The sequence below is a fragment of the Streptomyces sp. NPDC093018 genome (assembly GCF_040684035.1).
Classification (GTDB): Bacteria; Actinomycetota; Actinomycetes; order Streptomycetales; family Streptomycetaceae; genus Streptomyces; species Streptomyces murinus.
This window is the reverse complement of the sequence record NZ_JBFBFF010000001.1, coordinates 1-56453: the sequence shown is the minus strand read 5'-3', so window position 1 is coordinate 56453 and position 56453 is coordinate 1. Positions and strand designations below refer to the sequence as shown.

Sequence of the window (56453 nt, the reverse complement as noted above, 5' to 3'; positions counted from 1 at the left end):
CCGGGACGCGGACCAGGTCGGTGCCGTCTTCGCCCGGATCACCGGTGAACTCATGCCGGAGCGTGAGGCGTTCGCACCGCGCGAGGTCCTCGCGCCCGGGGTGTACTCCGCCACTCCCTGGCCCGCCAATCAGCCGATGTGCATGCACCATGAGCTGAGTTACACGCTGGACGTGCCGTCCCTGATGCTGTTCGCGTGCCTGACCGCGGCGACCGAGGGCGGGGCGACGGCGGTGGCCGACGCCGAGGAGGTGCTCGACGCGCTGCCCGCCTCGCTGACCGAGCGGTTCGAGCGCGAGGGCTGGCTGCTGACCCGCAGCTACAACGACGAGATCGGGGCCTCGCTCGCCGAGTCGTTCGGCACCGAGGACCGCGAGGAGATCGAGCGCTACTGCCGGGCGCACGCCATCGAGTTCACCTGGCGGCCGGACGGCTCGCTCTACACGGAGCAGCGGCGCAGCGCGGTCGTCCGGCATCCGGTCACCGGCCGGCGCTGCTGGTTCAACCAGATCGCGTTCCTCAACGAGTGGACGCTGTCCGCGGAGGTGCGCGAGTACCTGGTGGACATGTACGGCGAGGACGGACTGCCGTTCAACACCCGTTACGGGGACGGCACTCCGATCGGCGAGGAGGTGGTCGAACTGCTCAACTCCACCTATGAGGCACACACCCGGCGCGAGCCCTGGCAGGCCGGGGATCTGCTGCTCGTGGACAACATCTCCACCGCGCACAGCCGGGAGCCGTTCAGCGGCGAGCGGCAGGTGCTGGTGGGCATGGCGGAGCCGCACCGGCTCGCCGACGGCCGCCCGACCCCGGAGGCGAGCGAGCGATGACCGATCTGCTGACGACAGCCGCCGAGCGGGCGGCGGGCGGGCCCTCGGTCCCGACGTTCTCGGTGCTCTCCGGGCACCAGGTGCAGCAAGCGCTGACCGGGCGCGAGCGGGAACTGGTGGCGCTGGTGGAGGCCACCTACCGGCTGCACGGCGCCGGGGACTCGGTGAACCCGCCGTCGTACTTCCTGCGCTTCCCGGACCGTCCGAACTCGCGGATCATCGCGCTGCCGGCCTCGATCGGCGGTTCGGTGCACGTGGACGGCCTGAAGTGGATCTCCAGCTTCCCGGACAATGTGCGCTCCGGGCTGCCGCGGGCCTCCGCGGTGCTGATCCTCAACGACCCGGAGACGGGCTATCCGTTCGCCTGCCTGGAGAGCTCCATCATCAGCGCCACCCGGACCGCCGCGTCCGCGGCGCTCGCGGCCGACTGGCTCAGCCGCGGCCGGCCCACCCGGCCCGCGCGGATCGGGTTCTTCGGCACCGGGCTGATCGCCCGCTACATCCACACCTTCCTGGCCGGCACCGGCTGGGAGTTCGACGCGATCGGTGTGCACGATGTGTCCGCCGACAGCGCCGAGGGGTTCCGCGGGTATCTGCGCCAGAGCGGCGCGGGCGGACAGGTCACCGTGCACGAGCGTGCCGAGGACCTGGTCCGGGACAGCGATCTCGTGGTCTTCGCCACGGTCGCCGGCAAGCCGCATGTGACCGATCCCGCGTGGTTCGACCACAATCCGCTGGTCCTGCACGTGTCGTTGCGGGATCTGGCCCCCGAAGTCCTGCTGGGCGCCGCCAACTTCGTCGACGACGTCGAGCACTGTCTGAAGGCCGACACCTCACCCCATCTGGTCGAACAGCTCACCGGCGACCGCGACTTCCTCAACGGCACGCTCAACGACGTGCTCCAGGGGCGGGCCGCGCCGCCGACCGACCGGCCGGTGATCTTCTCGCCCTTCGGACTCGGTGTCCTCGATCTCGCCGTCGGCAAGTACGTCTACGACGAGGTCTCCCGGGCGGGCAGCCTCCGCCTCATCGACGACTTCTTCCACGACCTGCGCCGGTACGGCTGAGGCCCGTCCTCGGCCCGGCACCAGGAGGTCCGCCGTGCCTGTCATTACCGCTCCCTATGCCTTCAACGAGGGCCATCTCTTCGTCGACCTGAAGTCGATCTGCGGACAACCCCTCCATCTCAAGTGCGAGGGCTTCAACTTCGCCGGCTCCATCAAGCTGAAGGCCGCGAACGAGATGGTGGAGAGTGCCGAGCGGGACGGACTCCTGACGCCGGAGTCCATCCTCGTCGAGTCCTCCTCCGGGAACCTCGGCGTGGCGCTCAGCATGATCGCCGCCAGCAAGGGCTACCAGTTCCTGTGTGTGACGGATTCCCGTTGCAACCTGTCGACCAGACTGCTGATGGAGGCGCTCGGCAGCGAGGTGCATGTCATCGCCGACCAGGACTCCAACGGCGGATTCCTGGGCACGCGGATCGAGTACGTGCGCCAGCTGTGCGCGTCCGACGAACGGTACGTCTGGCTCAGCCAGTACACCAACGCGGGCAACTGGCGGGCGCACTACCGCACCACCGCCCCGGAGATCGCCCAGCAGTTCCCGGACCTGGACGTGGTGTTCATCGGGGCCGGCACCACCGGCACCCTGATGGGCTGCGCCCGCTGGTTCAGGCAGTGGCACCGGCCGGTGCGGATCGTCGCCGTGGACAGCGTGGGCTCGGTGGCCTTCGGCGGCGAGCCGGGCCGCCGGATGATCCCGGGCCTGGGCATGAGCATGCGCCCACCGCTGCTGGACGAGTCCGTCGTGGACGAGGTGATCCGGGTGGAGGAGGCGGACACCATCCGCATGTGCCACCGGATGGCCCGCCGCGGCTTCCTGTTCGGCGGTTCCACCGGGACCGTCGTCAGCGGGGCCACCGACTGGCTCGCCCGCAATGACGCCCGCGGACTGTCCGCGGTCGCCATCGCGCCCGACATGGGCGAGCGCTACCTCGACACCGTCTACCAGACCAACTGGCTCCAGGACCTGTACGGCGATCACGTCCTGGCGGAGGGGATGGACACCGTGACGGAGGAGGTCGAGTCCGCGACCCGGACGTCGGAGCGCAGGCGCCGCCCGTAGCGCCTCGCCCGGGGAAGGGCGCCTGACCGGGGATGTTGCCCGGAAGGCGCCCTTCGGCGTGCCCGGGAGGGCAGGCCCGCGGTGCACCGGAGGGCATGTTCACGCCGCATGGAAGGGCACTCCCGGCCGGTACCGGAGGGCATCTTCACCAGGTAGGCGGGGGCATGCAGCTGGCGTATCCGGGGTACTTGCGCGGAGCGCGGAGTGATGCTTTCGCGGCGCGCGTGGGGGCGTGCGCGCGTCCGCGCGCCCCCTCTCACACCGGTCCCCCACATGAACGGTAGGGAATAGGCCATTCCGGCCGGACCGTGTCGCGCCCCGGACGCCGATCCCGTTCCCGCATGGCCCTGAATTCCCTGGCCATCCGCACTGACCTGCACATTTCCTGCACAGTTCGGCCCGGTATCGGTTTTCGGACGGAGTGAAAGTCTCCCCTTCCCACACAGGCCACACCAGGCGAACTATTTTCAGAAAAGCCACCTCACTGTGCGACGTTCGCGAGTTCACCGCTCACGTTCAGGACCTCATGGCACTGCTGTGCCTGACGGCCCGTGGCCGGTGTGCCCGGCTTCGCGCAGGTGACTTTCGCGGTGACGGTGGCGTTCGCGGGGATCTCGATGGGGGTGACCCAGTGGTAGTCCTGGTTGCGGAAGGTCTCCAGCGCGATCGTGGTGATCTTCCGGTCGCCGAAGGTGATGGTCATGACCCCCTCGTCGCCCTGGAAGTTGGCGACCACGATGTCCGTGACGCCGAACACCTTGCCCTGCGGCACCGTGTAGCTGCCGGTCTTGTCCTGCCCGCCGGCCGTCTCCACATCGATGGTGGTCGAACTCTGCTCGCCACCGCCCGAGGTGCCGGTGCCGCCGGGGCCGCCGCCCGAGGGCACGCCCGGACCGGAGCCGCCCTGTTCCTTGCCCGTGCCGTCGCCCGTCCCCGTGCCGTTGCCGGTGCCCGGCGACTGTCCGTTCTTGCCGCCACCGGGGGTGGGCCGCGGCTGGACCACCTCGTCGGCGGCCTGCCGGGCCGCGCTGCGCACCGCCGGGCGCACCAGCGCGAACCAGGCCAGCAGCAGGGCGAGGATGGCCGCGAGGAGTGCCAGCAGCCACTTCGGGAAGATGGGGATCTGGACGAACTCGGCCTCCAGCGGGGGCCGTACATACGTCGCGGGGCGGGCGCTCGCCTCCGCCTCCGCCTGCGCCTCGGCCGCGCCGTCCGTGGTGTGCACCGTGAACGGCCATACGGCGGGCTTGCCGAACCACACCGGCTTGCCGATGCGCACCCGCAGCCGGGTCTCCGCCGACTCGCCGGGCGCCAGCTCCAGATTCGCCGGGACGAAGCCGAACCGCAGTTCCTCACCGGCCTGTTCGGGCCGGAAGGAGATCCGCGTCGGGGTGTTGCCCTCGTTGCGCACCGCCAGCCGGTAGCGGCCGCGCAGCCAGCCGCGCCGGCGCCGCGGCAGGATCTCGGTCCGCAGCTCGTGGAACTCCTCGATGTGCACCGTGGTCTCGGGCACGGTGACCGACTCGGGGTGCTCGGCCGGCAACACCCGTACGCCCAGCGGCACCTCGCCGGCCCGGACCTCGGGCGAGCGGGGCGGGGCCAGGGTGATGGTCACCGTCTCGGAGGTGCCGGGGTAGAGCGAGATACGCGCGGGTTCCACGGTCGCCCAGGGCGCGCAGTCGCCCACCACCTCCAGCGTGTACGCCTCGACGATGTCGCTGTCGTTGCGCACGGTCAGGCTGGTGGTGGCGGTGCCGCCCGGGGTCACCGACACGGCCGGGATGTCGAGGCCGGGGGCGCCGGGTCCGGAAGAGGCTGCAGATGGCGTCACGCCACGACGGTAGAGCCGTACCCGAACCACCACGAGAGATACGGGGGCAACTTCCGGGCAGTCGACGTGCCCGCAGCGGCCAAGGTCAACACCATCGAGCGGGAGGCGAGCTGACACGCCGTAGGCGTCGTGTGCTCCATCCCACCGCCCCGGACGCCACCGCCGTGGCCCGGGTCGCGTCCTGAAGAACGCCACCATGTCCGGCCTTGCGAAAGAAGAAAGTACCTTCATGATCGTCCAGATGCCCGGCGGGCCCCTGCCCGCCTCCGTCGGCCGCCCGGACCGGGTGACCGTGGCCGTCTACGCCCAGGATCTCGTCCTGCACATCGGCATCATCCAACAGCTGCGCCAGCGACCGGAGTTGGAGCTTCTCCCCGACGGGGAGGCGGACGGGGCGCAGATCTCGCTCGTGGTCGTCGACACCGTGGACGACGAGGTGACGGCCCTGCTGCAACGGCTCCAGCGCAACACCGCCACCCGCACCGGGCTGGTGGTGGGCACCTTTGAATCGGCGGCGCTGCAACGGGTGATCGAGTCCGGGGTGGGCGCGGTGCTGCGGCGTTCCGAGGCCGACCAGGACCGGCTGCTGCACCTGGTGCTGGCGCTGGCCAAGGGCGAGGGCGTGCTGCCCGGCGATCTGCTCGGCAAACTGCTCAGCCATGTCGGCAGCCTCCAGCGCTCGGCACTCGATCCGCGCGGTCTCTCGCTGTCCACGCTGACCGCGCGCGAGGCGGACATGCTGCGCCTGGTGGCGGAGGGCCTTGACACCTCGGAGATCGCGGAGAAGACGTCGTACTCCGAACGGACCGTCAAGAACGTGCTGCACGAGGTGACCACGCGGCTCCAACTGCGCAACCGGGCGCACGCGGTGGGGTACGCGCTGCGCAACGGGCTGATCTGACGGCGGCCGGGTGAACCGGGCCGACGGCCGTCCGGGCACCCGGGGGCTGCCCGAAAGCGCAACGGGGCCTTCCCCCGGGAGGGTCCCCGCCGCCCTGCCGCGGGGCGCGCCCAGGGCGCACAGTGGCGGGGCGCACCCATGTGTACCGAGACTGCGAGGTGGACCGTGAACGGCACCGCTGGCCCCGGCGGGCAGCGCCGACTGGGGAGATTCGGCGCCTCGTTGGTGCTGCTGATCCCGTTGTTCGCGGTGACCGCGGCCTCGGGACCGAGCGGCGCGGACCCCGTCCGGCCCACGGCCGACACCGCGCCCGCGCGGGTGGCGTTCGCGGGCACCGACCATCGCAGCCTGGGCCGGGTGGCGAGCACCGAGAGCAGCGATCCGCTGTTCGGCGCGGGCCCGGCGCACTACGACGTGCAGGCGACGGCGCTCGGCGACACGATGGTGTTCGCGAGCCGCCGCGACGACAAGCGTCCGCAGATCTATCTGCGGGCGGCGGACGGCTCGGTGCGCAAGCTGACCAGCGGCCGGGACGCGGCGCACCCCCGGCTGACCCCGGACGGCCGATCGGTGGTGTTCGACTCGGCGGAGCCGGGCGGCCCGGACGGCAAGAAGCAGCGCGATCTGTGGCTGGTGCGCACCGACGGCACCGGTCTGACCCGGCTGACCGACACGCCGTACGACGAGCAGAGCCCGACGGTGTCGGCGGACGGGCAGCGGCTGGCCTACAGCGCGGACCCGGACGCGGCCGCCGGGGCGCAGATCTATGTGCGCCCGCTGGCCGGGGGCACCGCGACCGCGCTCACCGGGACGCTCGGCGGCAAGGCGACCGAGCCGGTGTTCAACCCGGTGGACGACGACGCGCACAAGAACCTGCTCGCGTACACCTACACCGTCGACTCCAAGACCGGGCCCCGGCTGCGGGAGCTGGGCCGCCCGGACGGCGACCAGCCGCTGCTCGCGGGCACCGCGGCGCAATGGCAGACGCATGGCGCGGCCTGGATGCCCGACGGGAACGGCGTGCTGTTCCTCAGCACCAACCACACCTGCTCCTGCGAGGGCGACTGGAACCATGTGTGGCGGGCTCCGCAGGACCCCGCCCAGCATCCGGACCCGGATCTGGTGCTCAGCGAGAACCGCGATGTCTCCTCGGTGACCTGGGTCGGCCCCGCGGACGGCGGCTACCCGGTGGTGGACCGGCTCTCGGAGCCCGCACCGGCGGTGAAGGGCGTGGACGCGACGCCCGACCAGCGGGTGGCCACCTTGCAGGACGTGCGGATGGACGGCTCCGACCCGCGCGATCTCGGGGTGCCGGTGCTCCAGGAGGACCCGGCGGCCGGTACCAACACCGATCCGACGAAGGATCCGTTGTTCCAGCCGGCGGCCGGGTACGACCCGTGGACCGAGCGGCAGAACTACACGCCGGACGGCCGGGGGATCGTGGTGACCCGGTTCGAGGACGCCCCGGGCGGCCAGGGACGGATCGAGCGGATCTGGACGACGGACGCCGACGGGCAGAACCCGCGGGTGATGCCGCTGGCGGGGCGGGGGCCGCAGGACTGGGACACCGACCCGACGTTCTCACCGGACGGCAAGTACCTCGCCTTCACCCGGACTTCGCCCGGCGGGGTCGGCTCGGCGTCCGGTCCCGGACGCATCCTGATCGCCGACGCCACGACGGGCGCGATCATGCACGAGGTGGTTCCGCCGGCCGGGCAGCAGAGCGGCAGCGACGCCCAGCCCACCTGGTCGCCCGACGGCACCCTGCTCGCCTTCACCCGCAACGCGGTGATCGACGGCAAGGGCGGCAACAAGCACATCTGGACCGTGCCGATCAACGATCTGAACCAGCAGAAGGACCTCAGCGCGGCGAACTGCCCCGGCGACTGCTCGGTCATCGACGACAGTCCCGCCTTCTCCCCCGACGGCCGCTCGATCGCCTTCAACCGCAAGAACGGCGGCGGCCTCGTCGACGAGCGCAACGGCCTGGTGCTGACCTCCGTGTCCGGCGACAGCTGCCAGGTGCTGCTGCCCGAGGCGGCGCGGGGCACGGCGGACGCCTGCCGTCAGCAGCTGCCCGACACCACGGTCACCGGACCGCACCAGCCGCGCGACGCGGCCTGGACGGCGGACGGCTCCCAGATCGTGTTCAGCGCGCGCGACGACGCGCCGGTCAACTGCCCCGAGAACCTCTATGTGCTGACCGTCTCGACCGGCCATGTCTCGCAGCTCACCACCGAGTTGCCGGGGCGGCAGAAGGAGCCCAGCGTCGAGCAGTCGGTGGACCTGGCGGTGCACGCCCCGGGTACGACACCGCCGGTGACCGTCGGCAAGTCCACGGATCTGACGGTGGACGTCGTCAACAACGGCCCGGCCGCCTCCCCCGGCACCCGGCTGACCATGGCCCCGCCGGCCGGGGTGACCGTCACCAAGGTCACCTATCCGGGCGGCACCTGTGACGCGGCCACCCTCCAGTGCGACCTCGGTGTGGTGCCGCCCGGTACGACGGTCCCGGTCACCGTGACCGTCACCGGGAACGTGACCGGTGACCAGCCGATCGACTGGTCGGTCACCGGCAGCGTGATCGATCCGCAGCCCGGGGACAACTCCGCGCGGACCGTGGTGCCGGTGCAGCCGCCCGCGCCGCCGACCCCGCCCCCGTCGCCCACACCCACACCGACCCCCACGCCCACGCACACGCCCACCTCGAAGCCGCCGCCGCCCACTCCGCCCGCGCCGAAGGCGGGACCGGGGGTCACCGTGACGGCCCAGCCCAACCCGGGCTATGTCGGCGGCCGGGTCGTGGTGACGTACACCGTGCGCAACGGCCGCAACGCGCTGGCCACCGGGCTGCGGCTGCGCATCACGCTGCCCGCCGGAATCCCGAACGGCGGTCCGCCGCCGGGCTGCGACAGCTCATGGCTGTGCGCGCTGCCGGATCTGACGCCGGGTTCCAGCACCGTCGTACGGGTGGTGCTCGCCCCCGACCACGCGCTGACCGGCCGGGCCACCGGCGTGCTGACCACCACCGGCACGGACGCCGATCCCCGGGACAACAAGGCCAGTACGAAGCTGCGGATCCTCCAGCCGAAGATCGTCGCGGTGCCGCCGATCGGCAAGCCCGGCTTCGTCACCTCGGTGCGCGGCAAGGACTTCCCGCCGGGCGTGCCGGTGCGGTTCGCCTGGAAGCCGGGGATCACGGCGGCCGCCGCGCCGACCGTACCGGGGCCGGACGGCACCTTCATCGGCCAGCTGCTGATCCTCACCAAGGACCAGACCGGACCGCGCACCATCACCGCGCGGGGTCCCGGCTTCTCCCCGGTGAAGACGGACTTCCTGGTGGTGCTGGGCAGTGTGCAGCCGCCGGACGAGGTGACCCGCCGATGATCCACGAGGTCGACGAGGCGCTGCGCGCGCTGCTCGCCGGGTCCGGTCTGGAGGCGTCCGGGGTCGAGGTGGTCTTCGACGCCCCGACCCGTGAGTGGGCGGCCCGCCGCAACGCGCCCACGGTGTGCGTGTTCCTCTACCACATCCAGGAGGACGCCACCCGGCGCGGCAGCGGCGCCGGTGAGGTGCACGACGCCGAGGGCTATGTGGTGGCGCGGCGCACCCCGCCCCGCTGGTTCGACCTGACGTATCTGGTCACGGCGTGGGCGAGCCGTCCGCAGGACGAACACCGGCTGCTCTCCCAGGTGTTGGGCACGCTGGTGAGCACGGACGCGCTGCCGGAGGAGATGCTCACCGGCTCGCTCGCCGAGCTCGGTCTGACGGTCTCCCTGGACACCGCGGGGGGCGGCATCGACGCGCCGTCCGCGTCCGATGTGTGGTCGGCGCTGGACGGCGAGCTGAAGCCGTCGCTCGGGGTCCGGGTGCGCGCGCCGCTCGCCGCCGTGGCCCGCCCGGCCGCGCCGCCGGTGACCGAGGGTCTGCTGGTGCGCACGGGCGGGCTCGGGTCCGACGAGGAGCCCGCGCCGGGACGGCGGCTGCGGTACGAGGAGGTGGGCGACCCCGGTGCGCAGGGCTTCGCAGGACCTCGCGCGCGGCCCGCGGTTCCGGCCCGGCGCCGTAGGGGGAGGCAGCCCTGATGTACGCCACCGAGGCCGAGGTGGACGTCCTGTGGGCGCGGCTGCGGCTGATCGAGGAGCGGGTGCGGTACGCGGTGGCCGCGCGGCGCGCCGTCGACCCGGATCCCGACGACCCGTACCGGGGCCAGTATCTGACCCCGGAGGCGGTGCAGCGGATCCTGGAGGGGCAGGGCGGCCTCGGGCTGCCCGACCACGAGCCGCCACCGGTGCCCCCGACGTCCGAACTCGGGCTGCTGGCCGCGCGGTTCGGGCTCTCGCCGCTGGACACGGATCTGCTCCTGGTCGCCCTGGCCCCGGACCTGGACCCCCGGTTCGAGCGGCTGTACGGCTATCTCAACGACGATCTGACGCGCCGTCGGCCGACGGTCGCCCTGGCACTGGAGCTGTGCGGACTGCCCGCCGCGTCCGCGGCCCGCTTCCGGCTCTCCCCCGGGGCGCCGCTGATCGCGGGCGGGCTGATCGAGGTCACCGAGCCCGAACGGCCGCCGCTGTCACGCGTGTTGGCGGTCCCGGACCGGGTGAGCGCGCATCTGCTGGGCGGCACGGAGCCGGACGCGCGGCTGGCCGGGCTGCTCGGCGAGGCCGACGCCGACCCGACGGCCGAGCCCGCCGACGTGGCCGGGGCCGGTGCCGCGGCGGGCTCCGGCCCCGGCCTGGTGCAGCTGCTGGACCGCGGCGGCGACGCCCCCGGCCTCGCGGTGGCGGCCCTGCGCGCGGCCGGACTGCGACCGCTGGTGCTCGACGCGGCGGCACTCGCCCGGCACTCCGCCGACGTGCCCGCGCTCGCCCGGGTGGCGGCCCTGGAGGCCCGGCTGTCCGGGGCGGGCGTCGTCCTCGGACCGCTGGAGGCACTGCCCCCGGAACCCGCCCTGCGCGACCGCGTCATCAGGGACCTGTGTGCCGCGCTGCGCGGCCTCCCGCTGTTCCTGTACGGCACGGACGGCTGGGATCCGGCCTGGGCCGCCGACACCCCGGTGGTCCTCCCGGTGGCCCCGCCCTCCCCCGAGCGCCAGGCCACCCGCTGGCGGCACGCGCTCGAACGGGCCGGCTCCGACGGCATCGCCCCGGCCGAGGCGGAGTCGCTCGCCTCGGCGGTCGCCGCGCACCGGCTGGACGGCGGCCAGCTGCGCCGGGCCGCGGGCGCCGCGGTGCGCACGGCCGCGCTGGCCGACCGCGCGGTGCGGCCCGACGATCTGCGGGCCGCCGTACGGGCGCAGAACGGCGCGGGGCTCGCGCGGCTGGCCCGCCGGGTGGAACCGGCCGTCGGCTGGGACGACCTGGTGCTGCCCGCGCCGACCCACCGCAGACTGCGGGAGCTGGCGGTGCGCGCCCGGCATCGCGAACAGGTGCTCGGGCAGTGGCGGATGCGGCCGGGCGGCGGCCGGGGGCGGGGCGTGATCGCGCTGTTCGCCGGGGAGTCGGGCACCGGCAAGACGATGTCCGCCGAGGTGGTCGCGGCCGATCTGGGCATGGATCTGTACGTGGTGGACCTGTCCACGGTGGTCGACAAGTACATCGGCGAGACCGAGAAGAACCTGGAGCGGATCTTCACCGAGGCGTCCGCGGTCAACGCGGTGCTGCTGTTCGACGAGGCCGACGCGATCTTCGGCAAGCGCTCGCAGGTCAAGGACGCGCACGACCGCAACGCCAACATCGAGTCGGCGTATCTGCTCCAGCGCATGGAGTCCTTCGACGGCATCGCCGTACTGACCACCAATCTGCGGGCCAACCTGGACGAGGCGTTCACCCGGCGGCTCGATGTGATCGCCGACTTCCCGGTGCCGGACGCCGGTCAGCGGCTCGCGCTGTGGGAGCGGTGCCTGGGCGGGCGGCTGCCGCGCGCCGCCGATCTCGATCTCGGCTTCTGCGCGGACCGCTTCGAACTGGCCGGCGGTTCCATCCGGGCGTGCGCGGTGACGGCCGCGTATCTGGCGGCCGAGGCCGGACTTCCGCTGAGCATGCGGCAGTTGATGACGGCGATCGCCCAGGAGTACCGCAAGCTCGGCCGGCTGGTCCTGGAGAGCGAGTTCGGGACCTGGACGCGGGACATGCTGGCGGACTCCTGAACCGCCCGCTGTCCAGCGGATTTTACCGTTCCTAGGGCATTCCCACAGGGTGCGTTGCCCGAAAGGGAAGGCGGGGCCGGATGCGGGCGCCCGGAAAGGCAGTGGGCTTGCCCTCGCCCAGGTCCGCGCGCCCCTGTCGCCATGCCGCACCGGCCTCGGAGACTCGACATCGACGCAGGTGACACCACTGGCACACGAAGGAGCGAGTATGCCGACGTACCTCACCCCGGGCGTGTACGTGGAGGAGGTGCAGTCCGGTGCGCGACCGATCGAAGGGGTCGGCACCGCCGTCGCCGCGTTCGTCGGCTTCGCCCAGACCGGACCCTTCCACGAGCCCACCCTGGTGACCAACTGGGACCAGTACACCCAGCACTTCGGCGGATTCACCGAGGGCACCTATCTCGCGCACGCCGTGTACGGCTACTTCGCCAACGGGGGCGGCGCGGCCTATGTGGTCCGGATCGGCGGCTCCGGCCGTGACTCCGCCGCGCCCGCGGCCGGTTCGGTGCCCCGGCAGGCCCAGGCGCCCGAGCCGGTGGCGGTCGGCGGGTTCCTCGTCGCGGCCAAGCCCGGTGTCTCCGGGGTGTCGGTGGAGATCGCCGACCCGGAGGGCGAGGGTCCCGAGGACCGCTTCCGGCTGCTGGTGCGCCGCGGCGAGCAGGTGGTGGAGAACTACGACGTCTCCACCCGCAAGAACGTCAAGGGCTATGTGGTCAACCAGGTCCGGGCCTCCAAGCTGATCGAGGTCACCGAGCAGCGCGACGCCGCCCAGGCGCGGCCCGCCGCGCAGACGGTCGCCCTGCCCGACGTCCCGGGCGCCCCCGCGGTCCCCGCGTCCGGCGAGGTGGCCCGGCTCGACCCCGCCGAGTACGTCGGCGACTCCGCCGCCCGCACCGGGTTCGGCGGTCTTGAGGCCATCGACGAGATCACCATGGTGGCGGTCCCGGACCTGATGGGTGCCTACCAGCGCGGTGACATCGACGCCGAGGGCGTGCGCACGGTCCAGCTCGCGGTGATCTCGCACTGCGAGCAGATGGGCGACCGGGTGGCCGTCCTGGACACTCCGCCGGGCCTCAACGCCCAGCAGGTGCGCACCTGGCGCAACGACGAGGCCGGGTACGACTCCCGGTACGCCACCCTCTACTACCCCTGGGTGCGGGTCTTCGACCCGGCGGCCGGGCGCAACACCACGGTCCCGCCGAGCGGTCACATCGCGGGTGTGTGGGCGCGCAGCGACGCCGAGCGCGGTGTGCACAAGGCGCCCGCCAACGAGGTGATCCGCGGCGCGGTCGACCTGGAACTGCGGCTGAGCAAGGGCGAGCAGGATCTGCTGAACCCGATCGGCGTGAACTGCGTACGGGCCTTCCCCGGCCGCGGTATCCGGATCTGGGGTGCCCGCACCCTGTCCTCCGACCCGGCCTGGCGCTACCTGAACGTGCGCCGGCTGTTCAACTACCTCGAAGAGTCCATCCTGTTGGGCACCCAGTGGGTGGTCTTCGAGCCGAACGACGACCGGCTGTGGTCCAGCATCCGGCGCAATGTCACCGCGTTCCTCACCGAGGAATGGCGGCGGGGCGCGCTGTTCGGGCGTACCGCCGAGGAGGCGTTCTACGTCAAGTGCGACCGCGGCAACAACCCGCAGGAGTCCATCGACCAGGGCCGGGTCGTGTGTGAGATCGGTGTCGCACCGGTCAAGCCCGCCGAGTTCGTGGTCTTCCGGCTGGCGCAGTTCTCGGACAGCACCAGCCTCATCGACGAGTGAGACCAGTGACCCGCGGGTCGGTCAAGGAAAGGTGAACAAACAGTCATGGCAGAGGGCGATGCTCTTTCCACCCATGTCTTCGGCGTGCAGCTCGGCGGCTACATGGTGGAGTCCATCCAGGAGATCAGCGGTCTGACCGTCGAGGAAGAGGTCGTCGAGGTACGGCAGGTCACCTCGGAGGGCAAGCAGATCATCCGCAAGCAGCCGGGCGCCCGGCAGGCGGGTGAGATCACGATCACCCGGGGACTCGACAAGTCCAGCGAGTTCACCAAGTGGATCAAGGAAACCCTGAACAACGGTGCCGTCGACACCGCCCGGCAGAACCTGACGATCGAGATCAAGGACTCCAAGGGCGAGACGGTGCGCCGGATCCAGCTGATGCAGGGCTGGGCCTCCCGCTGGGAGGGTCCCTCGCTCAAGGCGGGCGAGTCCGCGGCGGCGACCGAGACGGTCACCATCGTGTTCGAGGAGATCGTCGTCGAATGAGGCGCCGTACGGTGACGGCGGGCAGCCTGGAGGAGATCCTCGACGCGACGGCGCCCGCCGCGGCCCCCGAGCAGTCGCAGGCCCCGGCGCCACCGTCCGGCCCCCCGGCCACCCGTGACCACGGGCTGCGCACCGAGTTCGAGTTCGAGCTGCCGCGCGGGTACGTGGACGAGGCGGGCACGCTGCACCGCAACGGGTCGATGCGGCTCGCCACGGCCCGTGACGAGCTGCGCCCGCAGATCGATCTGCGGGTCAAGGAGAACCCCGCGTACCTCAGTGTGGTGCTGCTGAGCCAGGTGATCACCCGGCTCGGCACCATCACCGATGTGCACGCGGGCGTCGTGGAGCGGATGTACGCCACCGACGTCGCCTTCCTCCAGGACTTCTACCGCCGGGTCAACAGCGAGGGTCACACCCGCGCGGCGGTGACCTGTCCGCACTGCGAGGGCGGCTTCGAGGTCGACCTCTCGGGTGGGCGCCTGGGGGAATCGTGACGTACGCGCTTCCCCGGCTCCGGGAGGAAGTCGCGTACATCGCCTATCACTTCCACTGGCCGCGCGAGGAGATCCTCGATCTCACCCATGCGGAGCGCCGTCAGTGGGTGGGCGAGATCGCTCGTATCAACGCCCGTATGAACGAGGGTGGTTGAGGTCATGGCGTGGTGGGATGTACGCCGCCGCAGGGACCGGGCCGCCGACATCACGTCGGCGGCTCCGTCGGGTCCGTCCGGCTCGGGTCCGGCCGGCTCCGAGCCGTCGCGGGCCGCTTCGGCGACGCCCGGGGGCTCCCTGCCCGGGGACTGGGACGGCGGTTGGCGCCGGGTCGCGGCGCCGTCGCTGACCGTGGCGCGCGCGCCGCTCGGCGTCAGCGACGGTCTCACCTTCCGCGACGGCCTCACCTCCTGGCAGAACCCCGCCTTCGACTCGGGCCTCGGCCATGGGCTGCTGCCCTCGGCGCCGATGGGCCTGGTGCATGGAGTGACGCGCCCTGCCGTCCAGCGCTCCGAGTACGGCTCCGGCGGTCCGCTGCTGCTGCGTTCGCTGCCGGAGCCCGGTGGCGAGGAGGCGGGGGACGGTGCCGATTCCGCTCTGGCACAGGTCCAGCGGGTGGTGCGGGCGGACGGGCGGGGCGCCGGAGAGGTACGGCGGCCGACGGCCAAGTCCGCGCGCTCGCAGGCTGTTTCGCCTTCGCCGGGTGCGGAGCGTGGCGCAGCGGACGGTGCGGGGCGTACGACCGGACCGGAGCTTCCGGTGGTACGGCGGGTCGCCGTGGTGCCGAATGCTCCGGGTGCCGGGAACACGCCCCGGGGTACGTCGGTCGAGCCGGGCCGGGCGGACGCGGTACGACCGCGGCCGCTGGGCCCCTCGCTGACCGTGGCGCGCCGGGTGGCGACCGGGCCGGTACGGCGGGTCACCGCGGTACGACCGGCGTCGGCCGCCGGTGTCGAGGCCGGTGCCGGGGTCGCGGGTGCCGGTGCCGCTGCTGTTCAGCGTGCCGCCGCTCCCGGGCGGGCGCCTGGGCGCGCTTCGCTGGGTGCTCCGATGACCGAACTTCCTTCCACGGCCGCTCCGTTGGCTGTCGATGGGCCGCCGCCGTCCCGCTCCGTCACGGCTGACGCGCCCTCGCCGAGTGGTCCGGTGCTGCCGGTGGTGCAGCGCCGGGTGGATGCTTCCGAGACCGGCGCCGGGGAAGCCGTTGCGGCGCCGCGTGTCGTCGCGGCCGACGGGCGGACGAACGCCGCTGCGCAGGCCCCTGCCGTACAGCGCCGGGCGGACGGCTCCGCCTCTGGTCCGGCCGACACCCAGGCGGCGTCCGGGCCACTGCTTCCCGAGGTGCGGCGTCACGTGGACGCCGCTGCCGACAAGGCACCCGAGACTCCCCGCGCCGCCGAGGTCCGGCCGTCGGCCGACCCGGTACTGCCGGTCGTACAGCGTCAGGCGGAGGCGCCCGCCGCCACCGGGCGCGAACTCCCGTCCACCGAGGCGCGGAAGCCTTCCCGTGACGTCGCTCCCGCGCCCGCCAGGCCGTTGCTCCCCGAGGTGCAGCGGCTGGTGGACACTCCGGGCTCCGCCGGGAACGCGAGTCCGGCCGCGTCCGGTCCCGCGACCACCGGTACTCCCGGGGTGTCCGGCACGGGCGACGCCCAGCCCCCGGCGGGACCCGCGCTGCCCGTCGTACAGCGCCGGACGGACACCGCGGACACCACCCCCGCCGAGACCCGGCCGGGCTCCGGGCCCGAGCCGTCCGTCGTACAGCGCACCGCGCACGCACCCGAGGCCGCCCGGCCGTCAGCCAAGCCGCTGCTCCCCGGAACACAGCACCGGCTGGACGCTCCGGCCTCTGCCGGGGGCGAACTCCCCGCCGTGAACGGGCCGGTGCTGCCCGCCGTGCAGCGGCAGGTGGAGGCTCCCGGCGCCGAGGTGCCCGCCAAGCCGCTGCTGTCGCCGGTGCGGCGTCAGCTGGACGCTTCCGGCTCCGCCGAAACGGAAACGCAGCGTCCCGCCACGGCTCCCCGGCCGGCTGCCACCGCCGAGCCGACGCCCGGCCCGGTGCTGCCCGTCGTACAACGCCAGACGGACTCTTCCGCGCTGCCCGGCACCTCGGCCACACCGACAACGCGACCCGGCTCCTCGACCGCTCCGACGACGCGACCCGGTGGCGGACCGGCCGCCGCCGAAGGTCCCGCGCCGTCCCGCCGTACCGAGCGGACCGGCCCGTCCGGAGCCCGTGCCCGTGGCGGTCTGGGCGCGCCCCTGCCCGCGCTGCCGCCGACCGCCGCCCCGCGTGGGCCGGTCGATGCCGGTGGCCGTCCGGCCCAGCCCTACGTCCAGCGGGTGGCGGCGGGGCAGGAGGCGCTGCGGGCCTCCATGGCGCCCCTCCTGGGGACGGCGGCCACCGACGTGCCCGCGTCCATGTCCGACTCCCCTGCCCCGACGCCCACTTCCGCGCCCTCCGAGGTGCCCGCACCGGCCACTCCCCTGGTGACCCGGGCCGTGGCACAGCCGGGCCCCTCGGCCACGGGCGCCCCCGACGTCGTACAGCGCGCGGCGTCCACCGGACCCGCGAAACCGGGACTCACGCAACCGGGCCCCGCACAACCCGCACGGCGTACGAACACCCCGCGCCCGGTCGTCGTGGCCCGTGCCCTCGCCGAGCCCCGGCGGACCGTGCACGGCACCGCCCGCTCGCTCCTCTCCGCCCGCCCCCTCACCCTCAACACCCGTGCGCCGGAAGGCATGCCGCGCCCACCGCACGCCGACTCCCCCGGCGTTCCCGCCAAGCCCCCGGTCGTGGCGGCCTCCTGGCACCGTGAGCCCGCCCCGGAAGCAGTGCGACCGACCACCCCCGGGGCGCCTCCCGTCCAGCGGGCCGTCCCAACTCGCCCGAAGCTTCCCGTCGTACGCCCGGACACCACCGTCCAGCGGGCGGGAGCCGGTGCCGCCCTGCCCCTGACCGAGGCGCAGGCGCCCCCGCTCCAGACGGCGCCGTCCCCGGCCTCGCTCACCCCGCCCGGCGGGCTCCCCGTCCCCGTGGTGCGGATGGCCCGGCCCCTGGCGCCGACTCCGGTGGTTCCGGGCGGCGTTCAGGTCGATGTCGTACAGCGGGACGCGAAGGAGGCGGCCGGCGGCACGTCCGGGCGCAACCGTCCGCGGTCGGCCTCCGCCCCGGCGTCCTTTCCGGCATCGGGCACGACGGCCGACAAGAAGGAGGCCGCGCCGCAGGACCCGGGTGTCGATCTGGAGGACCTGGCGCGGCGGCTGCTGGACCCGTTGGCCCGGCTGCTGCGGGCCGACATGCGGCGGGGACGGGAACGCGCCGGACGCCCCTATGACGGACGGCGCTAGCGGACATGGAACGGATGGCCCACGGATGACGGACAACATCTTCGCGACGAGCGTGTTCTTCCGGCTCCAGATCGGCGGCAACGATCTGGGTGCCTTCCACACGTGCTCCGGCATGGGCGCGCAGGTGGAGATGGAGAGTTACGCGGAGGGCGGCAACAACGGCTTCACCTGGCAGCTGCCGGGCCGGGTCACCTGGTCCAACATCACGCTGACCAGGCCGGTCACCGCCGACACGATGAAGATCAGCCGCTGGCTCGACCAGACGCTGCGCCGGGTGGAGCCCAAGGACGGGGAGATCGTGGCGCTGAAACCGGATCTGTCGCGGATCATCAGCTGGCAGGTGCTCGGCATCGTGCCAGTGCGCTGGGAGGGCCCGTCCTTCGACCCGGCCAACTCGCAGGCGGCGCTGGAGACGCTGGAGATCGCCCACGAGGGCCTGCGCCCCTCCTGACCCCGCGGCCGTCAACCGCCCGCTCACCTCGATCCGTACGAAAGGAGTTCCCGGTATGTCCTCCGCCGCCCGCACCAGCCGTGCCCGGGCCCAACTGACCCTGAAGGAACCCCCTTCGGCGGTCGGCGCCAAGCCCGGCGGGACGATCGCGCAGCTCAATCTCCAGTTCAACCCGTCCACCCTGCAACTGCGCAAGTCCACCACCTGGCGGCGCACCCCCTCCCGGATGGCAGGGCAGTCGGCGCTGCCGGAGTTCGTGGGCAGCGGGCCGCGGGAGCTGAGCCTGGATGTCTTCCTCGACGCGACGTCGACGCACGACGACTCGGTCGAGCAGGCGGTGGAGAAACTGATGAAGGCCTGTGTGCCGACACCGGCGAGCCTCGCCCGCAAGAAGCCCGCGAGCCCCTGGGTGCGGTTCGAGTGGGGTACGGCCCGCACCACCTCGTTCGACGGGGTGATGTCCGGGCTCTCCGTGACGTACACGCTGTTCGACGTGGACGGCAAACCGCTGCGCGCGACCTGTTCGCTCTCCGTGGAGGAGGCGAGCGTCGACCCGGCGGGGCAGAACCCCACCTCGGGCGCGCGCACCGCCCGCAGCACGCACACGATCGTGGCCGGGGACAGTCTGGCGCTGCTGGCCTGGCGGGAGTACGGAGATGCGACGGCCTGGCGGGTGATCGCCGAGGCGAACGGGATCGACGACCCGATGGACCTGCCGCCCGGCACCGAACTGGTGGTGCCGGCGCTCGGGGACGCGGGCGGTGAGGAGGAGCGGTGACGACACCCGAGGCGCGGGGCGGCCGGTCGTTCGCGGCGGACCCCGTCGTGGAGGCGCCCGGTGAGCTGCCGCAGATCTGGGCGGCGCAGCTGGTGAGTTGTGTGGTGGACGAGAACGTGGGGCTGCCGGACACGGCGGTGCTCACCTATCGCGACCCCGACAACGAGTTCCTGAAGTCGACCGGCATCACGCTCGGCACCCCGCTGAAGGTGTCGGTGGTGACGGTCGCCGGGCAGGCGCGCGAGCAGTTGTTCAGCGGCGAGGTCACGGCGGTGGAGATCGACCGGGACGGCACCGGTTCGTTCACGGTGGTGCGCGCCTACTCCAAGGCGCACCGGCTGCAGCGCGGCCGGAAGGTGGTGGCGTACCGGAACATGACGGCCGCCGCCATCGTGCGCAAGGTGGCCGCGGGCGCGGGGCTGCCGGTGGGGAAGGTGGAGGCCGCGCCGGTCACCTACAAGCAGCTGTCGCAGGCCAACGTCTCCGACTGGGACTTCCTCCAGTATCTGGCGGGCGAGAGCGGCGCTCAGGTGCGGGTGGACGACAAGGGGGTGCTCCAGTTCACCCGGCCCGAGCCGGCGTCGGGGGCACCCGCGCCGTCCACCCCGGCGACGCAGAGCCCGATGGTGCTGGAGTACGGGCGCAATCTGCTGGCGCTGCGGGCCGCCCTGTCCGGCGCGGACGGCGCGTCGCAGGTGGAGGTGCGCGGCTGGGACGTCACCACCAAGACGCCGCTGGTGGCCCGGCAGCCGTCGGTGACCAGCACGACGGTGCAGCCGGGGCTGTCCCCGTCACTGGCGTCCACGTTCGGGGCGAGCGCCAAGCTGACGGTGACCGACACCCCGTACCGTACGCAGGCCGAGACGACGGCGGCCGCGACGGCGATCTCCGCGCAAGTGGCTTCCGCGTTCGGTGAGTTGGAAGTGGTGGTGGAGGGCAGTCCGCGGCTGCGGGCCGGGGTGCCGGTGGCGCTCGGCAATGTCGGGCCCGCCTTCTCCGGCCGGTACACGGCGACCGCCGTGCACCACAGCCTGGACCCGCACGGCGGCTACCGGACCACGGTATGGGTCAGCGCCAGCCCGGACCGGTCCCTCGCGGGCCTGGCCACCGGCGCCAACGCGCCCGGCCGGGGCCCGCGCATCCCGGGCCTCGCCATCGGCGTGGTGACGGACGTACGGGAGCCGGGCGGCGCGCAGAACGGCGCGGTGCGGCTCAAGTTCCCCTGGCTGGACGACACCTATGTGTCCGACTGGGTGCGCACGGTGCAGTGGGGCGGCAAGGGCGGCGGCGGTGTGGTCAGCCCCGAGGTCAACGACGAGGTGCTGGTCGGCTTCGAACAGGGCCTGCTGGACAGCCCGTACGTCATCGGCGGCCTGTACAACGGCGTGGACACCCCGTCCAAGCACGATGTGCCGTTGATCGACGGGACCAGCGGCAAGGTCAACCGCCGTTCCATCGTGTCCCGTTCGGGGCACCGGGTGGAGCTGCTGGACCCGCGCTCGGGCCCCTCCGGGGTACGGCTGCGCACCGGGGACGAGCGCATGGAGGTGATGCTCGACGACCGCAACGACCGGATCACGCTGACCGTGTACGCGGCCGGCGGGCGCCGGGCGCTCACCTCGGTGCGTCTTGACGAGCACGGCATCACCCTCGACGCGGGCACCGGCAAGGTCAGTGTGAAGGGCGCCTCCGTGGACATCGACGGCACCAACTCGGTGAAGATGTCCGGACGTTCGGCGACCGTCACCGGGCAGACCGATCTCACGCTCGACGGCGGTCTGCTGGGGGTGCTGAAGGCCGACCTCGTCCGCATCAACTGAACCGCCAGCCCCAGACACTTCCCAGGAGGAGCCCCACATGCCCGGCGCAGCCCGTACCGGCGATTCCACCAGCCACGGCGGGGTGGTCGCCACCCCCCCGCCCGGCGCCGCCGCGACGGTGGCCCGGGTACTGATCGGCGGCAAGCCCGCCGCCGTGGTGGGCAGCCTGCACACCTGCCCGATCCCCCCGCACGCGGCCCTCGGCCCCGGCAATGTCATCGTGCCCAACCCGGCCTCGCTGACCTCCGGCCTGGTCCTGATCGGCGGGCTGCCGGCCGCCCGAGCGGGCGACAAGTCCGCGTGCGGCGCGAACATCCTGCTCGGCGCCCTGAACGTGCAGATCGGGGGCCTGTGATGAGCGAGCGGTTCATCGGCCGGGGCTGGGCGTTCCCGCTGCGGGTCGGACCGACCGGCGGTATCGCGCTGGTGGAGCGGGAGCGGGAGATCGAGGAGGCCATCCGGCTGGTCCTCGGCACCGCGCCCGGTGAGCGGCCGATGCGGCCCGAGTTCGGCTGCGGCATCCATGACTACGTCTTCGCGCCCGGCGACGGCGCCACCGCGGGCCGGATCGCCCAGCAGGTGCGCGAGGCGCTGGAGCGCTGGGAGCCGCGGATCGGCGTGGACGAGGTGGTCGTCGCCTTCGACGCCGTCGACGACGGCACCCTCTACATCGATGTGCGCTACACGATCCGTTCCACCAACGACCGGCGCAACCTGGTGTTTCCCTTCTACACGATCCCCTCCGAGGAGGGGGCCGAGGAAGCGGTCGCGGACTGATGGCCCTGCCCTCCCCCAATCTGGACGACCGGCGCTTCCAGCAGCTCGTCGACGAGGCGAAGCGCTATGTGCAGCAGCGCGCCCCGGAGTGGACCGATCACAACGTCTCCGACCCGGGCGTGACCCTGATCGAGACGTTCGCGTACATCGTGGACCAGCTGCTGTACCGGCTGAACCGGGTGCCGGACAAGAACTACACGGCGTTCCTCGACCTGTTGGGCATCCGGCTGTTCCCGCCCGCGGCGGCCGGGGCCGAGGTCGACTTCTGGCTGTCGGCGCCGCAGCAGGACGCGGTGACGCTGCCCGCGGGCACCGAGGTGACCACCGCGGACGGCGAGGCGGAAGAGCCCGTGGTGTTCGCCACCAAGGACGAACTGCGCATCGTGCCCAGCGAGTTGACCCGGCTGGTGGCCGCGCCCAGGGGCGGTGAGCAGACCGACAGGACCCGGGAGCTCGCCGAGGGCCGTGATGTGCGCTGCTTCCAGGCGGCCCCGCAGCCGGGTGACGCGCTGCTGTTCGGGCTGCCCACGGCGGTGCCCCGGTGCATCGTGGCGGTACGGCTGGACAGCCGGGTGGAGGGCGTCGGCGTGGACCCGCGTCAGCCGCCGCTGGTCTGGGAGGCGTGGGACGGCGGCCGCTGGCGGCTGTGCGAGACCGGCTCGGACACCACCGGCGGTCTGAACCGGCCCGGCGAGGTGATCGTGTACGTGCCCGGCGAGCACACCGCGTCCGTGATCGGCGGTACCCGGGCGGGCTGGCTGCGCTGCCGGGTCACCGAGGCGGAGCCGGGCCAGCCGTTCTACTCGGAGTCGCCGACGGTGCGCGAGGCGACGGTGTTCACGGTCGGCGGCACCACCCCGGTCGAGCACGCCGAGACCGTCACGGACGTCCCGCTCGGCACCTCGGAGGGGGTCGCGGGACAGACGTTCCGGCTCGGCCGCCCGCCCGTGCTGCTGGACGGCGGGCCGCCGGTGGTCGAGGTCTCCTCGGCCGACGGCTGGCAGCGCTGGGAGGTGGTCGAGCACTTCGGGCGCTCGGGCCCCGGCGACCGGCATGTCCGGGTGGACGCCACCACCGGCGAGTTCGGCTTCCCGCCGGCGCTGCGCGAACCGGACGGCACGCTGCGGCTGTGCGGCGCGGTGCCGGAGAAGGGCGCCCACATCCGGGTCTCCCGCTACCGCACCGGCGGCGGCCCGGCCGGCAATGTGGCCCGGGGCGCGATCTCGGTGCTGCGCAGCTCGGTGCCGTACATCGCGCGGGTCGTCAACCGGGAGGCGGCGCGCGGGGGCGTGGACGGGGAGACCGTCGCCAACGCCAAGCTGCGCGCCCCGGACGCCCTGCGCATGCAGGAGCGGGCGGTCACCGCCGAGGACCACGAGATCATCGCCCGGCAGGCGGCGCCCTCGGTGCGCCGGGTGCGCTGTCTGCCCGCCGCGGACGGCGGCGCGGGTGCGGTGCGGGTGCTCGTGGTGCCGGACGCGGTCGCCGACGAGGGCGACGACCGGCTCCGTTTCGAGCAGCTCATCCCCTCGGACCAGGTGCTGACCGCGATCACCGAGAGCCTGGACGAACGGCGCCTGATCGGCACCCGGTTGGTGGTGGAGCCGCCGGTCTACCAGGGCGTCACCGTGGTCGCCCGGCTCGCGACCGCGCCCGCCGACACCGACCGGGTGCGGGACGCGGCGCTCGCCGCGCTGTTCCGCTATCTCAACCCGCTGCGCGGCGGCCCGGACGGCACCGGGTGGCCGTTCGGTCGTCCGGTGCAGTACGGCGAGGTGTTCGGGGTGCTCCAACGGGCCACCGGCAACGCGCTGGTGGAGGAGATCCGGCTGTTCGCCGCCGACCCGATCACCGGGCGGCGCGGCGCGCCGGTGGACCGTATCGACGTCGGTCCTGGCGCGCTGATCTTCTCCTACCAGCACCAGGTCGTCGTGCAGCCCATCGAAGCGGAGGCCCGTCCATGAGCCGTGCCGCCGTTCCCGGTCTGCCGAGCCGGCATCCGATCGGCGGGCTGCTGCCCGCGCTGTACGCCGACGACGACTTCGCGCAGCGGTTCACCGCGGGCCTGGACACCGTTCTCGCCCCCGTGTTCTCCACCCTGGACAATCTGTCCGCCTATCTCGACCCGCGGGTCGCCCCGGCCGACTTCGTGGCCTGGCTGGCCTCGTGGGTGGGCGCCGCCGACGACGAGCAGTGGCCGGAGGGGCTGCGCCGCGAGGCGGTGGTACGGGCGGTCGAGCTGCACCGCTGGCGCGGCACCCGGCGCGGTCTCGTGGAGCGGCTGCGGCTCACCCTCGGGGTGGAGGCCGATGTCCTGGGCGACGGCGGCGCGGTGTGGTCCCGGACCCCGGGCACCCCGCTGCCGCCGGCGCCGTCCGGTGAGGTGCTGGTCCGGGTGTGGCCGGGCCGGGAGCCGGTGGTGGACGCGGACCGCGTCCGCGAGATCGTCCGCGCCCACTGTCCCGTCCATGTCCCCTGCCGGGTCGAGATCCTGTCCGGACCGCCCACCGACGAAGGGAGGTGACGCCATGCGCGCCTGTCCCGCGTGCGGGGCGTCCAACGGCCCCGACGACGACTTCTGCGGCAACTGCGGTGCGTATCTGGGGTGGTCCTCGGAGAGGCCAGCCGCGGCGAGTTCACGGACGCCGGAGGAGGTCAATCCTCCGGAGGGTGAGGCGAGTTCGGCTCTCCCGACGACGGACGCCGCCTCGGCTGAGGGGAGTTCGGGGCAGACGGACGCCGACACCCGGCCCCCGGCGGAGGATTCGCGTTCGGCCGGGCGTACGGAGGAACGCCGTACGACGCGTACCGACACCGACGCCCGGCCCGTCCAGGCTCCGCCGGTCCCCCGTACGGCACCCACCGCGTCCGGCGGGTCCGGGGCGTCCGGAGCGCGCAGCACACCCGCCGCGCCTCCGGCACCCCGCACGCCCCCGGAACCGGCGGCGCCCCCGTCCGCGCGCACGCGCCCCGAGCCGGCGGCGACCACGCCGCCACGCACACCGCCCGCGCCGTCGGCCCCTCCCATGCCCTCCGCCGCCACGGCACCCCCGGCCGCCCCGGAACCAAGCACCGCCCCCACCCCGTCCGCCTCTCCCACCCCACCGCCCACTCCCCCGCGCCCGGCCTCTCCGTCGCCCCGGACTCCGTCCGCGTCCCCGGCCCCCAGGGCGCCCCGGGCGCCGGAGCCCGCCGAGGCGGAGGCCCGGCAGCCCGCTCCGGTGCTGCCCGGGAAGCCGGTCGCGCAGCGGCCCGTCGTACGGCCGGTGGAGCAGCGGGAGGAGGTGGTCGGACCGCCGTGTCCCGCGTGCGGGACGCCGAATCCGCCGGGGCGCAAGTTCTGCCGCCGCTGTGCCACCCCGCTGAACCCGCAGGCAACCCCCGCGCCGCTGCCGTGGTGGCGGACGATATGGCCGCTCCGGCGCCGGGTGCGCGCCGGGTCCGGGCGCTGGGTGCGGGTGCTGGTGATCCTGCTGGTGGTGATCGCGCTGTGCGTGGGCGGGTTCCTGCTGCTGCCCGCCGGGCGCGCCCTGTTCGAGGACACCCGGGACAAGCTCGGCGGCAGCAAGGCCATCACCGCGACGAAGGTCACGGCGAGCGCGTCCGTGCCCGGGCATCCGGCGTCGAACACCACGGACGGCCTCAGCAACCGGTATTGGGGCGCGCCGGGTCCTGGTGCCTCGGTGACGTACACCTTCGGCAAGCCGTTCCGGATGGTGGATCTCATCATCACCAACGGCGCCTCGGACGCGCCGCAGCAGTACGCGACCGAGGCCCGTGCGCTCCAGATGGACATGGAGGTCACGTCCTCGGACGGCACGGTGCACCGCGAGTCCCTCTCGCTGAGCGACAAGGCGGGTCACCAGACGGTGCCCACCGGGATCAGCGACGTGGTGCGGGTGCGTCTGGTGCTGCACTCGGTCACGGGACTGACGGCGGGCCGTCATGTCGCCCTCGCGGAGGTGGAGTTCTTCCAGCGGAGCTGAACCCCGCGCGAGAGAAGCGGAGTTCAGGGTCTCAGCCCGGCTGCGGTCCCGACCGCGGCCGCAGCCGGGCGGCCAGGGCGGCCACGTCGTCCTCGGTGTTGCGGGCGTCGAGCCGGGTGACAACGGTGTCGAGGATGGCGTCGAGACCCGGCGAGGTCCCGAAGTCGATGGCACCGAGCCGGTCCAGGGAGCGGTCGATGTCCTCGCCGCGCCGCTCGACAAGGCCGTCGGTGAACAGGATCAGGGTCTGTCCGGGCGTCATCCGGAAGGTGGCCGGCTCATAGCCGCCGAGCCCGGTGCCGAGCGGTGGTCCGACCGGCACCGGCAGCGGGGTGGCCCGGCCGTCCGCGTCGATCACGAACGGCGGCAGATGCCCGGCGCTGGCCAGCGTCACCAGGCCCCGGTTGGGGTCGATCTGGGCGAGCAGGCAGGTGGCGGGCCTGCGTTCGGGTTCGTCGGAGGCCATGTCGTCCAGCTGGCGCAGCACCCGGTGCGGGGGCAGGTCGGCGGAGGCGATGTAGCGCAGCGAGGAACGGTAGGCGGTCATGTCCACCGCCGCCTCAAGGCCGTGTCCCATGACGTCGCCGACGACCAGCAGGGTGCGGCCGAAGTGCAGTCGTACGGTCTCGCACCAGTCCCCGCCGACCAGCGCGCTGTGTCCGACGGGCAGATAGCGGATGGCGACGTCCAGGTTCGGGTGCGGGCGGCCGGGCTCGGCCAGCAGGGCGCGCTGGAGCTTGCCGATGATGCCGCTGACCGCGTCGTGCTCGCGGGCGTGCCGGATGTGGGAGGCGGCGCGTTCGGTGAGGAAGCGCAGGAACTCCGCCTCCGATGCCGTGCAGGGCGCGCCGTCGCGGGCGCAGACCAGCACGCCGTAGTGGCGGCCGCCGGTGGCCAGCGGCACACAGAGCGCGGTGCGCTCGTCGCCGGGTTCGGCGGCGACGGTCAGGTCCTCGTCCGGGTCGGCGGCGACCCGGGCGGCCGCGGCGACCCGCCGGGCCGCGGGCAACAGGTCCGGGCGCCCGCCGACCGCCTCGTAGCCGACGCCCGCCGCGCGGCCCCAGCGCAGCACGGCCGCGGCGCCGCCCATCTGGGCGACGGCGGCGCGGGTCAGCTCCGCGCAGGTCGTGTTCTCGTCGAGGGTCGTGCCGATCGTGGCCGCCACCGCGCGCAGCTCGGCCGGGCCCGCGGGCACGGGGGCCTCTTCCGGGTCGGGGGTGCCGGGGCCGGTGCCGGGGCCGTGTTCGACGGCGTCGACCGTCGACTGGCGAAACGGCTGAAACCAATCCACCACAGGACTCACCTTAAAGGGGGACGCCCCCACCGTCCCACCATGAGCACATCAGCATCCGCCGGACCCCGCTTGAGCGTGGCTCGCGGCGACGCGCTCCAGGACCGGCCGCCAGCTCTCCAGGGGCCGTACCCGCAGGCCGACGACCTTTCCGGCGTCGTCGGCGCGGCGCAGCGCGACCGCGGCCGCGAAGTCCGGCCCGGCCTCGAAGGCGGCCGCCTCCGCCGGGCTCATGGGGCCGCCCTGGCAGCCGAGGGTGCGGGCGCTCTCCGGGGACAGCGCGAGCCCCGGGTCGGTGGCGGCGAGGTAGCGCTTGGCCGGAATGTGCAGGGCGACCAGGCGGGCGACGCGGGGCCCGAGCAGGCCCTCGACCGCGGTGGCGGCGTGGGTGCCGTGTCCGGCCTCGTCGCCGGGCACCAGGTGGTGGCCGAGGTCATGGACCAGCCCGGCCGCCTGCGCCTCCTCGTCGTCGGGGCGGCTCGCGGCCAGCAGGGCGGCGACCTGGAGGCCGTGGTCGAGGATGTCCACCGGGTCGCCGGAGCGGTCCGGGGTGTCCCAGACGCCGGCGCACCCGGCCAGCAGGCCCATCAGCGCGTCGACGGAGGAGATCGGGCGGTGCGTCATGGGGACACGCTGCCTCGGCGGGGTGGACGGCTGGGTGTACGACGGGTGGCCGGGGGATGTCGGTCCGTCCCGGCCTGTGCCTTCGCACAAATCTTTCACGCGCGCGCATATCTCCTCCGCGCAGGATGCTGGTGAGCGTGGAGCCCTGCGAGGAGGCCAGGAGGCGCGGCCGGTGATCGCCGTCAACCCGTTGGACAGCGCCTCGGTGCTGGCCGCCTTCGGCGCGCTCGGGGTACTGGCGGTGATCTTCGCGGAGTCGGGGCTGCTGGTCTTCGGCTTCTTCCTGCCGGGGGACACGCTGCTGTTCCCGGCCGGTGTGCTGTGCGCGGGCACCGCCGGGCAGCCGCCGCGGCTCGCGCTGTGGCAGGTGCTGCTGTGCGCGGCGATCGGCGCGGTGGCGGGGGGCCAGGTCGGCTATCTGATCGGGCGGCACGGCGGCCGGGCGCTGCTCGCGCGCACCTCCAGCCGCCGGGTGAAGGGCGCGGCGGCCCGCGCGGAGGATCTGCTGGCCCGCTACGGCTACGGCAAGGCGCTGGTCATCGGCCGGTTCGTGCCGCTGCTGCGCACCGTGCTGCATCCGGTGGCGGGGGCGCTCGGGGTGCCCGCCCGGCCGTTCACGCTCTGGCAGACGGTGGGCGGGGTGCTCTGGTCGCAGGCCCTGGTCCTGGCGGGGTTCACCCTCGGCGCCTCGGTCCCCGCGGTGGACGACTATCTGTTGCTGCTGGTCGCGGCGGTCGTCGTGCTGTCCATGCTGCCGCTGCTGGTGGAGGCCCGCAGGAGGCGACGGGAACGGCGGGCCGAGCCGGAACCGGAAGGGCCCGCCGGGGCGGAGGGGTCGGAGGGGGACGCCGAGCCCGGCCCCCGGGAGGAGCCCCAGCGGCGCGACCGGTCCGGGCACCACGACCGCTGAGCGGGCGCCCCGCAAAGCCCCCGTAGCCCCCGTAGCCCCCCCCGATGCCCTACACCCCCTCCCCCCGATGCCGCACCCGCCCCGCCACCACCGTGAGCACCACCGGCACCCCCGCCAGCTCGGTGTCGGCCACGGCGAGAGGGTCCTCCGCGAGCACCGTGAGGTCGGCGCGGTACCCGACGGCGAGCCGCCCCGCGTGCTCCTCCTCCCCCGCGACCCAGGCGGCGTTCATGGTCATCGCCCGCAGCGCCTGGAGCCCGGTGAGGGCCTGCTCGGGGCCGTGCGGCGGCAGCGAGAGGTCGGCGGGGCGGCGGTGCCGGGCACCGGCCATGACCTGGAGCGGCGGGTACGGCGCGATGGGCCAGTCGGAGCCGAGCACCACCGTGGCCCCGGTGGCCCACAGGTCACGGCAGCGGAACGCGCGCGCCGCCCGCTCCTCGCCGAGCCGCCGCGACCAGTTGTCGGTGTGGTCGGCGCGGGTGAACTCGCAGCAGTGCGTGGGCTGCATGGACGCGGCGACCCCGAGCGGCGCGAACCGCCGTACGGTGTCGTCCGGCACGGTCTCGATGTGCTCGACGCGGTGCCGGGGGCCGCTCGGGTGCTCGGCCCGCGCCTTCTCCACGGAGTCCAGCACATGCCGTACGGCCGCGTCGCCGATGGCGTGGGTGGCGGTGGGCACCCCGGCGCGGTGCAGGGCGTCGATCACCTGGGTGTAGCGCCGCGGATCGGGCCAGAAGGCGCGGGCGGACTCGCCGTGCCGGTCGGGGTCCTCCAGCCAGGCGGTGCCGTTGTCGATGGTGCCGTCCATGAACAGCTTCACACCGGTCACCCGCCACAGCGCGCCGCCGGTGCCCTGGAGCCGGATCAGCTCGGCGAGGGCGTCGTCGTCGGTCTCCGGGCGGCACCAGGGGTGGACCCGCAGCCGCAGGGGCAGCGCGTCCTCGGCCTCCAGGGCGGCGTAGACATCGAGGCCGGTGCCGTCCATGGCGTGCCCGCCGGTGAGGCCGGCCGCGGCCATCGCGCGCAGCACCTCGGCGGTCCGCGCCCGCACCTGGGCCTCGGTCGGCTTGGGCGCGGCGGCCTCGGCCGATTCGCAGGCCGCGTCCTCCAGAAGCAGTCCGGTGGGCCGGCCCTCGGCGTCGCACACGATCTCCGAGCCCTGGGCGAAGGTGCGGGGCCCGTCGATGCCCGCCAGTTCCAGGGCGCGTTCGCTGGCGAGCAGCGAGTGGCCGTCGAAGAGGTCGAGGAGGGCGGGCACGCCGTCGAGGACGGGGGCGAGGGCCGCGTGCCCGACCGGGGCGGTGCCGAAGGCATTGGGGTCGAGGCCCCAGCCGCGCAGCCAGGCGCCCGGCGGCAGTTCCCGTGCGGCCCCGGCGAGCGCGTCCCGTACGGCGGCCAGGTCGCGGCAGCCGGAGAGGTCGACGCCCATGGTGCGTTCGGCGCCGGAGACCGGGTGCAGATGCCCGTCGGTCAGGCCCGGCACGATCACCGCGCCGCGCAGGTCCAGCACGGTGCTGCGGGGTCCGGCGAGCGCGCGGGCCTCCCGGTCGTCGCCGAGCAGCACGATGCGCCCGTCCCGCGCGGCGAGCGCGGTGTGCGGCAGGAGGCCGCCGGTGGCCGGGTCGAGCAGCCGGGCGGAGAGCAGGACGAGGTCGGCGGGCACGGGGGCTCCTTCAAACGTCGGGCTTCAGAAATTCAGGCTTCGGGCTTCAGGCTTCGGGCTTCGGCCATCGGGCTTCGCACCCCGCATCGGGCTTCGGGCATCCGGGCAGCCCGGGTGGGTCAGCCGATGGTCGTAGCGCGCTCCAACATGCCCTCCCCCAGGCCGAGTTCACGCTCAGCCGTGCGATGCGCCATCCGGCGCACCGCGGCCGGGAGTTCCGGGCCGACGGTGTCGACCGTGTTGACGTCGACGCTGAGCCCGTCGAGGACGACGAGGATCTGGAGCGCCACCGCGAGCGGGTCCTCGGTACGGAACTCACCGGCGGCCACGCCGTCCTGGATCAGCCCTTCGAGGCGGCCGCGCCAGTCGGCCTCCTGGAGGGCGACCCGGTCGCGCAGCGGGGGCCGGTAGCGGCTGAGGTGGCGGGCGTTGAGCCAGAGCCGGCTGATCGCGTCGTACGTCTCCCCCGAGGTGTGGTCGAGGAAGCGGGCCAGCCGCTCGACGGGGCGGCCGGCGTGCGGCCCGGCGGGCAGCAGGCGGTCCAGTTCCCCGGTGGCCGCGCTGCCGAACGCTTCCGCCACCAGTTCCTCGGCGGAGGGGAAGTAGTGGCTGATCAGCCCGGGGCGTACCGCCAGTTCCTCGGCGATCCGGCGCAGGGTGATGCATTCCAGGCCCTCGGCCAGGGCGATCGCGGCGGCCGTGTCCACGATCTCGGCCCGCCGGGCGGCCGGGTCCTTGCGGATTCGTTTGCGCTGAACGCTTGACGACATGACGGCGATGCTATTGAGTGACCGACCAATAAGCAACTGGTCGCCCGCCCAATAAGCGACCTGCCTCCCTCACCGCCGCTTACGGAGGGCCCCATGGCGTCCACGCTCCCCGACCCGAGTCCCGATGCGCGGACCATGTCCGCCGAGGAGACCGCCCCCGCCTCCCGGGCCTCCGGCGGCGTGGAGTCGCACGGCATCGACCACATACCGGACTCCGAACGCCGGGGCAGACCGCGGGAGTTGTTCTCGGTGTGGGCCGCGGCCAACGTCAACTATCTGAGCCTGGTGATCGGCGGGGCGCTGGTGCTGATGGGCCTGAGCCTGTGGCAGGCGCTCGCGGTGATCGTCGTGGGCAATCTGTTCTGGCTGCTCACCGGGCTGCTCGCGGTGCCAGGACCGGCGGCGGGCGCGCCGAGCGAGGTCATCACCCGGACGCTGTACGGGGTGCGCGGCAACCGGGTCAACAACGCGGTGACCGGCTGGCTGATCTCCGTCTGCTACTTCGCGCTCAACCTGGCCGCCGCGGCCACCGCCGCCTTCTCCCTGGTGGGCGACACCGGGCTGCCGGTGAACACGGCGGTGAAGGCGCTCGTGGTGGTGCTCATCGCCGCGCTCACCCTCGCCATCAGCGTCTACGGCCATGCCGCGATCGTCCGTCTCTATCTGCCGATCACCCTCGCCCTGACGGCCGTGTTCGCGGTGCTCGCGGTGGTGGTGCTGCGGCACACGGACTTCGGGTACGTCCCGGAGCGGCCGCTGACCGGCAACGCGCTGTGGGCGACCGTCCTCGCCGGTGTCGCCCTGATCGCCTCGGGCCCCCTGTCGTACACCACCAGCGCCGACTTCTCCCGCTATCTGCCGCGCGCCACCCCGGCGCGGGCGGTGGCCGGCTGGACGGCGTTCGGCGGTTTCCTGCCCGGTGTGGTGGTGTGCGGGCTCGGCGCGTGCGCCGCGACCGCCGTCGACATGAACGACCCGGAATCCTCCCTCCAGCCGCTGCTGCCCGCCTGGTTCCGGCCGGTCTTCCTGCTCGCCCTGGTCCTCGGCACCATCGCCCTGAACGCGCTGACCGCCTACAGCGCCGGTCTCGCCCTCCAGGCCGTCGGCCTGCGCATCCGCCGCCAGGTCAGCGTCCTGATCGACGGCACGGTGTCCGTCTCCCTCACCCTGTACGCGCTGCTGGTCTCCAACTTCCTGGACACGGTCGGCGATGTGCTCCAGCTGACCGTGGTACTGCTCGGGCCCAGCACGGCCGTGTACGCCGTCGACATCGTGCTGCGCCGCAACCGCTACGACGGTCCCGCGCTCGCCGACGAGAGCCCGACGGGCCCCTTCTGGTACTGCGGCGGCGTCAACTGGCGTGGCGCGCTGGCCCTTTGCCTGGGCGTGGCCGCCTCCGCGCTGTGCGTCGACACGGTCTACACCGGCCCGCTGGCCACCGCCCTCGGCGGGGTGGACCTCGCCCTCCCGGCGGGCCTCGTGGTGTCCGCCGTCGCCTACGCGCTGCTGATGCGTACCGGCGCGCGCTCTGGACGGCACCCGGCGCATCCATGAGACTGGCCGGGTCGGACGCCCCGGTTTCCAGGACGGTGCCATGGAAGAGGAAGTCCCGCGCGTGCAACTCACCGAGCGCGCCCAGGAACTGGTGCGCCTGCTGCGCGCCCAGCACGGACCGCTGATGTTCCATCAGTCCGGCGGCTGCTGCGACGGCAGCGCGCCCATGTGCTATCCGGACGGCGAGTTCCGCACCGGCGGCTCGGACGTGCTGCTCGCCGAGCTGGACGTGGCGGGTGTGGCGGAGCCGGTCACCTTCTGGATGTCGCGCAGCCAGTACGAGGTCTGGAGCCACACCCGCCTCATCGTGGACGTCGTCCCGGGCCGGGGCAGCGGATTCTCCCTGGAGGCACCCGAGGGGGTGCGTTTTCTCACCCGTTCTCGCGTAGTCGACGCCTAGTCCGCCCGCCGGCCGCCCCGGTCTGCTGCACTGCCCCTGGACACAGGGACAGTTGACGAGACATCAGGGGGCACGGTGACCAGACGTCGCAGGCGTTCGGCAGCGGGCAGAGCGGTTCTCACGGTTGTCACGGCGTTCGGCGTACTGGCCGGCGCGGCCCTCGCGGGGGCCGCGCCGGCCGGTGCCGTTCCGGCGGGCACCACCATCGCGCCAGGCATCACCTACCGGCAGTTCGACCTCCCCGCGGCCGCGGGCAGAACACACGCCCATCTGCTCACGGTCGACCTCGGCGATCCGCGGGTGCGCGTCGGTCTGCTGCACCCGGGGGCGGTGGCCGCGCGGGCCACCGTCTCCACGATGGCGAACGCGGCCAAAGCGGTCGCGGGCGTCAACGGGGACTTCTTCGACATCACCGAGACCCAGCACCCGGGCGTGGACCCCACCGGGGCGAGCGTCGGCCCGGCCGTGGCGGACGGCCGGGTGCTCAAGGCCGCGGTGCCGGACGGCCAGCGCTTCGGCCCCGCGCTGCCACCTGGCACGGACACCGAGGACGTCCTCGGCGTGGGCACCGACCACCGGGCCCGCCTGGACCGCCTCACCCTGACCGGCTCGGTCCGCACCCCGGCGGGGGGCCTGCCCCTGAAGGGCCTCAACCAGTACGCGCTGCCGCAGAATTCGATCGGCGCCTACACCTCCGAGTGGGGCGGCGCCTCGCGCGGGCGCGCGGTCTGCGGCACCGACACGAACCGCGGGGCGGGGTGCGGCGCCGGGACGTACGAGGTGACGGTGCGCGGCGGCCGGGTGGTCTCCGTTGCCGGCGCCCCGGGCAGCGGCGCGATCCCGGCGGGCACCACGGTCCTGCTGGGCCGCGAGGAGGGCGCCCGGCGGTTGCGTCAACTCGCCGTCGGGGACGCGGTGTCGGTGACGTACCGGCTGGTCGCGGCGGCCTCCCGGGTCGCCTACGCCTTCGCGCTCGGCGGCTTCCCGGTGCTGCGCGACGGCGCGCCGCTCGCCGGGCTGAACGACACCACCTCGGCGGTGCGCACCGTGGTGGGCTTCGACGACGGCGGGCGACGGCTGCTGATCCTGGCCCTGGACGGCGCCGTCGCCTACCGGTCCGGTCTGACGGTCGCCGAAGAGGCCACCGCCATGCGGTCGTTGGGCGCCACCGACGCGTTCAACCTGGACGGCGGCGGCTCCACCGAGATGGTCACCCGGGGCGCCGGGGCGGCCGCCGTGACGGTCCGCAACCATCCGAGCGGCGGCGCCGAGCGGCCCGTGGCGAACGGGGTCGGCGTCTTCGCCACGGGCTGACCCGGCTCAGGGCCGCAGGCTGCTCACCAGGGCGGCCGTCGCGTCGAGCCCGTTGTGGATGGTCGGCGCCATGCTCGAACACGCCAGATAGAAGCCGAGCATCATGCAGACCAAGGCATGGGAGACCTTCAGCGAACCGTTGCGCATGAAGATCACGGCCAGGATCAGGAGCAGCAGCACCACAGAGATGGAAATCGCCATCGGGAACCTCCTCCGCCACGCCCATGAGCGGCGTTCGGCCGCAAGTGTGGCGTAGCGGAGGGTTCCGCCGGGCAGCTGACATGTCCTCCGATCGTGTGGTGTTTCAGGCGTTACGGCTCTACCGCTGCTCTAGGGAGCCTGCAGATCGACCAGTTCGGCCAGGGCCTCGCGGTGGGTGCCCGCCGTGCCGTAGGCGAGGGAGTCGGCCTTGGCCCGCTTCAGGCCCAGGTGCACGGGGTGCTCCCAGGTCATGCCGATCCCGCCGTGCAGCTGAAGCGCCTCCTCGGCGGCGCGGACGGCGACGGGGGCGGCGTACGCCTGGGCGACGGCCACCGTGATGTCGGTGTCCTCGCCGGTGGCCAGCGCGTCGGCGGCGGCGCGGGCGGCGGCCCGCAGGTTCACCACCTCCAGCCACAGCTGGGCGAGCCGGTGCTTGAGCGCCTGGAACCCGCCGACCGGCCGGTTGAACTGCTTGCGCTCCTTGAGATACCGCACCGTCTCCGTCAACGCCCAGTCCGCGAGCCCCAGTTGCTCGGAGGCGAGCAGCCCGGCGGCGGCCCGCAGTGCCCGTCGTACGGCGGGCTCCGCGTCCCCGACCCGGCGGCCGGACACCCCGTCGAGGGTGACGGTGGCGAGCGGCCGGGTGAGGTCCAGGGAGACCTGGGGCGTGCGGGTGACGGCGTCGGCGGCCACCGCGTACAGTCCGCCGTCGTCGGCCGGGACGAGCAGCACATCCGCGGCGGCCGCGTCCGCGATGCCGGTCAACTCGCCGTGCAGGGTGCCGTCTTCGAGCCGTACGACCGGTACCGCGGCGCCCGGCCCGAGGTGCAGTCCGACGGCGAGCACGCCGATGGTGCGCCCGGTCGCGAGGCTGCCCAGCAGTTCCTCGTCGCCGCAGCCGAGCAGGGCCTCGGTGGCCACGACCGCGCTGGTGAGGTACGGCACCGGGGCGACCGCCCGGCCCAGCTCCTCCAGGACGACGGCGGCTTCACGGTGGCCGGCGCCCTGACCGCCGAGCGCCTCGGGGATCAGCAGCCCGGCCAGGCCCATGCTCTGCGCGAGGGACTTCCACAGGCCGAGGTCGTGCGGGGCCGCCGACTCGGCGCGGGCGGCGACATCGGCCGCGGCGCAGTGGTCGGTGAGCAGGTCCCGTACGGCCGCCCGCAGCGCCTCTTCCTCCTCCGAGTACAGCAGGTCGGTCATCGGGCCAGGTCCTTCCAGGCGACGTCCTTGTCGGTGCGCGGCTCGGCGGGCAGCCCGAGGACGCGTTCGGCGACGATGTTCAGCAGGATCTCGCTGGTCCCGCCCTCGATGCTGTTGCCCTTGGCCCGCAGATAGCGGTATCCGGCGTCCCGTCCGGTGAAGTCCACCAGTTCCGGGCGGCGCATGGTCCAGTCGTCGTACAGCAGGCCCTCCTCGCCCCGGAGTTCCACTTCCAGGCCGCTGATCTCCTGGTTGAGGCGGGCGAAGGCGAGCTTCATGCCGGCGCCCTCGGGTCCGGGCTGGCCGACGGTGAGCTGCTGGCGCAGGCGTTCGCCGGTGAGCCGGGCGACCTCGGCCTCCACCCAGAGCTTCAGCAGCCGCTGGTGCAGATCGTGGGTGCGCAGCTCCGGGCGTTCCCGCCAGGTCTTCGAGACCGGGCCGATCATGCCGCCCTCGCGGGGCAGCCGCATGCCGCCGATGGCGACGCGTTCGTTGTTGAGCGTGGTCTGCGCGACCCGCCAGCCCTCGCCGACCGCGCCGAGGCGACGGCTGTCGGGGATGCGGACATCGGTGAGGAACACCTCGTTGAACTCGGCCTCACCGGTGATCTGCCGCAGCGGCCGGACCTCGACACCGGGGTCGGTCATGTCGCACACGAAGTAGGTGATGCCCTGGTGCTTGGGCACGGCCGGGTCGGTGCGGGCGATCAGGATGGCCCAGCGGGCGAGATGGGCGCTGGAGGTCCACACCTTCTGCCCGTTGACCACCCAGTCGTCGCCCTCCCGGACGGCCCGGGTGCCGAGCGCGGCCAGGTCGGATCCGGCGCCGGGCTCGCTGAACAGCTGGCACCAGACCTCCTCGCCCGTCCACAGGGGCCGCAGCAGCCGGCGCTTCTGCTCCTCGGTGCCGTACTGGAGGATCGTCGGGGCGGCCATGCCGAGGCCGATGCCGATCCGCCGGGGGTCGTTGTCCGGGGCGCCCGCCGCCTCCAACTCGGCGTCCACGACGGCCTGGAGGGAGCGCGGCGCGCCGAGGCCGCCCAGCCCCTCGGGGTAGTGCACCCAGGCGAGGCCCGCGTCGAAGCGGGCGCGCAGGAAGTCCAGCCGCTCGGTCCGTCCGGGCGGGTGTGCGGCGAGGAACTCCCGGGTGCGGTCGCGCAGTTCACCGGCGTCGCTCACGCGGCCACCTCCGTCGTCACGGCGATCCGGCCGGTGCTGCGGCCGTCCGCCACCTTCTGCACGGCCGCCGCGGCCCCCGCCAGCGGCACCCGCTCGCTCACCAGCGGCTTGATCGCGCCGCGCGCGGCCAGCTCGGTCAGCTGCTCGTGGCAGTGCTGGACCAGCTTGGGGTTCTTGGTGTTGTACAGGCCCCAATGGAGGCCCAGGACGGCGTAGTTCTTCACCAGGGCGTGGTTGAGCGCCGGGGTCGGGATGGTGCCGCTGGCGAAGCCGACGACCACGATCCGGCCCTCGAAGGCGACCAGCTTGGCGGACTGCGCGTAGGCCTCGCCGCCGACGGGGTCGTAGATCACATCCGCGCCACGCCCGCCGGTGGCCGCCTTCACGGTGGCGATGACATCCTCGACCCGCCGGTCCACGACCAGGTCGCAGCCCAACTCCCGGGCGACCGCCGCCTTCTCGGCGCCGCCGACCACGCCGATCACGGTGGCTCCGGCCGCCTTGCCGAGCTGTACGGCCGCGCTGCCGACGCCACCGGCCGCGGCATGCACCAGCAGGGTCTCGCCCGCTTCGAGCCGGGCCCGGCGGTGCAGTCCGAACCAGCCGGTCTGGTAGCCGATGTGCAGCGCGGCGGCCTCCGCGTCGTCCAGCGCCTTCGGCGCGGGCAGCAGGGCGGCGGCGTCCGCGAGGGCGTACTCGGCGAAACCGCCGTAGGGCAGTGCGGGGGTGGCGAGCACCCGGCGGCCGTCCTCGGTCTCGCCGCAGATCTCCACGCCCGGTGTGAAGGGCAGCGGCGGCCGCACCTGGTACTGACCCCGGCACAGCAGCGCGTCGGGGAAGTTGACATTGGCCGCCCGCACCCGCAGCAGCACCTGGCCGTCGCCCGGGACGGGCCGCCCGGTCTCGGTGAGGCGCATCACCTCGCTCGGCTCGCCGTTCTCGTGCACCTGCCATGCCTGCATACGGGGCCTCCACGCGACCGCATCGTCCGACCGGATCCGCCCGCATACTAAGCGGTCGCTTGCCCATCAGGGAACACCCCCCGAAAGGCTCAGGTGCGCGCCGCCGGGCGCGCCCGCACATGCATCCGCTCTCCCTGGGGCCCGAACAGGCTCAGAAACTCCACCGGGCCCTCCCCCGCGGACCCGAACCAGTGCGGGACCCGGGTGTCGAATTCGGCCGCCTCCCCCGCCGCCAGCACCACGTCATGCTCACCGAGCACCAGGCGCAGCCGCCCGGACAGCACGTACAGCCACTCGTACCCCTCATGGCTGCGCGGCTCCGGCTCCTCGGTGCGCCTGGGTTCGAGGACCTTGTACGCCTGGAGGCCGCCGGGCTGGCGGGTCAGCGGCCAGAACGTACGGCCGTGCCGCCGCACCGGCTCGGCCCGCACCCGGGGGTCGCCGACGGGCGGCGCGCCGACCAGCTCGTCCAGCGGGACCTGGTGGGCCTGGGCGATCGGCAGCAGCAGCTCCAGGCTGGGTCTGCGCAGCCCGGACTCCAGTCGGGACAGCGTGCTCACGGAGATGCCGGTGGCTTGAGACAGGGCCGCCAGGGTCACCTCCCGCTCCTTGCGGATCCGGCGCAGCCGGGGGCCCACCTCGGCCAGGACGTCTTCGGTACTCATACAGGCATTGCAGATTCGGCACGCCGAGTTGTCAATCCCGCAAATCCAAAGACCCGTGCATATGCGCCCCGAAGGGGCGCGGGGAACCGCGCGACCAGCCACAACGGACCCGCACCGGACAACGAGGCGCACCCACACCGCGCGTCCGGCGGAGCCCTGCGGCACTCTGAGGTCATGTTGCTCAGTCGGCTCGCCGAGGTCTCGGGGGAGGTGGCCGCGACGGCGGCCAGGTCGCGGAAGGTCGCGTTGCTCGCCGAGTTGTTCCGGGAGGCGGAGGCGGCGGACGTGCCGGTCGTCATCCCGTATCTCGCGGGGCGGCTGCCGCAGGGGCGGCTCGGGGTCGGCTGGAAGGTGCTGGGACGGCACGTACCGGCGGCGGCCGAGGCCACGCTCACCGTCCGCGAGGTCGACGCGGCCCTCACCGAGCTGGGCCGGGTGTCCGGGGCCGGTTCCCAGGCCGAGCGCGCCCGGCTCGTCGGCGCGCTGCTGGGCGCGGCCACCGAGGCCGAGCAGCGCTTCCTCCTCGGCCTGCTCACCGGCGAGGTCCGCCAGGGCGCCCTGGACGCCGTCGCGGTGGAGGGCCTCGCCCTGGCGACCGGCGCGGCGGCGGGGGACGTACGCCGGGCGGTGATGCTGTCCGGTTCGCTCCAGGCCGTCGCCGAGGCCCTGCTGGGCGAGGGTCCCGACGCGCTCGACCGGTTCCGGCTCACCGTGGGGCGGCCCGTGCTGCCGATGCTGGCGCACAGCGCGGCCTCCGTCGCCGAGGCCGTTCAGAAGCTGGGCGCCTGCGCGGTGGAGGAGAAGCTGGACGGCATCCGGGTCCAGGTGCACCGGGACGGCGACACGGTCCGCGTGCACACCCGCACCCTGGACGACATCACCGCCCGGCTGCCCGAAGTGACCGCCGCCGCACTGGAGTTGGGCGGCGACCGGTTCATCCTGGACGGCGAGGTGATCTCCTTCGACGCGGCCGGACGGCCCCGGTCCTTCCAGGAGACCGCGGGCCGCGTCGGCTCCCGCACGGACGTGGCGCGGGCGGCCGAACAGGTCCCGGTCGCCCCCGTCTTCTTCGACGTCCTCGCGGCGGACGACCGCGATCTGCTCGACCTGCCCTTCGCCGAGCGGCACACGCATCTGGCCCGGCTGGTGCCCGAGCCGATGCGGGTGCGGCGCACGCTCGCCGAGGGCCCCGGGGACGTCCCGGCGGCGCAGCGCTTCCTCGCCGACACCCTGGCCCGCGGCCACGAGGGCGTGGTGGTGAAGTCGCTGGCCGCCCCCTACAGCGCGGGCCGCCGCGGCGCCGCCTGGCTCAAGGTCAAGCCGGTGCACACCCTCGACCTGGTGGTGCTGGCCGCCGAATGGGGCCACGGCAGACGCACCGGCAAGCTGTCCAACCTGCACCTCGGCGCCCGCACCGCGGACGGCGGCTTCGCGATGCTCGGCAAGACCTTCAAGGGCCTGACGGACGCGCTGCTCGCCTGGCAGACCGAGCGGCTGCTGCGGCTGGCGGTGGAGGACGACGGCTGGACGGTCCGGGTGCGCCCCGAACTCGTCGTGGAGATCGCCTACGACGGCCTCCAGCGCTCCTCCCGCTACCCGGCCGGCGTCACCCTGCGCTTCGCCCGCGTGCTCCGCTACCGCGAGGACAAGGGCCCCGCCGAGGCCGATACCGTGGAGGCCCTGCTCGCCGCCCACCCGGAGGTCACACCGTGACGGTGCGTACGACGAAACGCAGCGCGGGACTGCTGGTGTACCGGCACACCGGCGACGGGCTCGAAGTGCTGCTCGGCCATATGGGCGGCCCGCTGTGGGCGAAGAAGGAGGCCGGCGCCTGGACCGTCCCCAAGGGCGAGTACGAGGCCGGCGAGCCCCCGTGGGACGCGGCCCGGCGGGAGTTCCAGGAGGAGCTGGGCCTGGCGCCGCCCGACGGGGAGGCCGTACCGCTCGGCGAGGTCGTACAGCGCAACGGCAAGGTCGTCACGGCCTGGGCGCTGCCCGGGGATCCGGACCTGAGCGGCTTCAGCCCCGGCACCTTCACCATGGAGTGGCCGCCGCGCTCGGGACGGCGGACGGAGTTCCCGGAGCTGGACCGGGTGGCCTGGCTCGGCCTGGCGAAGGCCCGTGAGGTGATCATCACCGCGCAGGCCGCGTTTCTCGACCGGCTGGCGGAGCACTCGGGCTGAACAGGCGACCTGGCGTTGCGTCCCGGCGGGCCGCGCGCGAAGGTCGAAGCACAGCCCGCTTCAAGGGGAGGTCAGCTATGCCCATCGCGACGGTCAACCCGGCGAACGGCGAGACGCTCAAGACGTACGAGGCCATGGGCGAGGAGGAGCTGGAACGCCGGCTCCAGCTCGCCGAGGCCACGTTCCGCACGTACCGGACGACGCCGTTCGCCGAGCGCGCCCGGCTGCTGAACCGGGCCGCCGACCTGCTGGAGGGGGACCAGCAGGAGATCGGCAGGGTCATGACCACCGAGATGGGCAAGCCGGCCAAGCAGGCCCGCGCGGAGGCCGTCAAGTGCGCCAAGGCCATGCGCTGGTACGCGGAGCACGCCGAGGCCCTGCTCGCCGACGAAGAGCCCGCCGAGGCGGACGTCCGCGACTCCGGGGCGGCCCGGGTCCGGGTCCGCTACCGCCCGCTGGGCCCCGTGCTCGCGGTGATGCCCTGGAACTTCCCGCTCTGGCAGGTGATCCGGTTCGCGGCGCCCGCGCTGATGGCGGGCAACGTGGGGCTGCTCAAGCACGCCTCCAACGTCCCGCAGACCGCCCTGTACCTGGAGGACCTGTTCCACCGGGCGGGCTTCACCGAGGGCTGTTTCCAGACGCTGCTGGTCGGCTCCGCGGCGGTGGACGACATCCTGCGCGACGAGCGGGTCAAGGCGGCCACCCTCACCGGCAGCGAGCCCGCCGGGCGGGCGGTCGCCGCCACGTCCGGGGAGATGATCAAGAAGACGGTCCTGGAGCTGGGCGGCAGCGACCCGTTCGTGGTCATGCCCTCCGCCGATGTCGACCGGGCCGCCGAGGTCGCGGTGACCGCGCGCGTGCAGAACAACGGGCAGTCCTGCATCGCCGCCAAGCGGTTCATCGTGCACCGCGATGTCTACGACGCCTTCGCCGAGCGGTTCGTGGCGGGCATGAAGGCGCTCAGGATCGGGGACCCGCTGGAGGAGGACACCGAGATCGGACCGCTCGCCAGCGAGCAGGGCCGCGCGGACCTGGAGGAGCTGGTCGACGACGCGCGGCGCAGCGGGGCCGAGGTGCTGTGCGGCGGGGCCCGCCCCGAGGGGCCCGGCTGGTACTACCCGCCGACCGTGCTCGCCGGGATCACCCGCGAGATGCGCATCCACCGCGAGGAGGCGTTCGGACCGGTCGCCACGCTGTACCGGGCCGACGACCTGGACGAGGCGCTGCTCATCGCCAACGACTCCCCGTTCGGACTGAGTTCGAACGTCTGGACGCGCGAGGAGAGCGAAGTCGAGCGGTTCGCACGGGACCTGGAGGCCGGGGCGGTGTACGTCAACGGGATGACCGCCTCCCATCCGGCGTTCCCCTTCGGCGGTGTGAAGCGCTCGGGGTACGGGCGTGAGCTGTCCGGGCACGGAATGCGGGAGTTCTGCAACATCACCACGGTTTGGCAGAGTGCGTGAGGTATGCGCGGCTACCATCTTCTTTTGTGAACCGCGAAGTGACTCTGCCTCTGATCGTCGACGACCGCGGGACCCTTCAGGTGGCCGCCGCCGATGTGAGCAAGTTGTTGCGGACCGTGGGCGGACGCTGGCTGCGGCTGGTCGAGACCGGGGAACAGCGGCTGGACGAGGACACGGTGGCCGAGCTGACGATCGAACTCGCCAAGCTGGCCGACCGTATCGACGTCGCGTGCATCGCGCACAGCAGCGGAGCGCCGTAGCTCTTTGCGCACCTGCAAGTTCCGCCTCACGTCGAGAAGTTCGCCGTCAAAGCCACGATCACGTCCGCCGGGGACGCGTTGAGCACGCGCAAGGCGACGTACGCGGGACAGGCCCGGCAGCCGGCCCGGGGGACCTGATCGCGCGCGCGTTCCGCCGTGATCCCGCATGCCTCGGCGAAGGCCGTGAGGTGCCCGGCGGCCCGGTCGGCGGAGATCACCCACCACTGTTCCGGGGCCGGCACGGCCAGGATCCCGGCGGGCGCCTCGCCGCGTTCGACGAGCGGCACGACCCGGTCTGCCGCGGGGTCCGGGGCGAGGGCCTCGACGGCCGTCCCCAGCAGGGCTTTCGCGTTAACGGCCGGCATGGATTTTTCCCTCGTCCGGCGCCGGAAGTCCTCCTTCGAGCCTGACGCGGCGTCCCCGGTTCGGAGTAACCCAGCGCGAGATCGTGGTCCTGACGGGTGACGGTGGGTGGAGCACCTCCTGAGGTGAACCACCTTCTGACCGGTGGGTGAAGGCCCGCCGGACACGCGGAAAGCAGGGACGGTTCATGGCGACTTTGTGCAGACCCTCGGTGTCGGTCCCGGAGCACGTGATCACGATGGAGGAGACGCTGGAGCTGGCGCGCTCCCGCCACGCGGACCACCCTCAACTGGCGCTGGCACTGAGGCTCATCGAGAACACCGGCGTGAAGACCCGGCACATCGTGCAGCCCATCGAGGAGACCCTCAAGCACCCCGGCTTCGAGGACCGCAACAAGCTCTACGAGCACGAGGCCAAGGCCCGGGTGCCCGCGGTGATCCAACGGGCGCTGGACGACGCCGAGCTCCTCACCACCGACATCGACGTGATCATCTACGTGTCGTGCACGGGCTTCATGATGCCCTCGCTCACGGCCTGGCTGATCAACGAGATGGACTTCGACAGCACCACCCGGCAGCTGCCCATCGCCCAGCTGGGCTGCGCGGCCGGCGGCGCGGCGATAAACCGGGCGCACGACTTCTGCACGGCGTACCCGAACGCCAACGCGCTGATCGTGGCCTGCGAGTTCTGCTCGCTGTGCTACCAGCCCACCGACCTCGGCGTCGGCTCGCTGCTGTCCAACGGCCTGTTCGGTGACGGCATCGCCGCCGCCGTGGTGCGCGGACGCGGCGGCCGGGGCGTCAAGCTGGAGCGCAACGGCTCCTACCTGATCCCGAAGACCGAGGACTGGATCGCCTACGACGTCCGGGCCACCGGCTTCCACTTCCTGCTGGACAAGCGGGTGCCGACCACCATGGAGCCGCTCGCCCCGGCCCTCAAGGACCTGGCGGGCAACCACGGCTGGGACGCCACCGACCTGGACTTCTACATCATCCACGCCGGCGGTCCCCGCATCCTCGACGACCTCAGCAAGTTCCTGGAGGTCGAGCCGAACGCGTTCCGGTTCAGCCGGTCCACGCTCACCGAGTACGGCAACATCGCGAGCGCCGTCGTCCTGGACGCGCTGCGCCGGCTGTTCGACGAGGGCGGCCCCGAGGAGCGGGCGCGCGGACTGCTCGCCGGCTTCGGCCCCGGCATCACCGCCGAGATGACGGTCGGCCGCTGGACCGACGGCGACGGGGGCGGGCGATGACGGAGACCGAGGAGGCGACTCTCGCCGAGGCCGTGCCACCGGTCCGCCACTGGCCGGCGCTCGACCTCACCGGAACCGACTTCGACCCGGTGCTCGCCGAGCTGATGCGCGAGGGCCCGGTCACCCGCATCCAGCTGCCCAACGGCGAGGGCTGGGCGTGGCTGATCACCCGGCACGACGATGTGCGCATGGTGACCAACGACCCCCGCTTCGGCCGCGAGGCGGTCATGGACAAGCCGGTCACCCGGCTCGCCCCGCACTTCATACCGGACCGCGGCGCGGTCGGCTTCCTGGACCCGCCCGACCACACCCGGCTGCGCCGCTCGGTCACCGCGGCCTTCACCGCCCGGGGTGTGGAGCGGGTGCGCGAGAAGGCGCGGGGCATGCTGGACGAGCAGATCGACCAGCTCCTCAAGGACGGCCCGCCGGCCGATCTGACGGCGGCGATCCTCAGCCCCTTCCCCATCGCGGTGATCTGCGAGCTGATGGGCGTCCCGGCGGCCGACCGGCACGACATGCACGAGTGGACCCAGCTGATCCTGTCCTCCGCGCACGGCAAGGAGGTCAGCGAGCGGGCCAAGCGCGAGATGAGCGCGTACTTCTCCGGTCTCATCGGGGCGCGCGGGAGCAGCACGGCCGAGGACGTCACCTCGCTGCTGGGCGCCGCCGTGAGCGCGGGCGAGGTCACCCTGGAGGAGGCCGTCGGACTCGCCGTCCTCCTCCAGATCGGCGGCGAGGCGGTCACCAACAACAGCGGGCAGATGTTCTATCTGCTGCTGACCCGCCCCGACCTGGCCGAACGGCTGCGCCACGAACCGGAGATCCGCCCGAAGGCGATCGACGAGCTGCTGCGGTACATCCCGCACCGCAACGCGGTCGGGCTGTCCCGGATCGCCCTTCAGGACGTGGAGATCAGGGGTGTCCGCATCCGCGCGGGCGACGCGGTCTATGTGTCGTACCTGGCCGCGAACCGCGACCCGGAGGTCTTCCCCGACCCGGAGGAGATCGACTTCTCCCGGTGTCCCAACCCGCATGTGTCGTTCGGCTTCGGGCCGCACTACTGCCCGGGCGGGCAGCTCGCCCGGCTGGAGTCCGAGCTGCTGGTCGACGCGCTGCTGGACCGGATCCCGGGTCTGAAACTGGCCGTACCGGCCGAGGAGGTGCCCTTCAGGAAGGGGGCGCTGATCCGCGGTCCCGAGGCCCTGCCCGTGATGTGGTGATCCGGCGATGACGACGATCGAAGGGCTGACATCGGCATCGGTCGACGGGCTGCTCGTGCCGCCCGGCCAGGGCCGGGTGGTGGAGACGCCCGCACAGCGGGTCACGTTCAAGGTCACCGGCACGCACTCGCGGATGGCCTCCACCTTCGAGGTGGAGGTCCCGCCGGGCTTCGACGTCGGCGCCCATGTGCACACCCGCAGCGAGGAGTTGTTCTACGTCCTGGAGGGCGAGCTGGACGTGCTCGCCTTCGAGCCCCGCATCCGCACCCCCGACAGCTGGAAGGGGTGGGAGTCGAGTTCGGGCAACCGGGTGGTGCGGGCGACCCCGGGCACGGTCATCGTCGTACCCCCGGGCTGTCCGCACGCCTTCGCGAACCCCACGGACACCCCCGCCAAGATGTTCTTCCAGGCGAGCCCGCCCCCCGACCACGAGCGCTATTTCGAGGAACTCCTCGAAATCCTCCGCGACGGCGGCCCGCCCGATCAGGAGGCGATAGAGGCCTTGCGGCTGAAGTACGACATCGAACAACTCACACCCTTGAAACACGGGTGATTCGAGCGCCCCCGAAGGGGCGCGGGGAACTGCGCGATCAGTCACCGCCAACGGGCGGCCGAAATCGCACAGTTCCCCTTTTCGGCGTTACCGAAAAGCGAGCGGATCGCTACCGGATCGGCATTCCGGAAAGCGTCCGGGCGATGACGAGCCGCTGAATCTCGCTCGTCCCCTCGAAAATCGTGTAAATGGCCGCGTCCCGGTGCATCCGCTCCACCGGATATTCCCGGGTGTACCCGTTCCCGCCCAGGATCTGGATCGCCTGCGCGGTCACCTTCTTCGCGGTCTCGCTGGCGAACAGCTTCGACATCGAGCCCTCGGCGGCCGTGAACCGCTTGCCGCTGATGGCCATCCAGGACGCCCGCCACACCAGCAGCCGGGCCGCGTCGATCTGCGTCCGCATATCGGCGAGCTGGAATGCGACGCCCTGGTTGTCGATGATGGGGCGCCCGAACTGCTCCCGCGTCCTGGCGTATTCGAGCGCGACCTCATAAGCGGCGCGGGCGGTGCCGACGGCCATCGCGCCCACCGCGGGCCGGGACGCCTCGAACGTGGCCATCGCCGCGTTCTTCACACGTTCGCCACCGGCCGCCTTCGCCTTCTCCCTGGCGCGCGCCAGGCGCTCGTCCAGCTTCTCCTTGCCGCCGAGCAGGCAGGAACCGGGAACGCGCACGTCATCGAGGACGACCTCGGCGGTGTGCGAGGCGCGAATGCCGTGCTTCTTGAACTTCTGGCCCTGGGCGAGACCCCGTGTGCCCGGCGGGATGATGAAGGAGGCATGGCCCTTGGAGCCCAGCTCCGGGTCGACGCTGGCCACGACGACATGGACGTTGGCGATGCCGCCGTTGGTCGCCCAGGTCTTCGTGCCGCTGATCACCCACTCGTCGGTGGCCTCGTCGTACACCGCACGTGTGCGCATGGACGCCACGTCGGAGCCGGCGTCGGGCTCGGAGGAGCAGAACGCGGCGACCTTCACATCGGTGGCGTCGCCGTACATCTGCGGGATCCAGGTGCCGATCTGTTCCTCGGTGCCGTTGGCGAGGACGCCCACCGCGGCCAGGCCGGTGCCCACGATGGACAGGGCTATCCCCGCGTCGCCCCAGAACAGCTCCTCCATGGCCATCGGAATGCCGAGGCCGGTGGGGTCGAAGTACTGCTGTGCGTAGAAGTCGAGGGAGTAGATGCCGACCTTCGCGGCCTCCTGGATGACCGGCCAGGGGGTCTCCTCGCGCTCGTCCCACTCGGCGGCCGCGGGCCGGATCACATCGGCGGCGAAGCCATGGAGCCAGTCCCGGACTTCCTTCTGTTCGTCGTTCAGCTCCATGGTGAACTCGGCCATGTCCCCTCCAGCGGCGGTACGATGTGTTACTTGCGGTAACCCGAGTCTGTTACTGACCGGTAGGAAAAGTCAACCTGCACTGACCTCTCGGTATCCCGTTCGATGTCAGCGGCCCGGTCAGTGTTAGTTTGCGCAGGCGTCACCGAATCAACACGGGTGGGGAGAGCATTCATGGACACCACACAGCGGACCGATCAGCAACGGTCCGCCGACCGCCGACGGCGCGAGCTGCTGGAGGCCGCCGACCGGGTGGTGCTCCGCGACGGCCCGCAGGCGTCGATGAACGCGATCGCCGCCGAGGCGGGGATCACCAAGCCCATCCTCTACCGGCACTTCGGCGACAAGGGCGGACTCTACGCCGCGCTCGCCAAGCGGCACACCGACGCCCTCCTGTCCTCCCTGCGGGCCGCGCTCGACGCTCCGGCGGAGCGGCGCGAGCGGGTCGAGTCCACGCTGGACACCTACCTCGCCGCCATCGAGGCCCGGCCCCAGGTCTACCGGTTCCTGATGCACCCCTCCGAGGGCAGCACCGGCACCGACCAGGGCTTCGACGTCGGCAAGCACAGCGCCCCGCTGCTGCGGCGGATGGGCGAGGACCTGGCCCAGGTCATCGAGGAGCGGGTGGACCTCGGCCCCGGCAGCCAGCAGCTCGCCCGGGTGTGGGGGCACGGGATCGTCGGGATGATGCACGCGGCCGGCGACTGGTGGCTCGGCGAACGCCCCTGCTCCCGCGCCGAGTTGGTGCGCTCGCTCGCCGACCTGCTGTGGGGGCGGCTCGCGGCCGCCGGGGACCGGGTGGGCGGCCCGGGGTTCTGAGCCACGACTTCGGGGCCCCGGGGGGATCACCGGCTCCAGGCGGCCCGCCCGATCTGCCGCTCCAGCCTCCGCCTGCGCCACCCGGTCACCCGGTCCGCGTACACCCCGCCCGCCAGGTGGTCGCACTCGTGCTGGAGGCAGCGCGCGAAGAAGCCCGTGCCATGGACGGTGACGGGCGCGCCGGTGACCGTGAACCCCTCGACCACGGCATGGTCGTACCGCTCGGTGCCCGCCTCCAGGCCCGGCAGGGACAGGCAGCCCTCGGGCCCCCGCAGCACGATCCCGTCCGTCGCGACCAGACGGGGATTCACCACATGCCCGAGATGCCGGACATCGTCGTCGTCCGGGCAGTCGTAGACGAACACCCGCAGCGGCACCCCGACCTGATTCGCGGCCAGGCCCACCCCCTGGGCCGCGTACATCGTGGCGAACAGGTCCTCCACGAGCGTCGCGAGGCGGGGGCCGAAGTCGGTGACGTCCTCGCAGCGTTCGCGCAGGCAGGGGTCGCCGAGCAGGGTGAGAGGCCGGACGCGCCCGTGGACGCCCGGAATGGAACCGTGTCGCATGGCGGCAAGGGTACGGTTCGTTCAGCTCATGCCCGCCGCAGTGGGTGCGGACCGGGATTCGGGTGTGCGAATGGATCTCGATAGGCTGAGGGTTCACACCACGTTGCCGGATGGCCCCAGGCGCGGCGCGTACGCAAGGAGGATCGAGAACTGATGGCAGGCAACTCGGACCCGCTCACGCCGCGGGCCAAGCTGGCCGTGACCGCGGGCAAGGCGGTCGCGGCGGCATCGCGGGCCGCCGGACGTGGCAGCGGGTCGGTGATCGGAGGCAAGGTCGCACTGCGACTCGACCCCGACCTCCTGGCGCGGCTGGCCCAGAACCTGGACGTCATCCTGGTGTCCGCCACCAACGGCAAGACCACCACCACCCGGCTCATCGCGGAGGCGCTGCGCGCCGCGGGCCCGGTCGTGTCGAACGCGCTCGGCGCCAACATGCCGGCCGGCATCACCTCCGCGCTGGCGGGCGGCTCGGACGCCAAGTTCGGCGTCATAGAGGTCGACGAGAAGTACCTGGCCGGAGTGGCCCGGGACACCGACCCGAAGTGCATCGCGCTGCTGAACCTCTCCCGCGACCAGCTCGACCGCGCCGCCGAGACCCGGATGCTCGCCGAGAACTGGCGCGAGGGCCTGGCCGGCTCCAAGGCGGTCGTCATCGCCAACTGCGACGACCCGCTGGTCGTCTGGGCCGCCTCCTCGTCCCCGAACGTGGTCTGGGTCGCGGCCGGTCAGATGTGGAAGGACGACGCCTGGTCCTGCCCGTCGTGCGGTGGCGTGATGCAGCGCCCCGGCGACGACTGGTACTGCGGCGAGTGCGGCTTCCGCCGGCCCACGCCCAGCTGGGCGCTGTCCGGGGACCACGTCCTCGACCCGCACGGCTCCGCCTGGCCGATCCACCTCCAGCTGCCGGGCCGCGCCAACAAGGCCAACGCGGCCAGCTCCGCGGCCGTCGCCGCCGTCTTCGGGGTGCCGCCGCAGGTCGCCCTTGAGCGGATGTACCAGGTGCAGGCGGTGGCCGGCCGGTACGACGTCGTGCAGTTCCAGAACCGCGATCTGCGCCTGCTGCTGGCCAAGAACCCGGCCGGCTGGCTGGAGACCTTCTCGCTGATCGACCCGCCGCCCGCCCCGGTGATCCTGGCCGTGAACGCCCGCGGGGCCGACGGCACCGACACCTCCTGGCTGTGGGACGTCGACTACACCCGGCTCACCGGTCACCCGATCTTCGTGCTCGGCGACCGCAAGCTGGACCTCGCGGTACGCCTGGAGGTCGCGGGCCAGCACTTCCAGGTCTGCGAGAACCTCGACCAGGCCGTGCAGCTGTGCCCGCCCGGCCGCATCGAGGTCATCGCGAACTACACCGCGTTCCAGGACCTGCGCCGCCGCGTCGGCAACTGATCTTCGAAGGGGATCACCTCATGAGCGACAACCAACTGCGGCTGGTGTGGATCTACCCGGACCTGCTGAGCACCTACGGCGACCAGGGCAACGCCCTTGTCGTGGAGCGCCGGGCCCGGCAGCGCGGCCTGGACGTGGCCCGGCTCGACGTGCGCAGCGACCAGCCGATCCCGACCTCCGGGGACATCTACCTGATCGGCGGCGGCGAGGACCGTCCGCAGCGGCTCGCCGCCGAGCGGCTGCGCCGTGACGGACACCTCCAGCGGGCGGTGCAGAACGGCGCCATCGTCTTCTCCGTGTGCGCCGGCTACCAGATCCTCGGCCACGAGTTCATCAACGACCTCGGCCAGCGCGAGCCGGGCCTCGGCCTGCTCGACGTGGTCTCGGTGCGCGGCGAGGGCGAGCGCTGCGTCGGCGACGTGCTCGGTGACATCGACCCGCAGCTCGGCCTGCCCCCGCTGACCGGCTTCGAGAACCACCAGGGCGTCACCCACCTCGGCCCGACCGCCCGCCCCTTCGCGCGGACCAAGATCGGCCGGGGCAACGGCACCGGGGACGGCACGGAGGGCGCGTACAACGGGACCGTCTTCGGCACGTACATGCATGGTCCCGTCCTCGCCCGCAACCCGCTGATCGCCGACCTGCTGCTGAAGCTGGCGCTCGACGTCAACGCGCTGCCGCCGATCGACGACCGCTGGTACGACGCCCTGCGCGAGGAGCGCATCGCGGCGGCGCAGCAGCCGGCGTAGGCACGATCACGCAGGAGCCCGGTGCTCGCGCGGCCGCACGCATACGGCCGCGCGAGCACCGGGCTTCGGCCGTCACCGGCACCGGGCTTCGGCCGTCGCGCGCACCGGGCTTCGGCCGTCGCGGTCACCGGCGTAAGCCTCGCGTCAGGGGCTTCTCAGCGGGTTCCGGCAGGCTCGTGGTGGGCCCGCCTGACAGCTCGTCCGCTCATCTGGGCGGACGCGTCCAGCAGGCGGACGCCCGCTACGGAGCCACCCCCTCACGCCGGTAGGGTGACCGGGAATCCGCCGGACAACGTGGTCCGGTCTCCCGGCCCACGTTCGAGAAGGTAATACGGGCTATGCGCATTGGTGTCCTCACGTCCGGCGGCGACTGCCCCGGTCTGAACGCCGTCATCCGGTCCGTCGTGCACCGTGCGGTCGCCGACCACGGCGACGAGGTCATCGGTTTCCGGGACGGCTGGAAGGGCCTCCTGGAGTGCGACTCCGTGAAGCTCGACCTCGACGCCGTCGGCGGCATCCTGGCCCGCGGCGGCACCATCCTCGGCTCCTCCCGGGTCCGCCCCGAGCATCTGCGCGACGGCGTCGAGCGGGCCAGGGGGCACGTCGCGGAGCTGGGGCTGGACGCGATCATCCCGATCGGCGGCGAGGGCACCCTCAAGGCGGCCCGGCTGCTGTCGGACAACGGGCTGCCCATCGTGGGCGTGCCCAAGACGATCGACAATGACATCGCTGTCACCGATGTCACCTTCGGTTTCGACACCGCCGTGACCGTGGCGACCGAGGCCCTGGACCGGCTGAAGACCACCGCCGAGTCCCACCAGCGGGTACTGATCGTGGAGGTCATGGGCCGGCACACCGGCTGGATCGCCCTGCACTCCGGCATGGCGGCCGGCGCCCACGCCGTCGTCGTACCGGAACGGCCCTTCGACATCGAGGAGTTGGCCCGCAAGGTCGGCGCGCGGTTCGCGGCGGGCAAGCGGTTCGCCATCGTGGTCGCCGCCGAGGGCGCCAAGCCCCGGGCCGGTTCCATGGAGTTCGACGAGGGCGGCAAGGACGTCTACGGCCATGAGCGCTTCGCCGGCATCGCCCGCCAGCTCTCCATCGAGCTGGAGCAGCGCCTCGGCAAGGAGGCCCGGCCGGTCATCCTCGGGCATGTGCAGCGCGGCGGCACGCCGACCGCCTACGACAGGGTGCTGGCCACCCGCTTCGGCTGGCATGCCGTGGAGGCGGTGCACCGGGGCGAGTTCGGGATGATGACGGCGCTGCGCGGCACCGACATCGTGATGGTGTCGCTGGCCGAGGCCGTGGAGACCCTGAAGACGGTCCCGGTGGAGCGGTACGACGAGGCGGAGTGCGTGCTTTAGTCCGGCCCTGAACTACCCGCCCCCGGTCATCGGCATGATCGGGGGCGGTCCTACTCTTATGGGCGGACAGAAACGTACAACCCCCATGAATCAGGAGCCGCCGCATGGATCACATGGGACACATGGATCACAGCGGGCACGGCATGGTGATGGATCTGCCGCCGTTCACGCTGGGGCGGGGGCTCGCCTTCTCGGCCGAGCCCTTCTTCCTGATCACCTGCCTGCTCGGGCTCGGCCTGTACGCGTGGGGGGTCGTACGACTGCGCCGGCGCGGCGACACCTGGCCCGTGGCCCGCACCTTCTCCTACGCCATCGGTGTGCTGACCATCATGCTGGTGATGTGCACCAAGCTGAACGACTACGGGATGGTCATGTTCAGCGTGCACATGGTGCAGCACATGATCATCAGCATGCTGTCGCCGATCCTGATCCTGCTCGGCGCCCCGGTCACCCTGGCACTGCGCGCGCTGCCGACCGCGGGCCGGGGCCGCAAGGGGCCGCGCGAGCTGCTGCTGATGCTGCTGCACAGCCGGTACATGCGGGTCATCACCCACCCGCTGTTCACCATCCCGATGTTCATCGCGAGCCTGTACGTGCTCTACTTCACCCCGCTGTTCGACTTCCTGATGGGCTCGAAGACCGGGCACATCGCGATGATGGTGCACTTCCTCGCCGTCGGTGTCGTCTTCTTCTGGCCGATCATCGGTGTGGACCCGGGCCCGCACCGGCCGGGTCATCTGATGCGGATGCTGGAGCTGTTCGCGGGCATGCCGTTCCACGCGTTCTTCGGCATCGCGCTGATGATGGCGTCCACCCCGATGGTGAACACCTTCCTGCACCCGCCCGCCTCCCTCGGCATCGACCCGCTGTCCGACCAGAACAACGCCGGCGGCATCGCCTGGGCCTTCAGCGAGGTCCCGTCCGTGCTGGTGCTGATCGCGCTGCTGTTCCAGTGGTACGGCTCCGAGCAGCGCCACGCCAAGCGCAAGGACCGGCAGGCGGACCGGGACGGCGACAAAGAGCTGGCGGAGTACAACGCCTACCTGGCGTCCCTGAACGCACGCCAGGGCTGAGCCGGCCGCGCCCCGGGGCGGCGTCGGGGGTATCCCCTACGGGCGGCCGCCGGGGCACCATGGTCGGACGGAACAGGACCGGACGGTCCATGAGCCGGACGGTCCATGAGCCGGACGGTCCATGAGGAGGGTCTCGCGATGACCGGTTCCACCGATGGCTCCCCGCACGACTTCCCACACGACTTCGCGCCCGGCTCGATGCGCGGCTCCCCCCATGGCGGCGCCATCAGGACGATGGGCGCGCTCACGGCCGGCACCCTCGTCGCCGTGACCGCCTACACCGTCGCGCTCGGCGGCGACGGCTGGCTGTGGTTCGGCTGGGTGGTGCTGGGGCTGCTGACCCTCGCCATGGCCGTCACCCAGTCGTAGCCGCCCCCGGCGTCCCGGACGCTCCCGGCTGATTACATTGCCCGCATGAGCAGCAGGACCGCGTCCTTCGACGAACTCGACCGCAAGATCATCACCGCGCTGATGGCGAACGCCAGGACCAGCTTCGCCGAGATCGGCGCGGCGATCGGGCTGTCCGCGACGGCGGTCAAACGGCGTGTGGACCGGCTGCGCGAGACCGGGGTGATCACCGGGTTCACGGCGACGGTCGAGCCCTCCGCGCTCGGCTGGCGCACGGAGGCGTACGTCGAGGTCTACTGCGAGGGCGCGGCCCCGCCCCGGCGGCTCGCGGAGGTCGTCCGCAACCATCCGGAGATCACGGCGGCCATGACGGTGACCGGCGCCGCGGACGCGCTGCTGCATGTGCGGGCGCGGGACGTGGACCACTTCGAGGAGGTGCTGGAGCGGATTCGCACCGTGCCCTTCATCCGGAAGACGATCAGCGTGATGGTGCTCTCCCATCTCATCCCCGACAGCCCGGAGGCGGGTGCCACCCAGGCGGCCCCCGAGTGACCCGGAGATGACCTCCGGAGGGTGATCGGGAGTATGCGCACCAGGGCTGCGTGATCGAGCCCGACAACGCAGCGATGTTGCAGGTCCACGCAGCTTTTTGCGCTTGTCGCGCGTCCTCGTTCCTTCCTACCGTGGAGTCACCCAACAGTGACAGACGGAAACCGGAGGGAACCCTCTGTGTCCGAAAGCCGTGAATCGCGCCCCCGGCGCTTCCTGGTCTGTGAACCCAGACACTTCGCGGTGCAGTACGCGATCAATCCCTGGATGAACCCCGACCGGCCGGTCGATGTGGACCTGGCGCGCGAGCAGTGGCAGGAGCTGATCCGCGTCTACCGCGCCCACGGCCATACCGTCGACGCCGTCGAGCCGGTGCCGGGCCTGCCCGACATGGTCTTCGCGGCCAACGCGGCCTGTGTGGTCGGCGGCCGGGTCTTCGGCTCGCTGTTCCACGCGCCGGAGCGGCGCCCCGAGTCGCTGCACTACGACACCTGGTTCAAGACGGCGGGCTACACCGTCTACCGCCCCGAAGCGGTGTCCGAGGGCGAGGGCGACCTGGTGTGGACGGGCCGGTACGTACTGGCCGGCACCGGGTTCCGCACCACCCGGGAGGCGCATCGTGAGGCACAGGAGTTCCTGGGGCACCCGGTGATCGGCCTGACGCTGGTGGATCCGTACTTCTACCATCTGGACACGGCGCTGTTCGTGCTGGACGACGCCAATGTCTGTTACTACCCGGAGGCGTTCTCGCCGGGCAGCCGCGAGGTGCTGCGGCGCCTGTTCCCGGACGCGGTGGAGGCCACCCGCGAGGACGCGATGTCCTGGGGCCTGAACTCGGTGTCCGACGGCCGGCACGTGTTCATCGCACCCCAGGCGGAGGCGCTGTCCGAGCGCCTCGCCGACCACGGTTACGTCCCCGTCCCCGTCGACCTGTCGGAGTTCCACAAGGCCGGCGGTGGCATCAAGTGCTGCACCCAGGAGATCCGCTGATGACCGCACCCGCGCGCGCCCGTACGTCCGACGACCTGATCCGTGCGGAGGAGCCGGTCCTGGCGCACAACTACCACCCGCTCCCGGTGGTCGTGGCACGGGCCGAGGGCACCTGGGTGGAGGACGTCGAGGGCCGCCGCTACCTGGACATGCTCTCCGGGTACTCGGCGCTCAATTTCGGCCATCGTCACCCGGCGCTGATCGAGGCCGCCCACCGCCAGCTGGACCAGCTCACGCTCACCTCCCGGGCGTTCCACAACGACCGGCTCGCCGAGTTCGCGGAACGGCTCGCGGCGCTGACCGGCCTGGACATGGTGCTGCCGATGAACACCGGCGCGGAGGCGGTGGAGAGCGGCATCAAGGTGGCCCGCAAGTGGGCCTACGACGTCAAGGGCGTCCCCGCCGGTCAGGCCACGATCGTCGTCGCGGCGGACAACTTCCACGGCCGTACGACGACGATCGTGAGCTTCTCCACCGACGAGACGGCACGGGCGGGCTTCGGCCCGTTCACCCCGGGGTTCACGATCGTGCCGTACAACGATCTGGCCGCGCTGGAGGAGGCCGTCGACGAGAACACGGCGGCGGTGCTGATCGAGCCCATCCAGGGCGAGGCCGGGGTGGTCATCCCGGACGACGGCTATCTGACCGGGGTGCGCGAGCTGACCCGGCGCAAGGGCTGTCTGTTCATCGCGGACGAGATCCAGTCGGGCCTCGGGCGTACGGGCCGCACGCTCGCCGTCGACCACGAGGACGTGGTGCCGGACGTGCTGCTGCTCGGCAAGGCGCTCGGCGGTGGCATCGTGCCGGTGTCGGCGGTGGTGGCCCGGCGCGAGGTGCTGGGCGTGCTGCACCCGGGCGAGCACGGCTCGACGTTCGGCGGCAACCCGCTCGCGGCGGCTGTCGGCATCGCGGTGCTCGAACTGCTGGAGACCGGTGAGTTCCAGCAGCGGGCCGCCGAGCTGGGCGTGATCCTGCGGGACGGCCTGACCGAGCTGGTGGGCAAGGGCGTGCTGGGCTTCCGCGCCCGCGGTCTGTGGGCGGGCGTCGACATCGACCCCGCGATCGGCACCGGGCGCGAGATCAGTGAGCGCCTGATGCGGGAGGGGATCCTGGCGAAGGACACCCACGGCTCCACGATCCGCCTGGCACCGCCGCTGACGATCACACCGGAGGAACTGCGCTCCGCGCTCGGGACGCTGGAGCGAGTACTGAGCTAGGGCCTTCCTTTCGGATCAGGTCGGCCACGGCCAAGGGCCCCTCTCGGCTGACCCGAGCGGGGTCTGGTGCGTGCAGCTGCAAGGCGGAGGAGTGAGTCGACGCGGAGCATCGGCGAGGGACGACAACGCCGCAGATGTGCGTCCCAGACCCCGCGACCCCGACAAGACCCGAAAGAAAGGCCCTAGTACTGCAACGGTGTTTGCCGTGACTGATGGCCAGGTTGGTCGTTGGTGTGGTTATGGGTGGGGACCTTGCTGATGTCAGGTTGTGGGCGGG

General features: G+C 72.7%; 53 protein-coding genes (1 of these 53 running past the window's edge). 40 read left to right on the top strand and 13 right to left on the bottom strand.

Features of this window, described 5'->3' with window-relative positions:
• The 3 genes in view from AB0N90_RS00265 to sbnA are tightly spaced (at most 34 nt apart) and all read left to right on the top strand, a layout consistent with a single transcriptional unit that may run on beyond the window.
• On the top strand, positions 1-832 hold the 3' portion of the coding sequence (locus AB0N90_RS00265; RefSeq protein ID WP_365192029.1) for a TauD/TfdA family dioxygenase. The gene continues 173 nt to the left of window position 1, outside the view; 832 of the gene's 1005 nt are visible here — the last part of the coding sequence; its start codon lies beyond the left edge, outside the window; the stop codon is at positions 830-832.
• Positions 829-1899 (top strand): 2,3-diaminopropionate biosynthesis protein SbnB, encoded by a 1071-nt coding sequence (sbnB, locus tag AB0N90_RS00260; protein WP_365192028.1) that lies wholly within the window; start codon positions 829-831, stop codon positions 1897-1899. Before AB0N90_RS00265 ends, sbnB begins: the two co-directional genes overlap by 4 nt.
• 34 nt (positions 1900-1933) lie before the next feature.
• Positions 1934-2956 (top strand): 2,3-diaminopropionate biosynthesis protein SbnA, encoded by a 1023-nt coding sequence (sbnA, locus tag AB0N90_RS00255; protein ID WP_361669326.1) that lies wholly within the window; start codon positions 1934-1936, stop codon positions 2954-2956.
• 481 nt (positions 2957-3437) lie between these two features.
• Here the strand turns inward: sbnA and AB0N90_RS00250 are convergent, their stop codons facing one another.
• The gene (locus tag AB0N90_RS00250) at positions 3438-4787 is read right to left on the bottom strand and encodes a hydrolytic protein (protein WP_365192027.1); all 1350 of its coding nucleotides are present in this window, start codon (positions 4785-4787) and stop codon (positions 3438-3440) included.
• Positions 4788-5016: 229 nt separating this feature from the next.
• Between AB0N90_RS00250 and AB0N90_RS00245 the strand changes: the two genes are divergently transcribed.
• The 17 genes from AB0N90_RS00245 to AB0N90_RS00165 all read left to right on the top strand — a co-directional run bounded on the left by AB0N90_RS00245 (position 5017) and on the right by AB0N90_RS00165 (position 25744).
• Positions 5017-5688 carry a LuxR C-terminal-related transcriptional regulator gene (locus AB0N90_RS00245; RefSeq protein ID WP_093679662.1) on the top strand — a complete coding sequence of 224 codons (672 nt, stop codon included), beginning with the start codon at positions 5017-5019 and terminating at the stop codon, positions 5686-5688.
• A 165-nt stretch (positions 5689-5853) separates the two neighbouring features.
• Positions 5854-9075, top strand: a complete 3222-nt coding sequence (locus AB0N90_RS00240) for a hypothetical protein (protein WP_365192026.1) — start codon at positions 5854-5856, stop codon at positions 9073-9075.
• A complete protein-coding gene (locus tag AB0N90_RS00235; protein ID WP_365192025.1) occupies positions 9072-9773 on the top strand; it encodes a DUF4255 domain-containing protein in 702 nt (233 codons plus the stop codon). Before AB0N90_RS00240 ends, AB0N90_RS00235 begins: the two co-directional genes overlap by 4 nt.
• Positions 9773-11839 carry an ATP-binding protein gene (locus AB0N90_RS00230; protein ID WP_365192024.1) on the top strand — a complete coding sequence of 689 codons (2067 nt, stop codon included), beginning with the start codon at positions 9773-9775 and terminating at the stop codon, positions 11837-11839. The genes AB0N90_RS00235 and AB0N90_RS00230 overlap by 1 nt, the downstream gene beginning before the upstream one ends.
• A 208-nt stretch (positions 11840-12047) precedes the next feature.
• Positions 12048-13601, top strand: coding sequence for a phage tail sheath family protein (locus tag AB0N90_RS00225; protein WP_365192023.1), 1554 nt, complete (start codon positions 12048-12050; stop codon positions 13599-13601).
• A gap of 45 nt (positions 13602-13646) precedes the next feature.
• Positions 13647-14087, top strand: a complete 441-nt coding sequence (locus tag AB0N90_RS00220) for a phage tail protein (protein ID WP_037662774.1) — start codon at positions 13647-13649, stop codon at positions 14085-14087.
• A complete protein-coding gene (locus AB0N90_RS00215; protein ID WP_365192022.1) occupies positions 14084-14581 on the top strand; it encodes a hypothetical protein in 498 nt (165 codons plus the stop codon). Before AB0N90_RS00220 ends, AB0N90_RS00215 begins: the two co-directional genes overlap by 4 nt.
• Positions 14578-14736, top strand: a complete 159-nt coding sequence (locus AB0N90_RS00210; protein WP_361669308.1) for a DUF6760 family protein — start codon at positions 14578-14580, stop codon at positions 14734-14736. Before AB0N90_RS00215 ends, AB0N90_RS00210 begins: the two co-directional genes overlap by 4 nt.
• 4 nt (positions 14737-14740) lie before the next feature.
• Positions 14741-17932, top strand: a complete 3192-nt coding sequence (locus AB0N90_RS00205; protein ID WP_365192021.1) for a hypothetical protein — start codon at positions 14741-14743, stop codon at positions 17930-17932.
• Positions 17933-17957: 25 nt separating this feature from the next.
• Complete coding sequence (locus tag AB0N90_RS00200; RefSeq protein ID WP_037662782.1) at positions 17958-18383, top strand: phage tail protein; 426 nt, start codon at positions 17958-17960, stop codon at positions 18381-18383.
• A gap of 55 nt (positions 18384-18438) precedes the next feature.
• Positions 18439-19161: a LysM peptidoglycan-binding domain-containing protein gene (locus AB0N90_RS00195; protein WP_085562786.1), complete on the top strand. Its 723-nt coding sequence runs from the start codon at positions 18439-18441 to the stop codon at positions 19159-19161.
• Complete coding sequence (locus AB0N90_RS00190; RefSeq protein ID WP_365192020.1) at positions 19158-20981, top strand: VgrG-related protein; 1824 nt, start codon at positions 19158-19160, stop codon at positions 20979-20981. The genes AB0N90_RS00195 and AB0N90_RS00190 overlap by 4 nt, the downstream gene beginning before the upstream one ends.
• Before the next feature lie 37 nt (positions 20982-21018).
• Positions 21019-21336, top strand: coding sequence for a PAAR domain-containing protein (locus AB0N90_RS00185; RefSeq protein WP_085562784.1), 318 nt, complete (start codon positions 21019-21021; stop codon positions 21334-21336).
• Positions 21336-21758 carry a GPW/gp25 family protein gene (locus AB0N90_RS00180; RefSeq protein ID WP_037662788.1) on the top strand — a complete coding sequence of 141 codons (423 nt, stop codon included), beginning with the start codon at positions 21336-21338 and terminating at the stop codon, positions 21756-21758. The genes AB0N90_RS00185 and AB0N90_RS00180 overlap by 1 nt, the downstream gene beginning before the upstream one ends.
• Positions 21758-23722, top strand: a complete 1965-nt coding sequence (locus AB0N90_RS00175; protein ID WP_365192019.1) for a putative baseplate assembly protein — start codon at positions 21758-21760, stop codon at positions 23720-23722. Before AB0N90_RS00180 ends, AB0N90_RS00175 begins: the two co-directional genes overlap by 1 nt.
• Positions 23719-24282 carry a phage tail protein gene (locus AB0N90_RS00170; RefSeq protein WP_365192018.1) on the top strand — a complete coding sequence of 188 codons (564 nt, stop codon included), beginning with the start codon at positions 23719-23721 and terminating at the stop codon, positions 24280-24282. The genes AB0N90_RS00175 and AB0N90_RS00170 overlap by 4 nt, the downstream gene beginning before the upstream one ends.
• 697 nt (positions 24283-24979) lie before the next feature.
• Entirely contained in the window at positions 24980-25744 is a 765-nt protein-coding gene (locus AB0N90_RS00165) for a zinc-ribbon domain-containing protein (protein ID WP_365192017.1), read from the top strand.
• A gap of 31 nt (positions 25745-25775) precedes the next feature.
• Here the strand turns inward: AB0N90_RS00165 and AB0N90_RS00160 are convergent, their stop codons facing one another.
• The gene (locus AB0N90_RS00160; protein WP_365192016.1) at positions 25776-27038 is read right to left on the bottom strand and encodes a GAF domain-containing SpoIIE family protein phosphatase; all 1263 of its coding nucleotides are present in this window, start codon (positions 27036-27038) and stop codon (positions 25776-25778) included.
• A 48-nt stretch (positions 27039-27086) separates the two neighbouring features.
• Positions 27087-27659 (bottom strand): HD domain-containing protein, encoded by a 573-nt coding sequence (locus AB0N90_RS00155; protein ID WP_365192015.1) that lies wholly within the window; start codon positions 27657-27659, stop codon positions 27087-27089.
• A gap of 172 nt (positions 27660-27831) precedes the next feature.
• Here AB0N90_RS00155 and AB0N90_RS00150 point away from each other — a divergent pair, with 172 nt between their 5' ends.
• Positions 27832-28569 carry a DedA family protein gene (locus AB0N90_RS00150; RefSeq protein WP_365192014.1) on the top strand — a complete coding sequence of 246 codons (738 nt, stop codon included), beginning with the start codon at positions 27832-27834 and terminating at the stop codon, positions 28567-28569.
• A gap of 49 nt (positions 28570-28618) precedes the next feature.
• Here AB0N90_RS00150 and AB0N90_RS00145 read toward each other — a convergent pair whose 3' ends face one another.
• Both AB0N90_RS00145 and AB0N90_RS00140 read right to left on the bottom strand, forming a co-directional pair.
• On the bottom strand, positions 28619-30232 hold the full coding sequence (locus AB0N90_RS00145) for an amidohydrolase (protein ID WP_365192013.1): 1614 nt from the start codon (positions 30230-30232) through the stop codon (positions 28619-28621).
• Positions 30233-30351: 119 nt separating this feature from the next.
• On the bottom strand, positions 30352-31002 hold the full coding sequence (locus AB0N90_RS00140) for a TetR family transcriptional regulator C-terminal domain-containing protein (protein WP_365192012.1): 651 nt from the start codon (positions 31000-31002) through the stop codon (positions 30352-30354).
• A 93-nt stretch (positions 31003-31095) separates the two neighbouring features.
• Between AB0N90_RS00140 and AB0N90_RS00135 the strand changes: the two genes are divergently transcribed.
• The 3 genes from AB0N90_RS00135 (at position 31096) to AB0N90_RS00125 (ending at position 34270) form a co-directional block, all read left to right on the top strand.
• A complete protein-coding gene (locus tag AB0N90_RS00135; protein WP_365192011.1) occupies positions 31096-32556 on the top strand; it encodes a cytosine permease in 1461 nt (486 codons plus the stop codon).
• A gap of 40 nt (positions 32557-32596) precedes the next feature.
• Complete coding sequence (locus tag AB0N90_RS00130; protein WP_365192010.1) at positions 32597-32956, top strand: DUF779 domain-containing protein; 360 nt, start codon at positions 32597-32599, stop codon at positions 32954-32956.
• A 75-nt stretch (positions 32957-33031) separates the two neighbouring features.
• Positions 33032-34270 carry a phosphodiester glycosidase family protein gene (locus AB0N90_RS00125; protein ID WP_365192009.1) on the top strand — a complete coding sequence of 413 codons (1239 nt, stop codon included), beginning with the start codon at positions 33032-33034 and terminating at the stop codon, positions 34268-34270.
• A gap of 6 nt (positions 34271-34276) precedes the next feature.
• On the opposite strand, the gene AB0N90_RS00120 is transcribed toward AB0N90_RS00125, so the two are convergent.
• The 5 genes from AB0N90_RS00120 to AB0N90_RS00100 form a co-directional block, all read right to left on the bottom strand.
• Entirely contained in the window at positions 34277-34471 is a 195-nt protein-coding gene (locus tag AB0N90_RS00120) for a hypothetical protein (RefSeq protein WP_111585455.1), read from the bottom strand.
• Between the two features lie 129 nt (positions 34472-34600).
• Positions 34601-35674, bottom strand: coding sequence for an acyl-CoA dehydrogenase family protein (locus tag AB0N90_RS00115; protein WP_365192008.1), 1074 nt, complete (start codon positions 35672-35674; stop codon positions 34601-34603).
• A complete protein-coding gene (locus AB0N90_RS00110; RefSeq protein ID WP_365192007.1) occupies positions 35671-36852 on the bottom strand; it encodes an acyl-CoA dehydrogenase family protein in 1182 nt (393 codons plus the stop codon). Before AB0N90_RS00110 ends, AB0N90_RS00115 begins: the two co-directional genes overlap by 4 nt.
• Positions 36849-37814: an NADPH:quinone oxidoreductase family protein gene (locus AB0N90_RS00105; RefSeq protein ID WP_365192006.1), complete on the bottom strand. Its 966-nt coding sequence runs from the start codon at positions 37812-37814 to the stop codon at positions 36849-36851. Before AB0N90_RS00105 ends, AB0N90_RS00110 begins: the two co-directional genes overlap by 4 nt.
• Before the next feature lie 89 nt (positions 37815-37903).
• Complete coding sequence (locus tag AB0N90_RS00100; protein WP_162134057.1) at positions 37904-38479, bottom strand: helix-turn-helix domain-containing protein; 576 nt, start codon at positions 38477-38479, stop codon at positions 37904-37906.
• A 174-nt stretch (positions 38480-38653) separates the two neighbouring features.
• Here AB0N90_RS00100 and AB0N90_RS00095 point away from each other — a divergent pair, with 174 nt between their 5' ends.
• From AB0N90_RS00095 to AB0N90_RS00080, 4 genes are all read left to right on the top strand, one after another.
• Complete coding sequence (locus AB0N90_RS00095; RefSeq protein ID WP_365192005.1) at positions 38654-40192, top strand: ATP-dependent DNA ligase; 1539 nt, start codon at positions 38654-38656, stop codon at positions 40190-40192.
• On the top strand, positions 40189-40662 hold the full coding sequence (locus AB0N90_RS00090) for an NUDIX domain-containing protein (RefSeq protein WP_365192004.1): 474 nt from the start codon (positions 40189-40191) through the stop codon (positions 40660-40662). Before AB0N90_RS00095 ends, AB0N90_RS00090 begins: the two co-directional genes overlap by 4 nt.
• 77 nt (positions 40663-40739) lie before the next feature.
• The gene (locus tag AB0N90_RS00085) at positions 40740-42125 is read left to right on the top strand and encodes an NADP-dependent succinic semialdehyde dehydrogenase (RefSeq protein ID WP_365192003.1); all 1386 of its coding nucleotides are present in this window, start codon (positions 40740-40742) and stop codon (positions 42123-42125) included.
• A gap of 26 nt (positions 42126-42151) precedes the next feature.
• Entirely contained in the window at positions 42152-42385 is a 234-nt protein-coding gene (locus AB0N90_RS00080; protein WP_037658862.1) for a DUF6213 family protein, read from the top strand.
• A gap of 26 nt (positions 42386-42411) precedes the next feature.
• Here the strand turns inward: AB0N90_RS00080 and AB0N90_RS00075 are convergent, their stop codons facing one another.
• Positions 42412-42750 carry a hypothetical protein gene (locus AB0N90_RS00075; protein WP_365192002.1) on the bottom strand — a complete coding sequence of 113 codons (339 nt, stop codon included), beginning with the start codon at positions 42748-42750 and terminating at the stop codon, positions 42412-42414.
• A gap of 185 nt (positions 42751-42935) precedes the next feature.
• Here AB0N90_RS00075 and AB0N90_RS00070 point away from each other — a divergent pair, with 185 nt between their 5' ends.
• Genes AB0N90_RS00070 through AB0N90_RS00060 form a run of 3 tightly spaced genes read left to right on the top strand, consistent with a single transcriptional unit; the run spans position 42936 to position 45773 of the window.
• Positions 42936-44000, top strand: a complete 1065-nt coding sequence (locus tag AB0N90_RS00070; protein ID WP_037658861.1) for a type III polyketide synthase — start codon at positions 42936-42938, stop codon at positions 43998-44000.
• Complete coding sequence (locus tag AB0N90_RS00065; RefSeq protein ID WP_365192001.1) at positions 43997-45220, top strand: cytochrome P450; 1224 nt, start codon at positions 43997-43999, stop codon at positions 45218-45220. Before AB0N90_RS00070 ends, AB0N90_RS00065 begins: the two co-directional genes overlap by 4 nt.
• 7 nt (positions 45221-45227) lie before the next feature.
• Entirely contained in the window at positions 45228-45773 is a 546-nt protein-coding gene (locus AB0N90_RS00060; RefSeq protein WP_365192000.1) for a cupin domain-containing protein, read from the top strand.
• Between the two features lie 109 nt (positions 45774-45882).
• Here the strand turns inward: AB0N90_RS00060 and AB0N90_RS00055 are convergent, their stop codons facing one another.
• On the bottom strand, positions 45883-47112 hold the full coding sequence (locus tag AB0N90_RS00055; RefSeq protein ID WP_365191999.1) for an acyl-CoA dehydrogenase family protein: 1230 nt from the start codon (positions 47110-47112) through the stop codon (positions 45883-45885).
• A 171-nt stretch (positions 47113-47283) separates the two neighbouring features.
• Between AB0N90_RS00055 and AB0N90_RS00050 the strand changes: the two genes are divergently transcribed.
• Entirely contained in the window at positions 47284-47928 is a 645-nt protein-coding gene (locus tag AB0N90_RS00050; RefSeq protein ID WP_128789005.1) for a TetR family transcriptional regulator, read from the top strand.
• Between the two features lie 26 nt (positions 47929-47954).
• On the opposite strand, the gene def is transcribed toward AB0N90_RS00050, so the two are convergent.
• On the bottom strand, positions 47955-48494 hold the full coding sequence (gene def, locus AB0N90_RS00045) for a peptide deformylase (RefSeq protein ID WP_365191998.1): 540 nt from the start codon (positions 48492-48494) through the stop codon (positions 47955-47957).
• Between the two features lie 153 nt (positions 48495-48647).
• Here def and AB0N90_RS00040 point away from each other — a divergent pair, with 153 nt between their 5' ends.
• From AB0N90_RS00040 to rocD, 8 genes are all read left to right on the top strand, one after another.
• The gene (locus tag AB0N90_RS00040; RefSeq protein ID WP_361669234.1) at positions 48648-49886 is read left to right on the top strand and encodes a MurT ligase domain-containing protein; all 1239 of its coding nucleotides are present in this window, start codon (positions 48648-48650) and stop codon (positions 49884-49886) included.
• Positions 49887-49906: 20 nt separating this feature from the next.
• Positions 49907-50635, top strand: a complete 729-nt coding sequence (locus tag AB0N90_RS00035; protein WP_037658850.1) for a type 1 glutamine amidotransferase — start codon at positions 49907-49909, stop codon at positions 50633-50635.
• A 338-nt stretch (positions 50636-50973) separates the two neighbouring features.
• On the top strand, positions 50974-51999 hold the full coding sequence (locus AB0N90_RS00030) for a 6-phosphofructokinase (protein ID WP_085562762.1): 1026 nt from the start codon (positions 50974-50976) through the stop codon (positions 51997-51999).
• Between the two features lie 122 nt (positions 52000-52121).
• Positions 52122-53072 (top strand): cytochrome c oxidase assembly protein, encoded by a 951-nt coding sequence (locus AB0N90_RS00025; protein ID WP_365192754.1) that lies wholly within the window; start codon positions 52122-52124, stop codon positions 53070-53072.
• Between the two features lie 138 nt (positions 53073-53210).
• Positions 53211-53441, top strand: coding sequence for a hypothetical protein (locus tag AB0N90_RS00020; protein ID WP_361670385.1), 231 nt, complete (start codon positions 53211-53213; stop codon positions 53439-53441).
• A gap of 45 nt (positions 53442-53486) precedes the next feature.
• Positions 53487-53972: an Lrp/AsnC family transcriptional regulator gene (locus AB0N90_RS00015; RefSeq protein WP_085562760.1), complete on the top strand. Its 486-nt coding sequence runs from the start codon at positions 53487-53489 to the stop codon at positions 53970-53972.
• A gap of 177 nt (positions 53973-54149) precedes the next feature.
• On the top strand, positions 54150-54959 hold the full coding sequence (ddaH, locus tag AB0N90_RS00010) for a dimethylargininase (RefSeq protein ID WP_361669230.1): 810 nt from the start codon (positions 54150-54152) through the stop codon (positions 54957-54959).
• On the top strand, positions 54959-56176 hold the full coding sequence (rocD, locus tag AB0N90_RS00005; protein WP_365191997.1) for an ornithine--oxo-acid transaminase: 1218 nt from the start codon (positions 54959-54961) through the stop codon (positions 56174-56176). Before ddaH ends, rocD begins: the two co-directional genes overlap by 1 nt.
• Positions 56177-56453: the final 277 nt, after the last annotated feature.

Excerpts from the sequence above, each read along its gene's own strand:
- AB0N90_RS00235 (WP_365192025.1), top strand. The coding sequence starts at position 9,072 with ATGATCCACGAGGTCGACGAGGCGCTGCGCGCGCTGCTCGCCGGGTCC.
- sbnB (WP_365192028.1), top strand. The coding sequence starts at position 829 with ATGACCGATCTGCTGACGACAGCCGCCGAGCGGGCGGCGGGCGGGCCC.
- AB0N90_RS00095 (WP_365192005.1), top strand. The coding sequence starts at position 38,654 with ATGTTGCTCAGTCGGCTCGCCGAGGTCTCGGGGGAGGTGGCCGCGACG.
- AB0N90_RS00185 (WP_085562784.1), top strand. The coding sequence starts at position 21,019 with ATGCCCGGCGCAGCCCGTACCGGCGATTCCACCAGCCACGGCGGGGTG.
- AB0N90_RS00075 (WP_365192002.1), bottom strand. The coding sequence starts at position 42,750 with ATGCCGGCCGTTAACGCGAAAGCCCTGCTGGGGACGGCCGTCGAGGCC.
- AB0N90_RS00020 (WP_361670385.1), top strand. The coding sequence starts at position 53,211 with ATGACCGGTTCCACCGATGGCTCCCCGCACGACTTCCCACACGACTTC.
- AB0N90_RS00175 (WP_365192019.1), top strand. The coding sequence starts at position 21,758 with ATGGCCCTGCCCTCCCCCAATCTGGACGACCGGCGCTTCCAGCAGCTC.
- AB0N90_RS00140 (WP_365192012.1), bottom strand. The coding sequence starts at position 31,002 with ATGTCGTCAAGCGTTCAGCGCAAACGAATCCGCAAGGACCCGGCCGCC.
- AB0N90_RS00030 (WP_085562762.1), top strand. The coding sequence starts at position 50,974 with ATGCGCATTGGTGTCCTCACGTCCGGCGGCGACTGCCCCGGTCTGAAC.
- AB0N90_RS00040 (WP_361669234.1), top strand. The coding sequence starts at position 48,648 with ATGGCAGGCAACTCGGACCCGCTCACGCCGCGGGCCAAGCTGGCCGTG.
- AB0N90_RS00115 (WP_365192008.1), bottom strand. The coding sequence starts at position 35,674 with ATGACCGACCTGCTGTACTCGGAGGAGGAAGAGGCGCTGCGGGCGGCC.
- rocD (WP_365191997.1), top strand. The coding sequence starts at position 54,959 with ATGACCGCACCCGCGCGCGCCCGTACGTCCGACGACCTGATCCGTGCG.
- AB0N90_RS00085 (WP_365192003.1), top strand. The coding sequence starts at position 40,740 with ATGCCCATCGCGACGGTCAACCCGGCGAACGGCGAGACGCTCAAGACG.
- AB0N90_RS00135 (WP_365192011.1), top strand. The coding sequence starts at position 31,096 with ATGGCGTCCACGCTCCCCGACCCGAGTCCCGATGCGCGGACCATGTCC.
- AB0N90_RS00100 (WP_162134057.1), bottom strand. The coding sequence starts at position 38,479 with ATGAGTACCGAAGACGTCCTGGCCGAGGTGGGCCCCCGGCTGCGCCGG.
- AB0N90_RS00130 (WP_365192010.1), top strand. The coding sequence starts at position 32,597 with ATGGAAGAGGAAGTCCCGCGCGTGCAACTCACCGAGCGCGCCCAGGAA.
- AB0N90_RS00195 (WP_085562786.1), top strand. The coding sequence starts at position 18,439 with ATGTCCTCCGCCGCCCGCACCAGCCGTGCCCGGGCCCAACTGACCCTG.
- AB0N90_RS00015 (WP_085562760.1), top strand. The coding sequence starts at position 53,487 with ATGAGCAGCAGGACCGCGTCCTTCGACGAACTCGACCGCAAGATCATC.
- AB0N90_RS00225 (WP_365192023.1), top strand. The coding sequence starts at position 12,048 with ATGCCGACGTACCTCACCCCGGGCGTGTACGTGGAGGAGGTGCAGTCC.
- AB0N90_RS00025 (WP_365192754.1), top strand. The coding sequence starts at position 52,122 with ATGGATCACAGCGGGCACGGCATGGTGATGGATCTGCCGCCGTTCACG.
- AB0N90_RS00060 (WP_365192000.1), top strand. The coding sequence starts at position 45,228 with ATGACGACGATCGAAGGGCTGACATCGGCATCGGTCGACGGGCTGCTC.
- AB0N90_RS00205 (WP_365192021.1), top strand. The coding sequence starts at position 14,741 with ATGGCGTGGTGGGATGTACGCCGCCGCAGGGACCGGGCCGCCGACATC.
- AB0N90_RS00245 (WP_093679662.1), top strand. The coding sequence starts at position 5,017 with ATGATCGTCCAGATGCCCGGCGGGCCCCTGCCCGCCTCCGTCGGCCGC.
- AB0N90_RS00180 (WP_037662788.1), top strand. The coding sequence starts at position 21,336 with ATGAGCGAGCGGTTCATCGGCCGGGGCTGGGCGTTCCCGCTGCGGGTC.
- AB0N90_RS00050 (WP_128789005.1), top strand. The coding sequence starts at position 47,284 with ATGGACACCACACAGCGGACCGATCAGCAACGGTCCGCCGACCGCCGA.
- AB0N90_RS00200 (WP_037662782.1), top strand. The coding sequence starts at position 17,958 with ATGACGGACAACATCTTCGCGACGAGCGTGTTCTTCCGGCTCCAGATC.
- AB0N90_RS00035 (WP_037658850.1), top strand. The coding sequence starts at position 49,907 with ATGAGCGACAACCAACTGCGGCTGGTGTGGATCTACCCGGACCTGCTG.
- AB0N90_RS00220 (WP_037662774.1), top strand. The coding sequence starts at position 13,647 with ATGGCAGAGGGCGATGCTCTTTCCACCCATGTCTTCGGCGTGCAGCTC.
- AB0N90_RS00215 (WP_365192022.1), top strand. The coding sequence starts at position 14,084 with ATGAGGCGCCGTACGGTGACGGCGGGCAGCCTGGAGGAGATCCTCGAC.
- AB0N90_RS00230 (WP_365192024.1), top strand. The coding sequence starts at position 9,773 with ATGTACGCCACCGAGGCCGAGGTGGACGTCCTGTGGGCGCGGCTGCGG.
- AB0N90_RS00170 (WP_365192018.1), top strand. The coding sequence starts at position 23,719 with ATGAGCCGTGCCGCCGTTCCCGGTCTGCCGAGCCGGCATCCGATCGGC.
- AB0N90_RS00055 (WP_365191999.1), bottom strand. The coding sequence starts at position 47,112 with ATGGCCGAGTTCACCATGGAGCTGAACGACGAACAGAAGGAAGTCCGG.
- AB0N90_RS00065 (WP_365192001.1), top strand. The coding sequence starts at position 43,997 with ATGACGGAGACCGAGGAGGCGACTCTCGCCGAGGCCGTGCCACCGGTC.
- def (WP_365191998.1), bottom strand. The coding sequence starts at position 48,494 with ATGCGACACGGTTCCATTCCGGGCGTCCACGGGCGCGTCCGGCCTCTC.
- AB0N90_RS00105 (WP_365192006.1), bottom strand. The coding sequence starts at position 37,814 with ATGCAGGCATGGCAGGTGCACGAGAACGGCGAGCCGAGCGAGGTGATG.
- AB0N90_RS00155 (WP_365192015.1), bottom strand. The coding sequence starts at position 27,659 with ATGACGCACCGCCCGATCTCCTCCGTCGACGCGCTGATGGGCCTGCTG.
- AB0N90_RS00120 (WP_111585455.1), bottom strand. The coding sequence starts at position 34,471 with ATGGCGATTTCCATCTCTGTGGTGCTGCTGCTCCTGATCCTGGCCGTG.
- AB0N90_RS00070 (WP_037658861.1), top strand. The coding sequence starts at position 42,936 with ATGGCGACTTTGTGCAGACCCTCGGTGTCGGTCCCGGAGCACGTGATC.